Below are 56,717 nucleotides of genomic sequence, written 5' to 3'. Positions count from 1 at the left end.
GACCGAGAACAGCAGAACTGCCATCAGTGCCACCCAGAACAGCGGAGTTGCGTAGAAGATCAGGGCAAGCGCATGATGATGGAGCCGGAGGGCTTCTTGACCCGGGCCGCCGCCATGGAGCCGGCCAGGATGCCGAGTGCCAGCGACAGCACGAAGGCCGTGCCGGTGAGCAGCAGGGTGGCGGGCAGGCGGGCCAGGATCAGATCGAGGACCGGCATCTGCTGACGATAGGAGAAACCGAAATCGAGCATGGCGATGCCGGAGACATAGCGCCACAGCTGGACATAGAGGGGCTGGTCGAGTCCGAAGCGCTCACGCAGCTGGCGCAGGAATTCCTGATCCGTAGCGCCGGCCTCGCCGGCCAGAATCGCGGCAGGATCGCCGGGCGCCATCTGGATCAGGAAGAAATTGAAGATGACGATCATGAACAGGACGACGACGGCCTTGAGCAGCCGCATCAGGATCAAGCGTGCATAGAGCATGCGGGGGGCCTCAGCAATCGAGATGAAAGCCCTGATCCATGTCGTGCTCGGATACCGCCCATCGATCAGTGCTTTCGATCAGTGCTTCAATAAGTGCTTACCGGGAACAGCGGGGGCGGCCAGGCCACCCCCGCTTGGTACGCTAATGGATTAGCGGTCGAGCCAGGCATCCTTGAAGCCGTCGTTGACCCCGACGCCGGAAGTGATCAGGTTCTTCACGTCACAGCGGTAGATGGTCGGAAAGCCGAGCTCCATCAGCCAGCCCACCGGTACGTCCTCGTGGATGATTTCCTGGGCTTCGTGGTAGAGGGCTTCACGCTCTTCATCGGGGAAGGCGGTGGCGGCCGCGTTGAAGAGCTCGTCGACCCGCTCGTTTTCGTAGCCCCCGACGTTGTTCCAGGGCGAGCCCTTCTCGATGTTGTCCGAGAGGTAGGAGCGCGTGATGCCCAGTGCCGGATCGCCGTACTGGTAGAGGAAGGTGAAGGCCATGTCGTAGTCCCACTCCGAGAGGCGCTGGTTCCAGCCGCCCACATCGGTGGACTGGGTCCGCACATTGACGCCCACTTCGCGCAGGTTCTGCTGCACGGCCTCGGCCCAGCGAGTCCAGGTTTCGCCGTAGGGCAGCGGCAGCAGGCGCACCTCCTCGCCGTCATAGCCCATCTCGTCGAGCAGTTCCCGCGCCCGCTCCGGGTTGTGGTCGTAGGGGTCAAGCTCGTCGTTCTGGAAGCGGGCATTGGAACCGAAGGCGGAAAGCGGCACGTTACCGAGCTCGTTCCACAGCACTTCATGAGCGAACTCGCGATCCATGGCATACATCACCGCCTGGCGGAAGCGCTTGTCGGCGGTGGGGCCCTCGCGGTTGTTCATCCACAGCATGGCGAAGGGGCTGAAGTACTCGTGGCCTTCGTCGGTGATGCAGGTGTTGTCCAGGGCGGCCAGGCGCGGGATGTCGAAGTTTTCCACCGTGCCGTTGGGCAGTACGTCGACGGTGCCGTTTTCATAGGCCACGGCGCGGGATGCACCATCGGGGATGATGTGCCAGTTGATGCCGTCCAGGTAGGGCAGGTCGTCTTCGTAGTAGTCGTCATTGCGGACCAACTGGATGACGGTGCCGCGATCCCAGTTGTCGAACTTGAAGGCCCCGGTGCCGATGGGGTGATTGTTGTGTTCGTTGTCGCGGAAGTCGGTGCCTTCATAGAGATGCTTGGGGATCATCGTGAAAGTGCCGGCTTCAAAGGAGAGCAGGAAGGGACCGAAGGGATCGGAGAGGGTGAAAACCACCGTATGATCGTCTGTCGCCTCGATGCTCTCGACGTGCTGAAGGACGGCGCGGGCACTGGGGTTCAACTCGCGGTGGAAGACGTCAGCGGAGAAGACCACGTCGGCGGCGGTGAACGGCTCGCCGTCGTGCCAGAGTACACCTTCGCGCAGATGGAACGTCCAGGTCAGGCCGTCATCGCTGACGTCCCAGGATTCGGCCAGCTGTGGTTGAGGCTCGAGGTCGGTGCTGTAGCGCAGCAGACCCTCGTAGATATTGCCGGCCACGACCCGGGTCGGCGCGTTCTGGACCATGCCCAGCACCAGGCCCGGTGGTTCGGGTTGTATGATGGTGTTGATGGTGCCGCCGGACCGGGGCTCCTCGGCGAGGGCGAACGTGGAAGTAAAGGCCAAGGCGGCGATGGCGGTGGCCAACGGTGTCTTCATCATCATTATCGCGTTCCTTCTTGTTTTGTCATTGCTGTCTTGTTTTGTCATTGCTGTCTTGTTTTATCGATGCCGAGAGGTTGATGACATTCTTGAGCATTCCTATTGACCATAGCAGCGGCAATCGAAGCTGTCGACAGTCGGCAATCGACGGTCGACAGAGAGGTCGACAGATAGTCTGCTTGAGTCATACTCTAGGCTCAACATCTCTTCCAAGAGCCTAGTCAGCATGTCTTCAAGCAACGCGATAGGTGATTCCACGTTCATTCAGCAGCGCAACCTGGTGGAGCAAGTCGCCGATTACCTGACTCAGGCGATCATTGGCCAGAAGTTTGCCCCGGGCGAACGCTTGTCCGAGGTACAGCTGGCTCGCGACCTGGGCGTCAGTCGCGCCCCGGTACGCGAGGCGGCGCGCCTGCTGGAAAGCCGTGGCCTGCTCGTATCCCAGCCCCGGCGAGGCTTCTTCGTCCGCGCCCTGGATGCCGCCGAACTCAACGACATCTTCGATCTCCGCCTGTGTTTGGAGCGGCATGCCATGCGCGCCTGGTGGAGAATTTCGATGCCGACAAGGAGGAGAGGCTACGTAACCAGGTGGAAGTCATGTGCGAGGTCGCCAGCGGCGACAGCGAGAGCCGCAAGATCGAGGAGGACCTGGTTTTCCACCGCTTGGTGATCACTTTTTCCGGCAATCGACGCCTGCTCAAGGCGTTCGATGACATCACCCACGAGCTGCGTCTCTGCATCGCCCTGATCGGCAAGACCCATGCCGACCCCGACAGTATCTCGACGTCCCATTGGCTGCTGCTCGACGCCCTGGCCAGCGGGGATCCCGAACGCTGTCGCGAGGCCGTCGACTACCATATCGGCGTGGCCCGGGACTATGTGGTCCAGGGGATCGGCGAGACCGTCCCCTAGCGGCTCGGCATGGGCCTAAAAACGGGGCATGGGATAGCGGCGATCCGCCTTCCCCGCCTTGACCACCTGCCCGGGCGTGTCATGGCCTACCAGGGTGGGCAGGGTGGCCGATACGGCCAGCAGGGCGTCCAGGTCGACGCCGGTATCGACCCCCATCTGTTCGAACATGTGCACCAGGTCCTCGGTGCAGACGTTGCCGGTGGCCCCGGGGGCGTAAGGACACCCCCCTAGCCCGCCCAGCGAGGCATCGAAGCGTGTGATACCGGCCTGCCAGGCGGCGAGGGCGTTGGCCAGCCCCATGCCTCGGGTATTGTGGAAATGCAGGGTGAAGGGCGTCCCGGGCCAGCGAGCCAGCACGTCCTTGCACAGCTTTTCTACCTGTGCCGGGTTGGCCATGCCGGTGGTGTCGCACAGCGTGATGCCGTCGACGCCGATAGCGATCAGTTTCCCGACCAGCTCGTATACGCGTGCCGGGGGCACCTCGCCCTCGAAGGGGCAGCCGAAGGCGGTGGAGAGGGAGGCGTTGACGAAGACGCCGCTACCGGCGGTGGATTCGAGGATGGTTCTGAACCGCTCCAGTGACTCGGTCGGCGTCATGCGCAGATTGGCCAGGCCGTGGGAGTCGCTCGACGACATCACCAGGTTGATTTCATCCACCTGGCAAGAGAGCGCACGTTCGCAGCCGCGCAGGTTGGGCACCAGAACGGTGATGCCCACCGCCTCCCGGCGCAGGATGCCGCGCACGACCTCTTCGGCGTCCTTCAGCTGAGGAATGGCCTTCGGCGAGGTAAACGATGTCGCCTCGATGCGAGCCAGTCCCGTGGCCGACAGGGCATCGATCAGGCGTATCTTGTCTGCGGTGGGGACGAAGGCGGCTTCGATCTGCAAGCCGTCTCGGGGTGCCACCTCATTGATCTGTAGGCGTGCCATGGAGCCTCCTGGGGCTTGTTCAGATGATGCCGGCCTGCCGCAACTTGGCCCGGGTCTCGTCGTCGATACCCAGCTCGTCCAGTACTTCGTCGGTGTGCTGTCCCAGGGCGGGACCGCCATTTCCGAGCCGCCCGGGCGTGGCACTCAGCTTGGGGAGTACGCCGGGTACCTTGAGCGGCTTGCCGTTGGGCCGGACGAAGGTCTGGATCATCTCCCGGGCGAGGTAGTGGGGGTCGCTGGCGATATCGGCTGCCGTATAGGGGTAGCCCACGGGGACCCGGGCGGCCTCGAGCTTTTCGATGATCTCGTCGCGGGAGCGCGCCTGGGTCCACGCCTCGATCGCGCCATCGATGAGGTCGGCATGCCGGCTGCGTCCGTCGTTATGGGCGAGAGTCGTATCCCGGGCCAGGTCCTCCCGGCCGATTACCCCCATCAGTCGCTTGAAGATGCTGTCGCCGTTGCCGGCAATGAGCACATAGCCGCCGTCATGGCAGCGGTAGGCATTGGACGGGGTGATCCCGGGCAGGGCGCTGCCGCTGGGCTGGCGAATTTCCCCACTGGCGTCATATTCCGGCAGCAGGCTCTCCATCATGGAGAAGACCGATTCGTAGAGGGCGACGTCGATGACCTGGCCCAGCCCGCTGCGGGCGCGCTCCTGCAGCGCCAGCAGGGTGCCGATGACGGCGTACAGGGCAGAGAGCGAATCACCGATGCTGACGCCCACCCGCACCGAGGGCTCGCCCGGATGCCCGGTGAGGTAGCGCAGTCCCCCCATGGCTTCGCCGATGACGCCGAAACCGGGCTTGTCCCGATAGGGGCCGGTCTGACCGTAGCCGGAGACACGTACCATGATCAGCGCCGGGTTGAGGGCCGAGAGCGTATCCCAGCCCAGCCCCCAGCCCTCCAGGGTGCCGGGGCGAAAATTCTCCACCAGCACGTCGGCCTCGGTGGCGAGACGGCGGACCAGGGCCTGGCCTTCCTCGCTGCGCAGATCCAGCGAAAGGGAGCGCTTGTTGCGGGTCTGTACGTGCCACCAGAGCGAGGTATCCTCCTCGATCATTCGCCATTTGCGAAGCGGGTCGCCGGTGCCCGGTGGCTCGAACTTGATCACGTCGGCGCCGAACTCGCCGAGCAGCTTGGTGGCAAAGGGGCCGGCGATCAGCTGGCCGAGCTCCAGAACCTTCAAGCCTTCGAGTGGCAAGCGTCGGTCTTGTGGGTTCGTCATGGTAAGCACTCCTTGCGCGAATGCCAGTCAGGATGCGATACGCCAACGGTGGCAACAATTCAGGAAAAGGGAAGACAGGGTTCGTCCATGACGAAGACATGGCGTAAGATTGCCTGGTTGCCCTGTGACCAGCCCGGAGGATGCCAAGCCGTGCGACGCTTCGATTTCGTGACACTCAAGCTCTTCGTGTCGATTGCCGACGAAGGGCGATTGACCGCGGCGGCAGAGCGGGAGCACATGGCATTGGCGGCGGTAAGTAAGCGCATCAGTGATCTCGAGTCGCTGGTGGGTACCTCGCTGCTCTATCGAAGGCCACGGGGGGTGGAGCTGACGCCGGCCGGGCATGCCTTCCTGCATCACGCCCGGCGGATTCTCGAGGATATCGAGCGCCTGAGCGCGGAGTTGAGCGAATACGGAGAGGGAGTCCGGGGGCATGTGCGCATCCACTCCAATACCTCGGCCATCATCGCCTTTCTCCCTCAGGACCTCAGCGCCTTCTCCCGCCTCTACCCGGAGATCAAGATCGACCTCCAGGAGCGGATCAGCTCGGAGGTGATAGCGGCCGTTCGTGATGGCCTGACCGACGTGGGCATCTTCGCCGGGCACGTACCCTGCGACACCCTCCAACTGCTGCCCTATCGCTGTGACCGCCTGGTCTTGATGACACCACGCGATCATCCGCTGGCTGAGCGGCAGTCGATCCAGCTTCACGAGGCCACCGAGTATGATTTCATTGGTCTTCAGCAGGATACCTCCCTGCAGTCCCTGCTGCATGAGCAGGCAGGTCGCGAGGGCAAGACGCTTCGCATGCGTATCCAGGTGCGCAGCTTCGATGCCATTTGCCGCATGATCCACCATGGCATGGGGGTCGGCGTGCTGCCGGAGCAGACCATCTATCGCGACCTGCGAGACTTGCAGCTGTGCAGCATACCCCTGAGCGATGAGTGGGCCAGGCGTGAACTGGTAATCGGCGTCAGGCAGTACGATGGCCTCCCGGTGATCGCGCGACACCTGGTGGACCATCTCACTGCGCCTGCCTGAGCCGGTTCAGCTGTCGCGAACGATGGTAAAGGGCGACCACTGCTGGCACAGCGGGGCGACCTCAAGCCGCGTGATGTTGACGTGGGCGGGGAGCTCGGCGATATGCAGGGCCTGCTCGGCCACGTCGATCGGCTGGAGCGCGCGGGTGCCCTCATAGTAGACCTCGGCCTTGTCCTGATCGCCCTTCATGCGGACCAGAGTGAATTCGCTCTCGGTCATGCCGGGTGCCAGGTCGGTGACCCGCACACCGGTTCCGCTAAGGTCGCAGCGCAGGTTGTAGCTGAACTGCTCGACAAAGGCCTTCGAGGCGCCATAGACGTGGCCGCCGGGGTAGGGCGTGTGGCCGGCAATGGAACCGATGTTGATCACCGTGGCGCCTTCGCCGTGGGCGATCAGCCTGGGCAGAAGCAGGCGGGTCACGCTGACCAGACCCTTGATATTGGTATCGATCATGGCGTGCCAGTCGTCCAGGCTGGCCTCCTGGGCCGGCCCCTTGCCCAGTGCCACCCCTGCGTTGTTGAGTAGCAGGCGCATGTTGTCGAAAGGGGGCGGGAGGTCGTTCACCACTTTTTCTATTGCGCGATGATCGGTGACATCCAGGGGTGCGACATGCACCGGCACCCTGTCGCCGAGCGCCAGGCGCAGCGCTTCCAGGCGTGATTCCCGCCGTCCGGTGAGTACCAGCCCCCACCCGGCAGCGGCGAGGCGGTGGGCACAGGCCTGGCCGATCCCCGAGGTCGCACCGGTGATGAAGGCAATGGGTGTGGCTTCGTGCATCATGAATGCTCCGTTCAGTGTGATGGGCCGTCGTGACAGGTCTCCACATCATTGGCAGCCCATGAAGGGCCTTCTGGTATTAGTCTTTGGTCGTGTAGTCACGGTCTGATGAGAGTAACCGTGGCATGGTGTGGCACCCGCTAGCCATCGTGATTGACGAAGCCTGCCTTCATCAAAGCCGATTTGAGCCAGCCCTTCGCTTGTTTCAAGATCAAACAACGACGATAAGCCCTCAATAACGATAATTGTCAGGAGAGCACGATGCGAAAGTCACTGCTTGGCTCATTGGCAGCGCTGGGAATGCTCAGTGCCGCCCCCTTTGCCGCCGCCAGCGCCATCGAGATTCAGGTCAACAACACCATGAGCGAGGGCGGCTCCGAAAGCGCCGCCGTCGAGCGTTTTGCCGAATATCTGGAGGAGCAGGCGCCGGGACGCTTCAACGTCCGTCCCTTCCTGGCCGGTTCGCTGGGCGGTGAGAATGCGATCCTCGAACTGCTCAACCTGGGCCAGACCCAGATCTCCATTACCGGTGGCAACTGGCGGCAGCAGTATGCTCCCGAGTATGACGCCATCACGGTGCCCTTCGTGTTCTCGACCTGGGACGAGGTCGATGCCTACATGGAGAGCCCCTCCGGCCAACGGCTGGTCGAGATCGCCGAGGAGAAGGGCGGCATCAAGTATTTCGGGACCCAGCATCGCGGCCCGCGGCAGATGACCGCCAACAAGGCGATTCACAGTCCGGATGATCTCGATGGTTTCCGGCTGCGTCTGCCGTCGTTGCCGGTGTGGCTCGAGGTGTGGGAAGAGATCGGTGCCCAGGTGGTCAACGTTCCGGCACCCGAGATCTATCTCGCCATGCAGACGGGACAGGTGGATGGCCACGAGAACTCGCTCTCCTCTCCCTACACCCGTCGGCTGTGGGAGGTTCAGGACCATATCATCATGACCAGCCACGTCATGTTCCCCTGGAACTGGGTGGCCAGCAAGCGCTGGTGGGAAGGCCTGGATGCCGAGGATCAGGCGCTGATCACCGAGGCCATTCATGTCGCCCGCCAGCACGGCACCGAAGTGGAGCGTGAGCTGGACGAGTACTATCTCGAAGAGCTTGAAAAGGCCGGCATGACCATCATCGAGCCGGATGTCGAGCCCTTCCGCCAGGCCGGCCTGCCGGCCATCGAGCGCATCCTCTCCGAGATGGCCGATGGGGTGATGGACGATGCCCTGGGTGGTACCAGCGACGACTGATCACTATCGTCACTGACCGACCTTGCCAGCGGCGCCCTTCGGGACGCCGCTGGCGCTTCCTGCCTGGAGGACTCCATCTTGACGACATCCCCACCTCCCGCCAGCGGTGTTGACCGGCTGGCCTATCACCTGCTCAGTGTCATTACGCGAATCTGTGACGCCTTGGGCGTGATGCTGCTGGCCGGGGTCCTGGTGTTGATCGTTGCCGCCATCGTGGTGCGTGACATCATCGGGCTCAGCATGCCATGGACGGAGGAGGTCGCGACACTGCTGGCCATCTATGCGGTGGGCTTCGGTTCACTCTCTGCCTGGGTGCGGGGCGAGCACCTTCTGGTTGACCTGTTCAGCCACCGCATGGGTGCCCTGGCTCGGCACATCCAGTACCGGCTCGTGGCCCTGCTTTCGGCAGGTTTCTTCGGCCTGGCGGCATACGGTTCCCTTGCCATGTCGATCGCCAGCGCCAATAACCGGACCGTCTCCCTGGGCATCAGTTTCACCTATCTCTATTACGGGATCTTCATCGGCTTCGCCGGCATGACGCTGCTGGCGACCTGGCAGGCCCTGCGTGGTCCGGTGGAATGGAACTCAGTGGCGGGTTCATCCCAGGAGGCGGACTGATGCAGGAGCTGATGATTTTCGTTGGTGGCCTGCTGTTGCTGATGGCCATTGGCCTGCCGGTGGTGGTGGCAATCGGTATCACCTCCTTCATTGCGCTGGGCGTTACCGGGGCAGGCGGGCTGCCGGTGGAGCTGCTTTCGCTGCGCATGGTGCAGACACTGAACAATTTCACCCTGTTGGCGATTCCGCTGTTCATCCTGGCGGCCAACATCATGAACACCGGCTCGACCACCACCCGTATCTTCGACTTCGCCACCGCGCTGGTCGGCTTTACAAAGGGTGGGCTGGGTCATGCCAACGTGGTGGCCAGCTCGATCTTTGCCACCATGTCCGGCACGGCGGTAGCCGATGCGGCCGGCCTCGGCAGCATCGAGATCAAGGCCATGAAGGAGCGGGGCTACGATCTGGGCTATTCGGCGGGCATCACGGCGGCATCCAGCGTGATAGGCCCCATCCTGCCGCCGAGCATTGCGCTGGTGGTCTACGGCTGGCTGGCCAATGTCAGCATCGGGGCGCTGTTCATGGCGGGACTGGTGCCCGGCATGCTCATGGCACTGCTGCTGATGGGGATGACGCTGGTTCTGGGTGCCGGCAAGCGGGTCGCCATGCCACCGGCGACACCGTTCGACGGCAAGGAGGTCGTGCGCACCGGCAAGCGGGCCATACTGCCGCTGATGATGCCGGCGATCATCGTCGGCGGCATCTGGACCGGTTTCTTCACGCCGACGGAGGCGGGGGCCGTGGCCTCGATCTATGCGGTCATCCTGGGCACGCTGGTCTATCGTGACCTCAAGCTTCGTGACCTCTATGCCTCTTTCATTCGTACCCTGATGTTCAGCGCCGCCATTCTACTGATCATCGCGGTCTCCAGCTTCTACGGCTGGATTCTGGTTCGCATCGGTATCCCCCAGGCACTGGCCGGGCAGGTGGCGGGCGTCGACATGCCGACGATCCTGCTGCTGCTCGCCTTCGCGCTGTTCTTCCTGGTGGTGGGCTGCTTCATGTCGGTGATCGAGAGCATTCTGATCTTCACGCCGATCGTGGTGCCAGCGGCGCTGGCCGCCGGCCTGGATCCGATCCACTTCGGCATCATCATGGTCATCACCCTGTCGGTGGGGGTCATTACCCCCCCATTCGGCACGGTTCTGTTCCTGATGGTGGGTATCACGCGGCTGCGCTATTCCCAGATCGTGATCTCGATACTGCCGTTCCTGATTCCGATCCTGGCGACCATCCTGATCCTGATCGCCCTGCCCGGTCTCGTCACCTGGCTGCCTGGGATCATGGGCTACTGAATCATGGGAACGCTAATACTCGACTGCCTGTCTGATGTCCGAATACCGTCGGGAGTTCGAAATGCTTGCAAGCATCGCGCGGTTCTTTCAGGAAGCCCTTGCCGAGCCGGAGTCCAGCCCGGATCCTTCGCCGACCCTCGAGCTGGCCGCCGCCGCGCTGCTGTGCGAGGTGATGCGCGCCGATTACCACACTGATCAGGCGCAGCTCGATGCCCTGCGGCAGCTGCTGAAGCAGCATTTCCATCTGCAGGATGCCGCCGTCGAGGAGTTGATGGACCTGGCCAGGGAGGAGGTCGAGACATCCGTGGATCACTACCAGTTCGTCAGCCTCGTCAAGCAGCACTACTCCTATGACCAGCGCTTTGAGCTGGTCAGGATGATGTGGCTGCTGGCCTACGCAGATGCGGAAGATGGGCACAACGCACTGGAGGAGCATCGTATCCGCAGGCTGGCGGATCTGCTGCATGTCAGCCACTCCGACTTCATCCGTGCCAAACTCCAGGTCCAGGGCGCGGCCGGCCCCTCCTGAGGGTCGCTTGCGTCGCACGACCTGTCCGTTAGCCTCCACTTGATCGATCGCTTGACCCGGGTCAGTCCCGGCGCGAAGCCGTCGGCGCCATATGGCCGGCGCTGTTAGAATGAGCGCTCGACGGCGGACGAGCAGCGTTCGCGCAACCTGGAGGAGTGGCATGTCTCGCGAAACCATCGTACTGGGGGCCGGCATGGTCGGGGTCTCCATTGCCTGGCATCTGGCCCGCCGTGGCCGGTCGGTTCTGCTGATCGACCGACGCCCGCCGGGTCAGGAGACCTCGTTCGGCAACGGTGGCCTGATTCAACGCGAGGCGGTGCGGCCCTACCCCTTTCCCCAGGGGCTGGGCAAGCTGCTGTCCGTCCTCCCCAATCGCCGGGTGGATATCCGCTATAACCTCCGTGGCATGCTGGAAGCCGCCGGGCCACTGTTCGGCTATTGGCGCCACTCGATGCCCCGGCGTCATGCGCGCATCATTCCCGAATATGCCTCCCTGATCATGCTGTCGACCCAGGAGCATGAGCCGATGATCGAGGCCGCAGATGCCGGTGGCTGATCAGGAAGGATGGCTGGCTCGAGGTCTATCGCAGCCAGGCCGGGCTGGATGCGCGCCTTGAGGAGGCCCGTGACGCTGCCGAGCGTTTCGGGGTGACCCATGAGGCGCTGGACAGGCTTGGGCTCCAGCAACGCGAGCCCCAGCTCTCCGACAGGGCAACCGGTGCCATACACTGGACGAACTCCTGGGGCGTCGAAGACCCGGGCGGCCTGGTGGCGGCCTACGCCCGCAGCTTCGAGCGCGAGGGCGGCCGCTTCCTGCAGTCCGAGATCCTGGATGTCAGCCGCAATGGCCAGCACTGGCGGGTGGATACCGAGGGGGGCGCCCATGAGGCTCGGGAGGTGGTCGTGGCCCTGGGCCCCTGGGCCGGCGGATGGATGAAACGCCTTGGCTATCGTATGCCAACCTTCGTCAAGCGGGGCTACCACATGCACTATGCTGCAGAAGCAACCGGGCAACTGCATTACTGGCTGGCCGATGCCGAAGTCGGCTACATCCTGGCGCCCATGCGCGCCGGCATTCGCCTGACGACCGGTGCAGAGCTCAAGCCTCTCGACGCGCCGCCCCACTATGGCCAGCTCGATGCCGCCGAGCGGGAGGCCAGAAGGCTCTATCCGTCACTGGGCGAGCGCCTCGACCCTGAGCCATGGAAAGGTGCGCGACCCTGCCTCTCGGACATGAAGCCGGTCATTGGCCCGGCACCGCTGCACGACGGCCTGTGGTTTGCCTTCGGCCACGGGCACCAGGGATTTACGATGGGCCCGGTCACCGGCCGGGTGATGGCCGAAATGATGGAGGGGGAGGTGCCGGCGGTGGATATGTCGCCGTTCCGTGCCGATCGCTTCGGCCACTGAGGGCTCGCCTCCTGTCAGTTACCGCTCGAACGATGGCGGCGCCTGCGCAGCAGGTGATGCATGAACTTGATAACCAGGGTCATCACATAGACGACCCAGCCGGCCGTGGCGAGGACGTTGAACAGCAGCATCTTCTGCTGTCCGCTCAGCGGGGCGATCAGCGTTTCGATCAGGCCGCCCAGCAGCAGGGCCAAGGCCATTGGCAGCGCCAGGATGTGCATCCACATTTCGGTCCGGCGCTTGCGTACGTGATAGCGACTGAGATGGACGCGAAAGGGGCGGTGGACGAAGCTGACCAGTATCATGGCGCCTAGGGCGAGCAGGGCGGCCAGGGTAGGCTCGATGCTGTCGAGGCGGGCGGAGATACTGATCGACCAGAAGACCAGAATCCACATCAGGCCGGCCAGAATGGCGACGATATCGGCGTAGTGGCGAACCCTGGGCATGGCAACGTCTCTTGCAGTGAAAACGGCGTCGATGATACGGCAATTCGGCACTGCATGCTGCGGTTTGGGGCGTCGTCACCGAAGATTGTCTTGCGGCGTGACGGGGTGCCGCCGCTCGTGGCAACTGGCGTTGCGCCTCGATGGCGCGCCAAGTCAGCCTCGCCTTGCGTTATACTGTCGCCCGCCATTCCCCTGCCGATCCCAGCCGACTACCGCTGACAACAGGACATGCCGTGAACGCTATTACCCTGACCCGACCCGACGACTGGCACCTTCACCTGCGCGATGGTGAGGCGCTGCAGGCCGTGGTGCCCGCCACTGCGCGGCAGATGGGCCGTGCCATCATCATGCCCAACCTGACGCCCCCGGTGACCACCACCGATCAGGCGCAGGCGTATCGCGAGCGGATCCTGGCGGCCAGGCCCCAGGCTCCGGTTTCGAGCCATTGATGACCCTCTACCTCACCGACGATACGCCGCCGGAGGAGATCGAGCGTGCCCATGCCAGCGGCATGATCCATGCCGTCAAGCTGTATCCGGCCGGAGCGACGACCAACTCGGCGTCCGGCGTGACGGATCTGGCGCATTGCGATGCAGCGATCGCCGCCATGGCCCGACTGGGCATGCCGCTGCTGGTTCACGGCGAGGTCACCGATAGCGAGATCGATATCTTCGACCGCGAGGCGGTCTTCATCGAGCGGGTCATGACGCCGCTGCTGGAGCGGCACCCGACTCTCAAGGTGGTCTTCGAGCACATCACCACCGCCGATGCCGCAGCTTTCGTTGCCCAGGCGCCGGCCAACGTGGCCGCAACCATTACCGCCCACCATCTGCTGTTCAATCGCAACCACATGCTGGTGGGGGGGATCCGACCGCACTACTACTGCCTGCCGATCCTCAAGCGCGAGCGCCATCGTGAAGCGTTGCTGGCGGCGGCGACCTCGGGTAGCGGCAAGTATTTCCTGGGGACCGATAGTGCTCCCCATGCCCAGGGAGACAAGGAGTCCGCCTGTGGCTGCGCGGGCGCCTATACGGCGCCGGCCGCCATCGAGCTGTATGCCATGGCCTTCGAGCAGGCTGGCGCCCTGGACAAGCTGGAGGGGTTTGCCAGTCACCACGGTCCCGATTTCTACGGCCTTCCGCGCAATGCCGATACGGTGACACTGGTGCGTGAGACCTGGGAGCTGCCCCAGTCGCTTCCCTATATCCCGGGCCAGCGGATCGTGCCCCTCAAGGCGGGCGAAGCCCTGGAATGGAAGCTGCGTGACTGATACTCGTGCTACCCCGGCGGCAGTGCCGGGGTCAGGCCCTGGCGCCTCAGGAAATCGATGCCCGCGCCAATGGCGCGGCCACTGGTCAGGAAGCTTGTGATATGGCCCCGCAGTGGTTGACGATAGAGCTCGCTCTCTATGCCGGCCTGCTGCAGGAGGGCGTGGAAATCGGTCGCATGATCAACCGGTACCAGGCGGTCCCAGGTGCCATGGAAGAGGAAGAAGGGCGGGGCGTCCGGTGATATGTGACGAGCCGGTGACGCGAGCTCGTATTGCTCTGGCACTTCCGCCCGTTTGCCGCCAAGAAACTCCACCACCAGCCGGCCATCGTCGAATTTGAACAGGTCGCTGGGCGTCCCTCCGGCCAGTACTGCCGCGAGTCGCGCATGTTCGCCCCCGTAGGGTTGCGAGAGCGTCCCCACGGCGCCCTTGAGTGCCAGCAGACTGACGAGGTGGGCTCCCGATGAGTAGCCGACCCCGACGATTCGGTCGGTATCGATGCGCCAGTCGTCCTCGTCCGCTTTCCGGTGCAGCCAGGCCATGGCCTGCTGCAGGTCATGCAACTGGGCAGGAAACGGATATGTCGGGGCAAAGCGATACTGAACGTTGGCCACCACGAAGCCCTCGCTCGCCAGCCGTTCGGCGATGCCTCTCATGTCCTGCGGGCTGCGGTTCTGCCAGCCGCCGCCATGGACGACCAGGGCGGCCGGCCGGCGAGTCTGGCCGGGCGTATCGGGAAGGTAGATATCGGCGCCGAGCGGTTCTGGCCAGTCGGCGGGGGTATAGGTCTGGCGGCTCAATCGCTGGAAGGTGTAGGGCGGTTGCGCCGGGGTGTCCTGAGTGGCTGATGTCAGCGGTGCGGGGCTGGTCAGTGGCGTGATGGCGCAGCCGCCGCTTGCCAGCAGCGGGAGGCTGGCAGTGACTGCCAACAACAGCCTTCGCAACCCCCCGAAAGATGACATGGTTATCCGACAGCCGCCCTGGGCTTGCCGGCTCCCTCGGCCTGGGGGGCCGGGTCGGCCAGGCGCGCCACCATGGTTTCGACCATGCGCGCGGAGTGAGCGGCCGCCTTTTCCAGGAACTCATCGAAGGAGAGGTGGTTGTCGCCGCCGCCGGCGATATCCGACAGGGAGCGGATGATCACGAAGGGGCACCCATAGAGGTGACAGGTCTGGGCGATGGCTGCGGCCTCCATCTCGGCCGCCAGCATCGTGGGAAAGCGCGTGCGCGTCTTGAGGACCAGTTCGGGGCAGGCCATGAAGACATCGCCGGTGGCGATAAGGCCTTCCACCACGCGGACTTCTCCCAGCGCCTCGACGCACTCTCGGGCGACCTTCACCAGGCGCTCGTCGGGCAGGTAGGCCGCCGGCATCATGGGCACCTGGCCGTGTTCATAGCCGAATACGACGGCATCCACGTCGTGATGCCGTACCTCGCTTGACACCACCACATCGCCGATTTCCAGGCCTTCACCGAATCCCCCCGCAGAGCCGGTGTTGATGATCGCTTCCGGCTTGTAGACATCCAGCAGCAGGGTGGTGCCGATGGCGGCATTTACCTTGCCGATCCCGGACTGCAGGATCACCACATCGACACCATGGAGCATGCCATGGTGGAAGGTGCAGCCCACGTGAGTGCGGGTGCGGCGACCTTCCAGCAGAGAGGCGAGGTAGTCGACCTCCTGGGCCATGGCGCCGATGATGCCGATGCGTTTCATCGTTGGGGGTGTCTCCGGTGTCACTGAGTCAGAGGGGGCAAAGCCGTCGAGCCGTCATCAAGCCTGTGCTGCGAAGACCTGGCCCATTCGCCGCGCTTGGCCAGGAAGCCGCGCGCAACCTGCTTGGCGCCTTCCAGGCTGTGGCTCGCTGCCCAGCCGCACTGCATCTCGTTGCAGGCGGGAACCTCGTCGGCTTCAAGCACGTCTTCCAGGGTCTTTTGCAGCAGGTTCAGCACGTCGTCATAGTCGTCGTGATTGATCAGTGCCACATAGAAGCCGGTCTGGCAGCCCATGGGGCTGATATCGACGATGCGATCCGAGTGGTTGCGTGACAGCTCGGCCATCAGGTGCTCCAGGGAGTGCAGCGAAGGCATCTCCATGTGTTCCTGGTTGGGTTGGCAGATACGCATGTCGTACTTGTGGATCGTGTCGCCGTTGAGGCCTGTCTTGATGTCGGCCAGGCGCACGTAGGGAGCCTTCACCTTGGTGTGATCCAGGTTGAAGCTTTCGACGTTCATCTTGTCGCTCATGGGCGGCCTCGGGGCTGAAAAAGGGAGTGCATATTCTACCCGAGGTGTGCGCTCTTGTCAGGCGCCAGGAGTGCGTCGGATTTGACCGGATCTCGCAGCAGGTCAGCGTTAAGTCCGACAGGCTCCTAGGCCTGGGCAGACAGTGCCTCCTGTTCCATGGCGTCATGCATCTCGGCGGCGAGCAATGTGTTTTCCAGCAGGGAGGCAATGGTCATGGGGCCGACGCCGCCGGGGACGGGGGTTATCCAGGCGGCACGTTCGGCCGCGCTGGTGAAGTCGACGTCGCCCACCAGGCGGCCGTCCTCCTCGCGGTTGATGCCCACGTCGATGACGATGGCATCGTCGCGCACCCATTCGCCCTTCACCAGGCCGGGCTTGCCCACTGCCACAACCAGGAGCTCGGCACGCCTGACGTGCTCCTCCAGGTTGCGGGTGAAGCGATGGCACACCGTCGTGGTGCATCCGGCCAGCATCAGTTCCAGTGCCATCGGGCGGCCGACGATGTTGGAGGCGCCGACCACGGTGGCATCGAGGCCGCGCACCTTGAGGCCGCTGGCCTGCAGCAGCGTCATCACTCCCTTGGGCGTGCAGGGACGCAGCATCGGCAGTCGCTGGGCGAGGCGCCCGAGATTATAGGGGTGGAAGCCGTCGACATCCTTGTGGGGCAGGATTCGCTCGAGTATGGGGCGGGCGTCGAGATGGTCGGGCAGCGGGAGCTGCACGAGAATGCCATCGACCCTCGGGTCGGCATTCAGGTCGTCCACCATGTTCTCCAGCGCCAGCTGGGATGTCTCTGCCGGCAGGATGTGCAGGAAGGAGAGGATGCCGGCTCGCTCGCAGTCACGGTGCTTGTTGTTGACGTAGACCCGGGAGGCCGGATCGTCGCCCACCAGTACGACGGCGAGGCCGGGGGTCCGCTTGCCGTCCGCATGGCGTCTCTCGACCTGGCGAGCAACCTGTTGGCGGACCTGGGCGGCAATGGCCTTGCCATCGATGAGTTGGGCGGACATCGTGTCTTCCTCGTGCTTTGATGGTGGGCTGGCCGGCGTAAGCGTCACCTGCGGTGGAGGCTGGCCGGTGCAGGAAGGGGGCTGATTTTCGCATGCCGGGGCCGCGAGGCAAAGCGCAAAAAAGGCCCGGCCAGTCAGGCGGCTATTGACCCCGGAGGATTCTCGCGTAGAATACGCAGCGCTCGATGAGGCCTTGTGGCGGCATCGGGGCCGTGCGAAGACCGGCGGGGTGTAGCGCAGTCTGGTAGCGCGCCTGCTTTGGGAGCAGGATGTCGGGGGTTCGAATCCCTCCGCCCCGACCACAACTTCTTGTTTGTGCGAAGGAAATTGCTCAATCAGGGTTGCGGTCAGACGCCATGGAACGTAGAATGCGCCCATAGCTCAACCGGATAGAGCAACGGCCTTCTAAGCCGTAGGTTGCAGGTTCGAGTCCTGCTGGGCGTGCCATTAGGCATGTTGTGGCAGTGGCTGTTCCTGGTTCAGTGTTGTGCCGACTGGATTGTGGGTTGGCTTGATGACTGGCCAGTTGGTGCCGGAAAGCGGTACCGGTAGTTCGAGTTGTCGTTATGGTGGATGTAGCTCAGTGGTAGAGCCCCGGATTGTGACTCCGGTGGTCGTGGGTTCGATCCCCATCATCCACCCCATATCGATGCTCCAGGTCTTGCAGTGGTGGATGTAGCTCAGTGGTAGAGCCCCGGATTGTGACTCCGGTGGTCGTGGGTTCGAACCCCATCATCCACCCCATTGCAAGCTGCCCTGATCTTGCGTCTGTTCTTTCCCTGTTTCCCCCTCCTGTTCCTGCGTCAGCCTTTTCAGGGTCGTTCCTCCCGCGCGTCCGGTTTTTCGTCTCCGGTTTGTTCGTCATCGCCCATGATCTCGTCGTTCAACTGCCTGTGCCGATTGCCCTGGACCCCTTGTATTCTTGCCCGATGCCCCAATCCTATGGGCATGGCGCTTGCCAGCGCAGGCCGGGGTTCTTAGAATCCCTCTTTTGACCTTCCATGCTTTCAACAGAACGCCCCCAGTCGGTAGAGGACTATTCATGCAAGTTTCCGTCGAAACGCCTTCCCAGATCGAGCGCCGTGTCACGTTTCAGGTGCCAGCGGCCGAGGTCGACGAAGCCGTCGAGGCTCGCCTCAAGGACACTGCGAAGAACGTGCGCCTGAACGGCTTCCGCAAGGGGCGTGTGCCCATGTCGGTGGTGCGCCAGCGTTACGGTCGCGACGTGCGCGACGAAGTGGTGGGCGAAGTGATGCGCGAGCGTTACGTCAAGGCCATCTCGGAAGAGAACCTCAATCCCGCCGGTTTTCCCAGTATCGAGCCCAAGGTGAACGAGGCGGGCAAGGATCTGGAGTTCGTGGCCAACCTGGAGGTCTACCCGGAGATCGAGCTGGCCTCCATCGATGGCACCGAGGTCGAGCGTCCTGTGGTTGACGTGACCGATGCCGACCTCGAGGAAATGATCGACACACTGCGCAAGCAGAATGCTTCCTGGGAAGAGGTCGACCGCGTCGCCGCTGACGGTGACCAGGTCAAGATCGACTTCGAGGGTTTCCTCGGCGATGAGCCCTTCGAAGGCGGCAGCGCCGAAGGCCACGAGCTGGTGCTGGGATCCGGTAATTTCATCCCCGGCTTCGAAGCGCAGCTGGAGGGTGCCAAGGCCGGTGACGAGAAGGAGATCAAGGTCACCTTTCCCGAGGATTACCAGGCCGAGCACCTGGCCGGCCAGGAAGCCACCTTCAAGGTCAAGGTCCATGCAGTGAAGGGCCAGGCACTGCCCGAGATCGACGAAGAGTTCATCAAGCGCTTCGGTGTGGAAGACGGCGATGTGGAGAAGTTTCGTGCCGAGGTGAAGAAGAACATGGCCCGCGAAGCGAAGCAGGCCGTCGACAATCGCGTCAAGCAGCAGGTGCTGGAAGCGCTCAAGAAGGCCAATGACGTGCCGGTGCCCCAGACGCTGGTGCAGCAGGAGACCGATGCGCTCAAGCGCCAGGCGGCTCAGCAGTTCGGCCTGGGCGAGGACTTCGATGTCACTCAGCTGCCCAACGAACTCTTTGCCGAGCAGGCCAAGGGGCGCGTTCAGGTAGGCCTTTTGCTGGCCGAGGTGATCAAGTCCAGTGAGCTTGACGCCACCGATGACGAGATCCGTGCCAAGGTCGAGGAGCTGGCCGAGCAGTATCAGGATCCGCAGCAGGTCGTCGATTACTACATGAGTAACGACCAGCTCAAGACCCAGGTCAAGTCAGCCATTCTCGAAGAGAAGGCGGTCGACAAGCTGCTGGAGCAGGCGACCGTCAAGGACGTCGAGATGAGCTATCAGCAGGCTCTGGCCGCTGCTCAGCAGCAAGCCGAGCAGGATGACGAAGCCGCCAGTGAGACCGAAGCCGAAGAGGGGCAGGAAGCCAAGAGCTGACCCCCTCGCCGGCTGCCCCTTCCGGAGCTGCCGAGGCTGGCAGGTACCGGAAGGGGGTATTACGCTTCCATTCATCGGATGCAAGGACATCACACTGATGAGCAACGAGTTCGAGATTCATAACGCCGGCGGCCTGGTGCCGATGGTAGTGGAGCAAAGCGCACGCGGTGAGCGGGCCTACGACATCTACTCTCGCCTGCTGAAGGAACGTGTGATCTTCCTGGTGGGGCCGGTTGAAGATCACATGGCCAACCTGGTGGTGGCGCAGATGCTGTTCCTCGAGTCCGAGAACCCGGACAAGGACATCCATCTCTACATCAATTCGCCGGGTGGCGCCGTGACCGCGGGCATGGCGATCTATGACACCATGCAGTTCATCAAGCCGGATGTATCCACCGTCTGCATCGGTCAGGCGGCCAGCATGGGTGCTCTGCTGCTGGCTGGCGGTGCGCCCGGCAAGCGCTACTGCCTCAGCAATTCACGGATGATGATCCACCAGCCGTTGGGCGGCTATCAGGGGCAGGCCTCCGATATCGAGATTCACACCCGTGAGATACTCGGTATACGGGACAAGCTCAATCGTATTCTGGCGCATCACACCGGCCAGGATTTCGATACGATTGCGCGAGACACGGATCGCGACAACTTCATGGATGGCAAGCAGGCGGCGGAATATGGCCTGATCGATGCTGTACTGGATAAGCGGCCCGCATCCTGATAGCGTGATTCGATAAACGCCCTTCACACGTGAAATCCGGCGGTTTCTGGCCGCCGAAGCGACAGAGGTACGCGAATGGCCGACGGCAAAGGCAAGGACGAGGGCGGCAAGCTGCTGTACTGCTCGTTCTGTGGCAAGAACCAGAATGAAGTGCGCAAGCTGATTGCAGGCCCGTCCGTCTATATCTGCGACGAGTGTGTCGATCTCTGCAACGACATCATTCGCGAGGAAGTTCTCGATGCCGACGCCGAGAGCGATGAGGAACGGCTGCCCGTTCCCCGCGAGATCCGTCGCACCCTGGACGATTACGTCATCGGCCAGGACCGCGCCAAGACGGTGCTGTCCGTAGCCGTCTACAACCACTACAAGCGGCTTCGCGCCGGCATCAAGACCGATGACGTGGAGCTGGGCAAGTCCAACATCCTGCTCATCGGTCCCACCGGTAGCGGCAAGACCCTGCTGGCGGAAACCATGGCTCGGCTGCTCAATGTGCCGTTCACCATCGCCGATGCCACGACGCTGACCGAAGCGGGCTATGTCGGGGAGGATGTCGAGAACATCATCCAGAAGCTGCTGCAGAAGTGCGACTACGATGTGGAGAAGGCCCAGCGCGGTATCGTCTACATCGACGAGATCGACAAGATTTCTCGCAAGTCAGATAACCCCTCCATTACCCGGGATGTCTCCGGCGAGGGCGTTCAGCAGGCACTGCTGAAGCTGATCGAGGGCACCACGGCCTCCGTGCCGCCCCAGGGGGGGCGCAAGCATCCCCAGCAGGAGTTCCTGCAGGTCGATACCGGCAATATCCTGTTTATCGTCGGTGGTGCCTTTGCCGGCCTGGACAAGGTAATCCGTGATCGCGCCGAGAAGGGCGGCATCGGGTTCAACGCCACGGTCAAGAGCAAGGACGAGGCCAAGGGCATCGGTGCACTGCTTGCCGATGTCGAGCCGGATGATCTGGTCAAGTTCGGTCTCATTCCCGAATTCGTCGGGCGCCTGCCGGTCATTGCCACCCTGACCGAGTTGAGCGAGGATGCGCTGGTCCAGATCCTGACCGAGCCGAAGAACTCGCTGGTCAAGCAGTATGCCCGCCTGTTCGACATGGAAGGGGTGGAGCTGGAGTTCCGCGAGGATGCCCTGCGTGCCGTGGCGATCAAGGCCATGACCCGCAAGACGGGTGCCCGTGGGCTGCGCTCGATCCTCGAGTCGGTGCTGCTGGACACCATGTACGAGATTCCCTCCATGGAAGGGGTGACCAAGGTGGTGATAGACGCCACGGTCATTGCTGGCGAGAGCGAGCCGCTGCTGATCTATTCGCAGCAGGATCAGCGGGTCGACGGCACCGACGGCTAGCGGTGCGGCAGGCGATCCTGACCGATGCTCATGCCAGTGGAAGGGGTCGCCTGAGCGACCCCTTTGCTTGTCTGTTCCCCGCTCTCTCCCTTGCAATGGGGGCGTGTCGCCCCCACACCCTTCCTTATCCACCCGATTCGTTTGAGGAACGTCTGCGATGCAGCAGAACGCCGATCAGACCCTGAGTCTGCCCCTCCTTCCACTGCGCGATGTCGTTGTCTATCCGCAGATGGTGATACCGCTGTTCGTTGGAAGGGAGAAATCCATCCAGGCACTGGATGCGGCCATGGCGGCCGACAAGCGTGTTCTGCTTGTGGCCCAGCGTGAGGCCGGCCAGGACGACCCTGGCACCGAGGATCTCTTTGACATAGGCACTGTCGCCGAGATCATGCAGTTGCTCAAGTTGCCCGACGGTACCGTCAAGGTGCTGATCGAAGGTACCTCCCGTGCCGACCTCCGCGAGGTGCACCATACCGATCAAGGCTACAGCCTGGCCGAGGCCATGCTGCGTGATAGCGAGCCGCTGTCGGAGCGCGAGCAGGAGGCGTTGGTTCGCGTGCTGCTCAACCAGTTCGAGCAGTACGTCAAGCTTTCCAAGAAGGTGCCCAATGAGGTGCTCAACTCCCTCTCCGGGATCGAGGACCCGAGCCGCCTCGTCGATACCATCTGTGCCCATCTGTCGCTGAAGATTGGTGACAAGCAGCAGTTGCTGGAAATGGACCGGGTCCGCGACCGTATCGAGCACCTGATGGCGCTGATCGAGTCGGAAATCGACCTGCTGCAGGTTGAGAAGCGCATCCGCTCCCGGGTCAAGGACCAGATGGAGAAATCCCAGCGGGAGTACTATCTCAACGAGCAGATGAAGGCCATCCAGAAGGAGATGGGCGAGCTCGAGAACGTGCCCAACGAGGCCGAGAAATACGAGCAGGCCATCGAGGAGTCCGGGATGCCCAAGGAGGCCAGGGACAAGGCCACCCAGGAGCTCGGCAAGCTCAAGATGATGTCCCCCAACTCGGCCGAGGCCACGGTCGTGCGCTCCTATCTCGACTGGCTGGTCGCCGTGCCCTGGAAGAAGCGTACTCGGGTCAAGCATGACCTGGTCCATGCCCACAAGGTGCTGGATGAGGACCACTATGGCCTGGACGAGGTGAAGGAGCGGATCCTCGAGTACCTCGCCGTGCAGAAGCGGGTCAAGAAGCTCAAGGGCCCGGTGCTTTGCCTGGTCGGCCCTCCCGGGGTGGGCAAGACCTCCCTGGGCCAGTCGATCGCCCGTGCCACCAATCGCAAGTACGTGCGGCTGGCGCTGGGTGGGGTGCGCGACGAGTCCGAGATTCGTGGCCACCGGCGCACCTACATTGGCTCGCTCCCGGGCAAGATGGTCCAGCGCATGAGCAAGGCAGGGGTCAGGAATCCGCTGTTCCTGCTCGACGAAGTCGACAAGATCGGCATGGACCATCGTGGCGATCCGGCATCTGCCCTGCTCGAGGTGCTCGATCCGGAGCAGAACGACAAGTTCAACGACCACTATCTCGAGCTGGACTACGACCTGTCCGACGTGATGTTCATCTGCACTGCCAACTCCATGAATATTCCCGGGCCGCTGCTGGACCGTATGGAGATCATCCGGCTGCCCGGCTATACCGAGGACGAGAAGCTGGCCATCGCGCGTCGCTACCTGGTTGCCAAGCAGCTCAAGGCCAATGGTTTCAAGGATGACGAGCTGAGTTTTGGCGACGACGCGTTGCTCGAGTTGATCCGCTACTATTCCCGCGAGGCCGGCGTACGCGAGCTGGAGCGACAGATTGCCAAGGTTTGCCGCAAGGTGCTGCGTGAGCGGCTGGAGCAGCAGGGGCAGGGCGCCCAGGCACCGGTGACGCTGGGTGCCGGGGATATCGAGCAGTATGCCGGTGTGCGCCGCTACAGCTACGGTTTGGCCGACAAGGAGGACCAGGTGGGGCGTGTCACCGGCCTGGCGTGGACGTCGGTCGGTGGTGAGCTGCTCAACATCGAGTCGGTGGTCACCCCGGGCAAGGGTCGTATCAACAAGACCGGCCCGCTGGGTGATGTCATGAAGGAGTCGGTGAGTGCCGCTCATACCGTGGTGCGTGCCCGTGCCGAGGCGCTGGGTATCGACCCTGAGCGCTTCGAGAAGGAGGATCTGCATATTCACGTCCCCGAGGGGGCGACGCCCAAGGATGGCCCCAGCGCCGGCATCGCCATGGTGACGGCGATGGTATCCGCCTACACTGCGCGCCCGGTTCGTTGCGACCTGGCCATGACCGGGGAGGTCAACCTGCGGGGTGAGGTGATGCCGATCGGCGGTTTGAAGGAGAAATTGCTGGCTGCGCGGCGCGGTGGTATAAAGACCGTGCTCATTCCGGAAGAGAACCGACGGGATCTCAAGGAGGTGCCGGATAACATCAAGGATGCTTTGGATATCCGGCCCGTTCGCTGGATCGATGAGGTGCTTGAGGCGGCTCTGGCTGAAAGGTCCGACCCCCAAGGCGATGATTCCCGAGCGGATGATTCTGCATCACCCACCTCAATGATCAGCACGCATTAACGTTTTTTTTTCGTCATGCCGGGAGAAAAACCCCGGTATGACGCGGTCTGGCGCCGCAAGTTGCTTGACACATCTTTTACTGCATTGCTATAAACTGCTGCCATGCTGTGATCGTGTTGCCAGGCGAAAGGTGCGCCGATTAGAGCCATTTTCTGAAACAGTCAAGGGGTGAAGTGTGAACAAATCCGAGCTGATCGAAGCCATCGCCGCGTCTGCCGATATTCCCAAGGCCGCCGCAACCCGTGCATTGGATGCCATGGTCGACACCGTCACCGAGAGTCTCAAGAGCGGTGACACCGTCTCCCTGGTGGGCTTTGGTACTTTCTCCGTCAAGGAGCGCGCTGCGCGTACCGGGCGCAACCCGCAGACCGGCGAGCCGATCCAGATCAGCGCAGCCAAGGTGCCGACCTTCAAGGCCGGCAAGGCACTCAAGGACGCCGTCAACTGAGTCAGCGGCTATTTTGCGCCGCGGGTCGTCGCTTCACGCAGGCCATCATCGGCAGCAAAAACCAGGCGCATCGCCTTAGCGATGCGCCTTCTTTATTTTTGGGCTGATCCTCGGTGCCGTGCGGGGGCCATGGTGGGAATGCCTCTGTCACCGTATAATACGGCGCGTCAGCCAGCCAACAATCATCAGCCGAGGCCTCCATGCTGCAAAGTATACGTGACCGCTCCAGAAGTTGGGGTGCGAAGATCATCATCGGAGCCGTGGTCGTGACCATGGCCCTGTTCGGGGTCGAGTCCCTGGTGGGGCTGCTTGGCGGAAGCGGCGACGAAGTCGCCAAGGTCAATGGCCAGACGATTACTCGTCAGGAACTCGAGGTGGAGGTTCAGCGGGCCATTCGCTCGGGGCAGGTGCCGCCCGAGCAGGAGCGGGCGTTGCGCGGCCAGGTTCTCGATGAGCTGATCGGCGAGCGACTGCTCACGGCCTTTGCCGAAGATGGCGGCCTGCACCTCTCCGATGAGCAGCTCGATCAAGTTATCGTCACGCTGCCGGAATTCCAGAACCAGAACGGCCGTTTCGATGCCGACCTGTTTCGTAATCGCCTGGCCAGCGCCGGATTCACGCCGTCGTCCTTCCGTGCGGCGTTGCGGGTGGACCTGAAGCGACAGCAGGTTCAGCAAGGCCTTGTCTTGAGTGACTTCACGTTGGAAAGCGAGCGGCAGACCCTGGCGGCCTTGCAGCGTCAGGTTCGTTCCTTTCGCTACCATACGCTGAGTGCCGGTGATCTGGTCGAGCCCGTGACGGTTACTGAGCAGGATCTGGTTGCCTACTACGAAGAGAATGCCGATCGCTACCGGCGTCCCGAGCAGGTTCGGCTCGAGTATGTGGTGCTGGATCGCCAGGAGATGGCGGATGCCGTAGACATCTCCGACGATGACCTCCGCAGCGCCTGGGAGGCGCGTGGCCGCGATGTCGATCGTCGTGTGTCCCATATCATGGTTGGTTTCAATGACGAGCGTAGCCGTGAGGAAGCCCTGGCGCGGCTGGAAGAGGCTCGTGCCCAGCTCGCCGAGGGTGAGGACTTTGCCGATCTGGCACTCCGCTATTCCGACGATGCCACTACTGCCGAGCAGGGGGGCGACCTTGGCGTCATCAGCCGTGGCTTCTTCGGCGATGCGTTCGATGAAGCTGCCTTCGCCCTAGGGCCCGGTCAGGTGTCAGGTATCGTCGAGACCGACAGCGGCCTGCATCTGCTCAAGGTGACAGAGCTCGACCAGCCGCCGCTGGATGAAATGCGTGAAGAGCTGGAGCGTGACCTGGCCCTTGCCGAGGTCAGCGATGCCTTCAACCAACGGGTACAGACCCTGATCGATGAAAGCTTTGCTGCCGACGACCTCGCCAGCGTAGCCGACCTGCTGGAACTCGGCCTGCGCGAAAGCGACTGGGTCTCCCGCGAGGGCGGCGAGGGCGTCCTCTCCGAACCGGGTGTCATGCAGGAAGCCTTCAGTGAAGATGTTCTGGTCGAGGGCTTCAACAGCGACGTGATCGAGCTGGACGAGGATCGCAGGATGGTGCTGAGGGTCGCCGAACATCGGGAGGCCGCCGTGCTTCCGCTCGACGAGGTCCGCGATCGCGTGACGGCGGCCGTGGAGCGCCACAAGCAGCGCGAGGCGCTGCTTGACGTGGCGAGGACGCAGGTGGAGCTGCTGAGGGAAGGCGAGGCACTGGATATCGACTGGCGCCGCGTCGAGCATGCCTCGCGACAGCAGGACAACGTGCCGCGCTCCGTGCTGCAGGCGGCATTCCGGCTGCCTCACCCCGAAGCGGATAGGACTGTATATGGCCAGGCCTCCGACGATGGCCGGGTAGTGCTCATCGCCCTGGATCGCGTCGAGGAGGGTGAAGTGGATACCGAGGTGGAGAACTTCGTGGCCCGGATGGCGGAACAGCTCCGCGGGCAGGCGTCGATACAGGGCCTCCAGTCCTACCTGCGGGAAACCGCCGATATCGATCGCCTCTGATAGCAAAATCAGGTGCGGGAAACAGGAGGCCGGCGTGCCTCCTGTTCTTTGTGTCGTGATTATACCGTTATCTCTATCATGAGATCTCCACGATCATTGGCGAATGGCTGTCGGCGGCAACGTCTGGGTGATACCATTATGTTATGAAATAACATCTTGAATGATCCCTTCATCCTGGAGGCGTGCGAATGCGTGGCACACCGCTTGAGTCGATTCCCGTACATCTGGTGACAGGTTTTCTCGGAAGCGGGAAGAGCACGCTGATTCGTGGACTGCTCGACCAGAAGCCGGCGGATGAGACCTGGGCGATCCTGATCAACGAATTCGGTCAGGTGGGGATCGACCAGGCGATGTTCGAGGAGCGGGATGACCTGGTCGTGAAGGGGCTCCCCGGGGGCTGTCTCTGTTGCCAGCTTGCCTTCGTGCTGCAGGCGACGCTGGTCAACCTGCTGCATCGGCATCGGCCGGACCGCCTGATCGTCGAGCCGTCGGGCCTGGGGCACCCGGCGGGCCTGCTCGATGTCCTGCGAGGCGAGGCCTTCCACGGCATTCTCGACGTCCGCGACATTATCGTGACCCTCGACCCGGCGCGCCTCGATGAGCCACGGGTGCGGGAGCACGATACCTTTCGTGACCAGCTGGCCATGGCCGATGCCGTGGTGCTGACCAAGGCCGACCTGGCCACTGCGGCTCAGCGGGCGGCGGCGCGTCGCCATGCCGCCGACCACTGGGCCGGCAAGGAAGTGGATCGTCGAGGCATCGCATGGAAAGTTGCCGATATCCCGGCTGCTTCAGAGTGAAGAGCATGCCGCCACGGCGGCAGCACTGCCCGCAAGCGATGCCCACGACCGACTAAGGGCCGCGGCGGAAAAGGCGAGAGTGGTGAGGCTGGATGAGGCCATGCTGTCGCGCCCCGGCCGGGAGCAGCCCATGTACGAGACGGCAACGGCGCTTGGCTATACCACCTTGGGGTGGCGCTGGCATCCGGATACGCGCTTCAACCTGGACCGCCTGACCTCGGTGCTCGATCGGTTGTCACCCGGGCTGCGGGTCAAGGGAGTCTTGCACACCGATGCCGGATGGAGGCTCTATAACCGTGGCGATGGCGCTGCCAAGCTGGAGCCCAGCGTGTGGCGGCTGGATTCCCGGCTGGAGGTGATCGGGGAGGCAGGAAGCCTCCCCGAGCCCGAGGCGCTTCAGGTCGATCTGGATGCCTGCGCAGAGTGATCCCCGATGGCCAGAGGGGGCGGGTGTCAGATATCGATCTGCTCCAGGGTCGGGCGTCCGTCGCTATCGATGATCACTTCCCAGCCGCGGCCGGGCTGCCAGTCGCCCAGCACGATACGCCGGGCGGGTGTCCCGTCGATCTCGAAGTCGTGGACCGCCGGGCGATGGGTGTGGCCGTGGATGAGGGTCCTGACGCCATGGTCGCGCATCACCTGGACGACTTCGGCGGGGGTCACGTCCATGATGTCATCGGCCTTGCCGGAGGTGGCTTCGCCGGACTGTTGGCGCAAGGAGGCAGCCAGGGTGATACGGTCGGCAATCGGCATGGCCAGTACTTGCTGCTGCCAGGCGGGCTGGCGTGCCTGGGCACGGAAGGCCATATAGGCTTCGTCCCGGGTGCAGAGGCTATCGCCATGCATCAGCAGTATCGGCTCGTCATGGAACATGACCAGGGCCGGGTCGGCCAGCAGCTTGGCGCCGGCGGCCGTGGCGAATCGGTGTCCGAGCAGGAAATCACGGTTGCCGTGCATCAGGTAGACTGCGGTGCCATCGTCTGCGAGCCGCCGCAGGGCGGTGGCGAGTTCCACGGCGAGTGCGGCATTGCCGCTGGCATCCTCCTCGACCATGTCGAGGAGATCGTCACCGATCCAGGCTTCGAAGAGGTCGCCGAGAATATAGAGGGCTTCTGCCCCATGGGCCCGCTGCTGGAGCCAGCCGAGAAAACCCTCGGTTACCTCGGGTACTTGGGGTTGCAGGTGGAGGTCGGAAACTATCAGAGTGGTCATGGGCCGTCTCGCAGGGCTGTGTCATGGCGGGTCGGCGCAACATGAGTCACGGGGTGGTCATGTTGCGCTTCGATCCCCTCAGCTGTCGGCGGGGTCTTCCTTCATGTAGGCCCGCTGGATGATCACGTCCTCGGCCGGGACGTCGGCGTGCATGCCGCGACGGGTGGTCTCCACGGCGGTGATCTTCTCGACCACGTCCATGCCGTCGACGACCTCGCCGAAGACGCAGTAGCCCCAGCCCTGGATGTTCTTGCCGCTGTGGTTGAGGAAGTCATTGTCGGCCACGTTGATGAAGAATTGTGCCGTGGCAGAGTGGGGGTCCTGGGTACGTGCCATGGCCAGGGTGCCCGTGGTGTTCTTGAGGCCGTTGTCGGCTTCGTTCTCGACCGGCTCGCGGGTCGGCTTCTGGTTGAACTCCTGGTCGAAGCCGCCGCCCTGGACCATGAAGCCAGGGATCACCCGATGAAACAGCGTGCCATCGAAATGCCCATCGCGTACGTACTGCTCGAAATTGGCGGCGGTTTTCGGGGCCTTCTCGTGATTCACGGCAACGGTGATATCACCGAAGTTGGTCTCTAGAACGATCATCGCTTTTTCCTGTGTGCTTATCTTGGGCAATAGCAGGCGCGCCTTGGCGCCGTGCAGGGGCGTGACGCTATAATAGCGGTTTTGCATCGATGCGCGAAGCGCGTCGGGTTGCGCCTGACTCTAAGACAGCCCGCGACACGGGCTTCGCGCCCTTGGGCCGCGATTCAACCAGAGGTTTACCGCATCAACATGTCCACCGATACCGCCAGCGCGCCGAATTTTATCCGCAACCAGATCCGTGACGAGATCGAAGCCGGGAAGGCCGGCCGGGTCGTCACGCGTTTCCCGCCGGAGCCCAACGGCTTCTTGCATGTGGGGCATGCGAAATCGATCTGTCTCAACTTCGGCCTGGCCGAGCAGTTCGGTGGGGACTGTCATCTGCGCTTCGACGATACCAACCCCGCCAAGGAAGAGCAGGCCTATATCGATGCCATCAAGGAGGATGTGGCCTGGCTGGGATTCCAGTGGGCAGGGGAGGTGCGCTTTGCCTCCGACTACTTCGACCAGCTCTATGCCTGGGCGCAGCATCTGATTCGCCAGGGCAAAGCCTACGTGGACGATCTCTCCCCCGAAGAGATTCGCGAGTATCGCGGCAGCCTGACCGAGCCCGGCAGGCCGAGCCCGTACAGCACGCGCAGCGTGGAAGAAAACCTCGATCTGCTGGAGCGCATGCGCATCGGCGAGTTTGCCGAGGGCGAGAAGGTACTGCGCGCCAGAATCGACATGGCTGCACCGAATATCAATCTGCGCGACCCGATTCTCTATCGTATCCGCCACGCTCATCACCACCAGACCGGGGACAAGTGGAAGATATACCCCTCCTACGACTTCGCTCACGGCCAGTCGGATGCCATCGAAGGTGTCACGCACTCCATCTGCACCCTTGAGTTCGAGGATCATCGGCCGCTCTACGAGTGGTTCCTGGAGAACCTGCCGGTGCCGGCAAGGCCCCGCCAGATCGAGTTCGCCCGGCTCAATCTCAACTACACACTGACCTCCAAGCGCAAGCTCAAGCTGCTGGTGGATGAGGGTATCGTCGATGGCTGGGATGACCCGCGTATGCCGACCATCTCCGGCATGCGCCGCCGTGGCTATACGCCCGGGTCGATCCGCAAATTCTGCGACATGATCGGCGTGACCCGTGCCGACGGTGGCCTGGTGGACATCGCCATGCTCTATCACGCCATTCGTTCGGACCTCGAGGATAATGCGCCGCGGGCCATGTGCGTGCTCAAGCCGCTGAAGGTTGTGCTGACCAACGTGGGTGAAGATCACGAGGAGGTCTTCGATGTGCCCGGGCATCCTGCGCGTGAGGACATGGGGGTTCGCCGGGTTCCCTTCACCCGTGAGCTGTGGATCGATCAGGACGACTTCATGGAGGAGCCGCCGAAGAAGTTCTTCCGGCTGGCCCCGGGCCAGGAGGTACGGCTGCGCAATGCCTACGTGATTCGTTGCGACGAAGTGGTCAAGGACAGCGCCGGCGAGATCGCCGAGCTGCGCTGCTCGGTGGATTTCGACACCCTGGGCAAGAACCCCGAAGGCCGCAAGGTGAAGGGAGTGATTCACTGGGTCAGCGCTGCCCATGCGGTGCCCATGGAAGTGCGCCTCTACGACAACCTGTTCCAGGTGGAGCAGCCCGACCGGGACCGCGACACCGACTTTCTCGAGCACCTCAATCCCGACTCCCTGCAGGTGTGCCAGGCCATGGGAGAACCTAGCCTGGCCGATGTCACGCCCGAGTCGCGTTTCCAGTTCGAGCGCGTTGGCTACTTCTGTGCCGATCGCCACGCCTGTACCACGGGCAAGCGGGTGTTCAACCGCACGGTCGGACTCAAGGATAGTTGGGCAAAGATTCAGAAGAAGGGCTGACATGCAGATCTACAACACGCTGACGCGTCGCAAGGAGAGCTTCCAACCCATCGAGCCGGGCAGGGTGCGCATGTACGTCTGCGGCATGACCGTCTACGACTACTGCCACCTGGGCCATGCCCGGGTGATGGTGGCATTCGATGTGGTGACCCGCTACCTGCGCTGGCGCGGTTACGACGTCACCTACGTGCGCAATATCACCGACATCGACGACAAGATCCTCAAGCGCGCCGACGAGAATGGCGAGAGCATCGGCGCGTTGACCGAGCGCATGATCGCTGCCATGCACGAGGACGAGGCGCGTCTTTTCGTGCTGCGGCCGGATCTTGAGCCCCGTGCCACTGGCCATGTGGCCGAGATCATCGCCATGATCGAGACCCTGATCGACAAGGGCTATGCCTATGCGGCGAGCAATGGCGACGTCTATTACCGGGTGCGAAAGTTCGAGGGCTACGGCAAGCTCAATAACCGTGACCTGGACGAGATGCGCTCTGGTGCCCGGGTCGAGGTCGATGAGCACAAGGAGGACCCACTCGATTTCGTACTCTGGAAAGCGGCCAAGTCCGGCGAGGAGAGCTGGGCCTCGCCTTGGGGCGAGGGGCGTCCAGGCTGGCATATCGAGTGCTCGGCGATGTCGACCTGCTGCCTCGGGGAGACCTTCGACATTCATGGCGGCGGCCCGGACCTGACCTTTCCCCACCACGAGAACGAGATCGCCCAGAGCGAGGCGGCCACCGGCAAGCCCTACGTCAATACCTGGATGCATGCGGGTGCAGTGAGGGTGGACCAGGAGAAGATGTCCAAGTCCCTTGGCAACTTCTTCACCATCCGTGAGGTGCTCGAGTCCCATGACCCGGAGGTGGTGCGCTACCTGCTGGTGGCAAGCCACTACCGCAGTGCCATCAACTACGCCCCGGAGTCCCTGGCGGATGCCCGCAAGTCACTGGAGCGGTTCTACAACTCGCTGGAGGGCGTTGCGCACGATTCCGGTGAGGACAAGGTCGATGGTGGTTTCGAGGAGCGGTTTGTCGCCGCCATGGATGACGACTTCAACACGCCCGAGGCGTTGTCGGTGCTCTTCGATCTGGCCCGGGAGCTGAACCGTGCCAGGAAGGAGGCGCCGGACAGGGCCCCGCCCCTGGCCGGCGAGCTCAAGCGACTGGGCGGCGTGCTTGGTCTGTTGCAGCAGGCGCCCGAGGCATTCCTCAAGGGCGGTGCCGGCGATCTGCCGCTGAGTGAGGCGGAGATCGAAGCGAAGATCGTTGCCCGTGCTGAAGCCAAGAAAGCGAAGGATTTTGCCGCCGCCGACGAGATTCGCGATGAGCTGGCGGCCCTTGGCATCATCCTCAAGGATTCCCGCGAGGGGACCAGCTGGGTGCTGGAGCAGACTGGATAGGTTTTCCGACATGAGGATTGCCAGTGTCGTTGGTTGCTCTCATCCGGATCCGCGCCCGGCCCTTTGCCGGGCGCGCTTCGTTATGCCGTTGCGGGTGGCAGCGGGATCTGGCGGGGCCAGTCGTCAGCGACCACGAAAAGTCGGCGAAGGCCATCGCCCGAATGGCGTTTGTCGCCTGGCAGCAGGGCGACCTGCACCGGGGAGCCGTGGCTCCGGAAGTGCTGAGCCAGGCGGGCCTCAACGTCACGCAGGGCAGTGAATGCCTCGTCTCTGGGCAGGGCAAGCCAATGGGGCTTGGCCAGCCAGGCGGCGCGGGTGCCCCGGGGCAGTCCGTCGCGGAAACTGCGCCACTCTCTCCAGTGAAGCCACTGCCCCCTGAGATGCTCGGGGGTCGCCTCCCGGGGCGACGGGAGTGCCTGATGCCAGGGATAGAAGAGCACGCCTGGCATCGCCAGCTGCGGCTGGATGAATGGTTCCGGGGTGGGGCCGATATCCCTTGGCCGGGTGTGAAGCCGGATCGACAGGCGTGTCTCGGTGCGCTCGGTCAGGCGCAGTTGATGGCGATGGAGGTGCTCGCGCTTGGTTGCCAGGCTGTCGGCGCCACCGGGGCCGATCCAGCGCGCCTGATCGCGGCTGCCCCCCGGACCTTCCGGCAGGCCGAGATAGAACTTGATGGCCACCTCCAGGTGAATGGGCATCGGGTCATTGCGGCGGCGATAGAGCAGGTCGAGCTCCCCCAGGGTGCGCTTGCCCTGGTGGATACGCAGGTTATTCGCCAGTAGCCGCGTACCGGGGGCGGCATCGAGCAGGAACTGCCAGAGCCTTTCATGGTAGAGCCCCATGCGGCCATCAACGGTGCTGCCGACGCGCCGCTCGAGCCCTGTGGTGCAGCTTCCAGTGCATCGAGAAAGCCTGCAAGCTGGCGCTCGCCTGCCAGCCCCAGCACCTCTCTGGAGGGACGTCCCGGCCATTCGGCGTGGATCAAATCCGGCGCCAGGATGATCCAGGCCAGGTCGCGCACCAGTGGATGATGACAGTCAGCAAGATGGGGGTCGCCGCTTGCAAGCATGGTCAATAAGCATTCCGCGTTGAGATCAGGTCTGACAGCCAAACTGTACACCCCTTATACTCAGGGAACATTCACAACCAATGGGTGGTGGCGATGAAACGCTCCCTGACCGGCATGGCAGTCCTGGCGACTGCCTCCTTGCTGACCCTGTCTGCGGCCCAGGCCAGCGGTCCCGTGGTGGTCTCCTCCAAGATCGATACCGAAGGCTCGGTTCTCGGCCAGCTGATTATCCAGCGGCTCGAACAGGCCGGCATCGAGGTCGAGGACCGGCTGCAGCTGGGTGGCACCAGTATCGTGCGCAGCGCCCTGAAGGCCGGCGAAATCGACCTCTACCCCGAGTATACCGGCAATGGCGCCTTCTTCTTCGACATGGCCGACAGCGATGTCTGGAACGACGCCGGTGAGGCTTATGCCACGGTGAAAGAGCTGGACGCCGAGGATGGCCTGATCTGGTTGATGCCTGCTGATGCCAACAACACCTGGGCCATGAGCGTCCGCGGCGACCTGGCGCGCGAACAGGGGCTTGCCACGCTTGAGGACCTGGCGGATTACCTGGCGGCGGGTGGCGAGTTCAAGTTTGCCGCCAGTGCGGAGTTCGTCGAATCCGAGCAGGCACTTCCGGCGTTTCAGCAGGCCTACGGCTTCGAGCTGTCGTCGGATCAGCTATTGGTGTTGTCGGGCGGGAATACCGCTGCCACCATGCGGGCCGCTGCCCAGCAGACCAGCGGCGTCAATGGGGCCATGACCTATGGCACCGATGGTGGCCTGGGCGCGCTGGACCTGGTGGTGCTGGAGGATACCCTGGGCGTTCAGCCGGTCTACCAGCCCGCGCCGGTGGTGCGTGAAGCTGTGCTGGAGGCGCATCCCGAGATCGAGTCGCTGTTGGCGCCGGTGTTCCAGGCGTTGGATCTCGAGACACTGCAGCGGCTGAACGGACAAGTGGCCGTCGATGGGTTGGACCCGCGTCGGGTCGCCGAGGACTTTCTTGCCGAGCTGCCGGAATGATGCGTGACCACTGATAGATGTTCGCCCAATTGGGTACTGCTGTGTCTTATGTCGGTCGGACTGCTCGCCTGGCTGGCCCTCGAGGCGGTGAGCATCGCGCCCAACCGCCTCGTCGCCGGTACGCCCCATCGCGCCCAGGAGGTGCATGGCTGGTGGGCCGCGCTGCTGGCCACTCTGCCCATGCTGGCCGTGATCGTTCTGGCCTGGCGGCCCGATACCCGACGTCTGCAGGCCGCGCTGGCCGTGGTGCTCGGGCTGCTGGTGGCGATGCCGCTCTGGCTGGCAACAGCGGTCATGGCCCTGTCCGATCCCGACCTGCCTCAGGCGCGGCTGGGAATCGGTGCGTCGCTCTGGTTGCTGCTGTTTCTGTGGTTGCTGGTGCTGATTGAGCTGCGTACCCGCCTGAACCTGTCGCGGGCGATCGGCTGGCTGTTGCTGCTGCCGGTCGTGCTTGCCTGGTGGCTGTCGCTGTCGTTCTGGCTCGAGCCCCTGGCGCTCTACCGGGAGTATCAGGGGCGCAGCGATCAGTTCGCCTCGGCCATCGTCTATCACCTGGCCCTGGTCGGCGCGGCAGTGGGTGCAAGCCTGCTGCTGGGGATCGTGTTGGCGCTGTGCATGCGTCGCTACGCCGGGATGCGCAAGGCCGGTTTCGGTTTGCTCAATGTCGTGCAGACCATCCCCAGCCTGGCCCTCTTCGGCCTGCTGCTGGCACCCCTGGCTTGGCTCTCGGCACGGTACGACTGGCTGGCATCCATGGGCGTGAGCGGTATCGGTTGGGCGCCGGCCTGGCTGGCGCTGGTGGGCTATAGCCTCCTGCCCATGGTGCGCAACACCTATGTCGCGCTGGAGGGTGTCGAGCCGGCGGTGATCGAATCGGCCCGGGGGATGGGCATGAGTCGTCGTCAGACCTTCTTGCAGGTACGCCTTCCGCTGGCGCTGCCGGTGGTGCTGGAGGGCGTGCGGATTACCACGGTACAGGCGATCGGTCTCACGGCCGTGGCGGCACTGATCGGTGCCGGGGGACTGGGAACCTTCATCTTCCAGGGCCTGGGCCAGGCGGCGATGGATCTGGTGCTGCTCGGTGCGCTACCCATCATAGGGCTTGCCCTGGTCGCCGATGCGCTGCTGGGCGCGCTGGCCGAACGACTTCGCCACGGAGGAACCCCATGATCGAACTCTTCGATGTCACCAAGCGTTTCGGCAGCGAGACTGCCGTGGACGGCATCTCGCTGCGGGTCGAGAAGGGAGAGTTCTGCGCCCTGGTCGGTACCTCAGGCTGCGGCAAGTCGACCACGCTGCGCATGATCAACCGGCTGATCGAGCATAGCGAGGGTGAGATTCATCTCGACGGCCAGCCGGTGCGGTCCTTCAATGAGGAACTGCTGCGACGACGCATCGGCTACGTGATTCAGAATACCGGTCTCTTCCCGCACTGGACCGTGGCACGCAATATCGGGTTGGTCCCACGGCTGCTCAAGTGGCCGCGGGGGAAGATCCAGGAGCGCACCGATGAGCTGTTGGGCCTGCTGGGGCTGCCGCGTGAGGAGTTTGCCGACAAGTACCCCCATCAACTGTCGGGCGGACAGGCGCAGCGAGTGGGCGTGGCCCGGGCGCTGGCTGCCGACCCCGAGATCCTGCTCATGGACGAGCCCTTCGGTGCCCTGGACCCGATTACCCGTCAAACGCTGCAACGTGAGTTGCAGGACCTCCAGGCGCGCCTGAACAAGACCGTGGTCTTCGTGACCCATGACATGGATGAAGCCCTGGCCCTGGCCGATCGCCTGGTGGTAATGCACCAGGGGCGTATCGTCCAGCAGGGGCGTCCCATCGACCTGCTGCATGATCCCGTCGATGCCTTCGTCGAGTCCCTGCTGGGCGGTATGGATCGAGGGCTCAAGGAGGCGTCATTGACACGCGTCAGCGAGCGCATGGCACCCTTCGGCCCGCGGCTGCTGGCCAGTGAGCGCATTCCCTATCGGGCGCCGCTCAGCCAGGCGCTGTCGGTGATGCTGTGGCACCGGGTGGAGCGCCTCACGGTGGTCGATGACGAGGACATCCCCATCGGCGAGCTGTCGTTGCGGCGGCTGCTGGGTGCCAAGCCGTCATGAACGAAAGCGATATCCTGCCGGTGCCGCGGGGCCATGCCAGCCGTGGAATTGCGCTATGGCGGCACTGGAGCGTGCCGCTGATCTGGCTGGCGCTGCTGCTGGCACTCACCTTCGGCATGTCGCAGCTCGAGGCGTTCTTGCGGCTGATCGAACCCGATACCCGGCAGGTGCTGTATCAGCGTACGAGCCTGTCCGCCCTGCTGGGCCAGCATGTGTTCGTGGTGGCCGTGGCGTCGCTGCTGGCCATCCTGCTGGGCGTGGGTGCCGCCATCGCCGTGACGCGGCCGGCGGGCCGCGACTTCCTGCCCCTGGTCGCCCAGGTCGCCTCCATCGGGCAGACGTTTCCCCCGGTGGCCGTCCTCGCACTGGCGGTGCCAGCGCTAGGGTACGGCACCTTGCCGATCATCGTGGCGCTGCTTCTCTACGGCCTGCTGCCCATCGTGCGCAACACCCTGGCGGGCATCTCGGGCATCGACCCCAGGGTCCACGAGGCGGCCCGGGGTATGGGCATGACACGAGGCCAGATTCTACGACAGGTCGAGCTGCCGCTGGCGGCACCGGTGATTCTCGCCGGCATCCGCACCTCCGTCACCATCAATATCGCCACGGCTGCCATCGGTGCCACGGTGGGTGCGAGCAACCTGGGCGACCCCATCATCTCCGGCATCGTCAACGGCAACACCGCCTATATCGTGCAGGGGGCCCTGCTGATCGGGCTGCTGGCGATCACCGTCGACAGTACCTTCGAGCGTCTGCTGCGCCGGCCGATGAACGGTTAGGCAGAGGCTGTCGGGCGAAACATCCATCAGGTGGTGGTGGACCCGTGCAGTGGATTCATTGGGTCATGCGCGATGGGGCTAGCAAAATAGATGCTTTTGATGGCATCTTACGTTAACGTCAACTGGCCAGCGTTGGCGCTACGCTGGAGACAACCTCTGGCAGCCGACTACATTACAGTCAACACTGCCCTCAAAAGGGGCGGTTTTCCTCCTGCCACCACCCAAGGAACAGGATGATGACAACAACATACGACGTCTATTCGCCGAGCTTCATGACCGGCGATGAATTCCAGATACCCACGTTCCGGCTCCTGCAGCAGGACGGCACGCTGTTCGACGGTGCCGAGGCCCCCGAGCTCGACAAGGAGAAGGCGCTCAAGATCTACCGCGCCATGCTCGTGACCCGCGTACTCGACGAGCGAATGCTGGCGGCCCAACGCCAGGGGCGGCTCTCCTTCTACATGCAGTGCACGGGCGAAGAGGCGGCGGTCATCGGCGCCGCAGCGGCACTGGACGATGCCGACATGATCATGGCCCAGTATCGCGAGCAGGGTGCACTGGCCTATCGCGGCTTCACCTACGACGAATTCATGAACCAGCTGTTCGGTAACGAGCTCGACTACGGCAAGGGCCGGCAGATGCCGATCCACTACGGCTCTCGAAAGCTGCACTACATGACCATCTCCTCGCCGCTGGCGACGCAGATTCCCCAGGCCACCGGCTACGCCTACGGCCAGAAGTTGGCCGGGGAGGGGCACTGCACCATCACCTTCTTCGGTGAGGGCGCGGCCTCCGAGGGCGACTTCCACGCGGCCCTCAACATGGCGTCGGTGCACAAGGTGCCGGTGATCTTCTTCTGCCGCAACAACGGCTATGCGATCTCCACGCCGGCCACCGAGCAGTTCGCCGCCGACGGCATCGCGCCTCGTGCCTTCGGCTACCGCATGCATGTCATCCGCGTCGACGGTAACGATATCCTGGCGGTCTATCGCGCCACCCAGGAGGCGCGTCGCATCGCCGTGGAGCAGAACGAGCCGGTACTGATCGAGGCCATGACCTACCGCCTGGCGGCCCACTCCTCCTCGGACGACCCTTCCGGCTACCGCTCGCGCAAGGAGGAGGAGGCCTGGCGGGAGAAGGATCCCATCCTGCGCATGCAGCGCTGGCTTCTCGACCGTGAGTGGTGGAGCGAAGAGGAAGAGAAGGCCCTGCAGGAGAGCCTGCGCCGCGAGGTGCTCGAGACCATGAAGCGCGCCGAAAAGCGGCCGCCACCGCCGCTGGAAAGCCTTGTCACCGATGTCTACGCCGACGTCACGCCGGCGCTGCAACGCCAGCTGGATGCGCTCAAGACTCACATTCGCAAGTACCCGGACGCCTACCCGAAGGGGGCGAGATCACTCGACCCGGACGTCAGCGTGTCCAGCGATGCCGCCAAGGTCAGCGACGACCAGGAAGGAGCCTGAGATGCCGAAGATGAACATGCTGCAGGCGATCAACAATGCCCTGGACATCGCCATGGCCGAGGATGACAAGGTCCTCTGTTTCGGCGAGGACGTGGGGGTCTTTGGCGGGGTGTTCCGCGCCACCAGCAACCTGCAGGAGAAGTACGGCCGCGCCCGCTGCTTCAATACCCCGCTGGTGGAGCAGGGCATCATCGGCTTCGCCAATGGCCTGGCGGCCCAGGGATCGGTGCCGGTGGCCGAGATCCAGTTTGCCGATTACATCTTTCCCGCCTTCGACCAGATCGTCAACGAGACGGCCAAGTTCCGCTACCGCTCCGGTGACCTGTTCAACGTGGGCGGCCTGACGATCCGCACGCCCTACGGCGGCGGCATTTCGGGAGGGCTCTACCACTCCCAGTCGCCCGAGGCCTATTTCGCCCACACGCCGGGGCTGAAGGTCGTGGTGCCGCGAAATCCCTACCAGGCCAAGGGGCTGCTGCTCGCGGCCATACGCGATCCCGATCCGGTGATCTTCTTCGAGCCCAAGCGCCTGTATCGCGCCTCCACCGGCGAGGTGCCGGAGAATGACTACCAGCTGCCCATCGGTGAGGCGGAGGTGACCAAGGAGGGAACCGACGTCACGGTACTGGGCTGGGGGGCCCAGATGGAACTGATCGAGAAGGCGGTGGAGATGGCCGAGAAGTCTGGCATTTCCTGCGAGATCATCGACCTGCGCTCCATCCTGCCCTGGGACGAGGACTCGGTTGTCGAGTCGGTCCTCAAGACCGGGCGCCTGGTGATCAGCCATGAGGCGACGCGAACCGGCGGCTTTGCCAGCGAAATCGCCGCCACCATACAGGAGCGCTGCTTCCTGTACCTGGAATCGCCCATCGAACGGGTGACCGGCATGGATACCCCTTTTCCGCTGACGCTGGAGAAGGAGTACATGCCGGACCACCTCAAGATCTACGAGGCCATCCGGGCCAGCGTGGATTTCTGACGATCGATATCAGGACAGGAGATGCAAGATGAGTGACTTCATGCTGCCCGATATCGGTGAAGGTATCGTGGAATGCGAGATCGTGGAATGGCGTGTCAGCGAAGGCGACGTCATCGAGGAAGACCAGCCAGTGGTCGAGGTGATGACCGACAAGGCGCTGGTGGAGATCACCGCCCCGGAAGCCGGGCGAGTCACGAAGCTTTACGTGCCCAAGGGTGAGATCGCCAAGGTCCACTCCCCGCTGTTCGCCTATGAGAGCGATGCGGAGGAGGGCGTTGGAACCAGCGGTCAGGCGGGCGCTTCCCCGGAGACAACGGTAACAGCAGAGCCCGCCCCAGCACCGACGGCATCCCCGCCGGGCTCCCCATCCGCTTCGGCGGCAATAGCCGCAACCGACTTCATCCTGCCGGATATCGGCGAGGGCATCGTCGAGTGCGAGGTGGTGGAGTGGCGAGTCGCCGAGGGGGAGCGTATCGAGGAAGACCAGCCCCTGGTCGATGTGATGACAGACAAGGCACTGGTGGAGATTACCGCGCCGGAAGCGGGGCGCGTCAGCAAGCTATACGTACCCAAGGGTGAGATTGCCAAGGTCCATGCACCGCTGTTCGCCTATGAACCGGCGGTAGTGGATAGCCCGCAGCCGGCGCCCGCTGCGCCGGAGCCATCGGCGACGCCACCCTCCGGCCATCAGCCGAGCCTGACTCCGGGGCGTCGCAGGGCTTTGGTGCGGCAACGACGGGGCGCGGTCCCTACGGGCGTATCCCGGCGAGCCCTGCCGTACGTCGACTGGTCCGCGAGCACGGCCTGTCGCTGGAGGCCATCGCCGGTTCCGGCAAGCAGGGACGGGTGCTCAAGGAGGATGTCCTGCGCCACCTCGAGCAGGGTGGTGAGTCGGTAGCGGCCACGAGTGAGCGCACAGCCAGCGCGCCCGAGAAGGCGTCGGCGCCGGCTCCGGGCGTCGAAGGCGAGGTCGTCGTCGAGCCGATCCGCGGCGTGCGTGCGGTCATGGCACGCCGGATGGTGGAGTCCGCCAGCACGATCCCGCACTTCCAGTATGGCGAGGAGATCGACGTCACCGACCTGCTGGCCCTGCGTGCCCGCCTCAAGCCCCAGGCCGAGGCTCAGGCACGCGGATGACCTGATGCCGTTCTTCATGAAGGCCATGGCCCTGGCGGTGAAGGAGTTCCCGATTCTCAATGCGCGGCTCAATGCCGAGGTCAGCGAGATCCACTACCTCCCCTCCTGCAACGTGGGCATGGCGGTGGATAGCAAGGCCGGCCTGCTGGTGCCCAACGTGAAGCACGTGGAGCGCCGTACCCTGCTCGATGTGGCCCGGGAAGTGGAGCGGCTGACCGCGGCGGCGCGAGAGGGGCGGGTGGACCAGGCCGATCTCAAGGGCGGCACCATCAGCATCTCCAATATCGGGGCGCTGGGGGGAACCTATGCAGCGCCGATCATCAACGCGCCGGAGCTTGCCATCGTCGCCATCGGCAAGACCCAGTGGCTGCCACGCTTCGATGACAACGGCGAGGTGGCAAGGCGGGCGATCATGACGATTACCTGGGCGGGGGATCATCGCGTCATCGACGGCGGCACCATTGCCCGCTTCTGCAATGCCTGGAAAGGGTATCTGGAGAATCCGGAAGCGATGCTCCTCCACCTGGCTGAGAAACGCCGGTTCATGTCGTATCGTCTTGGTGGCGGCATGGATCGGTGTCATCCTGACCAGAGGGTGAGGACCATAAGGGTGACGTATGTCCCAGGCGCCGCTGCAGCAGTTCTATATTCCGGAAGAGCAGTCGATCTACCTGCTCAGCCACGACGATGCCCGCAAGCTCAAGGAGTGGGTGGCGCTGTGCCAGGCCCAGCTGGCTCAACTGGGCTACCGGGATATCGCCCTGATCGGCAAGGGTGCCTACGGCTTCGTCTTCGCCGGGGTGACCGCCCACGACGAGGAGTACGTCTTCAAGTTCACCCGGGTCAACCTGCCCCAGCACCTTCAGGACCGACTGGAGGAGGAAGCCTTCATGCTGGAGCAGGTCGACCATCCGCGGGTGCCGAAGCTGGTGGCCTATCAGCGGGTGCGAAATCAGTCGATCCTCGTCATGCAGCGTGCGCCGGGCCTCAACCTGGAGGAGGTCTCGCTGCGCGAGGGCAGGCTCTCGCCCCGGCTGGTGGTGCGTATCGCCGGGCAGCTGGCGGATATCCTGAGTGCACTGCGGCGTGAGTCCGGTCCGGCCGGCCGACCCATCGTGCATGGCGACATCAAGCCCTCGAACCTCGTCTTCGATGCACGCAACGAGGATATCGCGTTGATCGACTGGGGTTCCTCGGTATTCGCCCAGCTCGATGCCAACCAGCAGTTCGTGGCGGCCAACGTCATGGAACTGATGTCGGACAATCTCCAACAGACCAACGCCCGCCTGGGCGACGTCTACTTCATCGGTGAAGAGCAGCTCAACGGGGCGCTCTCCTCGCCGCGCTTCGACGAGCAGGGCACGGCGGGCACCCTCTACGCCCTGGCGTCTGCCCAGTCCTGCCGCTTCGGCCATCGTGCGATACCGGCCACCTCTCTGGGCCTGCCCATGGAGTTCGCCCGCATGCTCGACGGCATGCTCGACCCCGACCCCCGGGTGCGACTGCGTGCCGGCGACCATTTCATCCGCGAGATGCCAAGCTCTCACGCCTGGTCATGATCGACCTGCCCGAACCGCCGGAAGCGGCCCTGGTGCCCACCTGGTTGCGCCCCTCCAGTCGCGAGATCGATACCGTGGTCTATAGTTCGCGCAAGGCCTTCCTGCGCGAGGAGGGGGCGCCGGAGACCCTCAATGACGTCAACGACGTCCAGCTCGACCGCTACTACAAGAACTTCATGCAGGGCATGGGGGAAACGGAGAAGGCGTTTCTCGCCGCCGTCAGCCGGCTGGGGAAGTATCCCGTGGTCGGCGGGCTGGCCGTGCGCTGGGAAGCCGAGGGCGTCTACATCGACACCTCACTCAACCTGCACGACGCGGAACTCAAGTCCGCCTTCGTGGCGGCGGTCAACAATATGGTCAACCTCGCCCGGGCGATCTATCGCCAGGGCATCTTCAAGAGCTGCCTGTTCAATGCCCGCGACACCTTGCACCTGGACCGGGAGGGGCCGGATCGTCCCTTCGTGGTCGAACCGGGCATGGTCCTGCGCTATGACGTCAGCGCCATGCCCGAACTGGAAGACCGAAGCCGCCTGCACAGCTACTTCGAGGATGGCCCAGACCCGGAGGAGTTCCTGGTGCTGCCCGAGGAGATCATCGCTTCATTGGAGGCGCTCAACGAGATCCACCATACCGGCATGATCATCTTCGAGGCACTGCCGCAGCACCTGAAGATCCACAGCTATTATCGACTCCTGGATCCCTCGCGGGAGACGGAATTCCGCCAGCGTCTGGACGATATCCTGTCGGCGGTGGGCCTGATCGAAGGGCTGGGGGTGTCCGGCTTCATGAAGATGCCCTACAAGGACACCCGGTTCTTCGCCCATGTGGAGCGTCAGCCGGAGCGCTACTATCCCCGGGACCCACGGCTGGCGCAACGCGATGCAAGCGCCGCGTTGCGCCAGTCCCCGGCCGATTGAGCCTCAGCGGGTCATTGCCTGGGGCAGGTAGAGGGCGATTTCGGGGAAGATGTACAGCAGTGCGATGGACAGCATCATCAACAGGAAGAAGGGCAGGGTCGCCTTGGTGATGGTGACGATATCCTTGCCGGTCAGCCCCTGGATCACGAACAGATTGAAACCCACCGGCGGGGTGATCTGCGACATTTCCACCACGACGACCAGGTAGATGCCGAACCAGATCAGGTCGAAGCCCGCGGCGTTGACCAGGGGCATCAGGATGGCCGTTACCAGCAAGATCAGCGAAATGCCGTCGAGGAAGCAGCCCATTATCAGCAGCAGCAGGGTCAGGGCCACCAATAGCATGGTGGGTGACAGCCCCATCTCGCCGATGGCCCGGGCCAGTTGCATGGGCACCTGGGTGAAGCCCATGGCCGAGGTGAGGAACGAGGCACCGGCAATGATGAAGGCGATCATGCAGGCGGTACGGACCGCCGCAAAGAGCGATGCCTTGAAGGTGCCAAGGCCGAAGCTGCCGGTGCAGCGTGCGATCACGATGGAGAGCACCACGCCGACGGCTGCGGCCTCGGTGGGCGAGGCCAGGCCGCCGTAGATGGACACTATGATACCGCCGATCAGCAGCAGGACCGGTATCAGCGACAACGTATGGCGAAGCTTCTCGGCCAGGGGCATTGACGACTCGTCGTCTCCGGTCAGGCCCTGGCGGTTGCCCTTCATCAGCGACCAGAGGATCAGGTAGCCCATGAACAGGGCCAGGATCATCAGGCCCGGGCCGATGCCCGCCATGAACAGCCGTGAGATCGACTGCTCGGTCACCACGCCATAGACGATCAGGACAATGGAGGGCGGGATCAGCAGGCCAAGGGTGGAGGCGCTGGCCAGTGTGCCGATCGCCATGCCGCTGTCATAGCCGCGACGCTCGAGTTCGGGCAGGGTCATCTTGCCCACGGTGGCGCAGGTGGCCGCCGACGAGCCGCAGACCGCCGCGAACATGCCGCTGCCGATGATGTTGGTGTGCAGCAGCCGGCCGGGGAGGCGGTTTAGCCAGGGCGAGAGACCGCGGAACATGCTGTCGGCCAGCCCCGAGCGGAACAGTATCTCGCCCATCCAGATGAACATGGGCAGGGCGGTCAGGTCCCAGCCGTAGCTGGCGCCCCAGAAGTCCGATGCCAGGATCGGGCCCGGCGCAAAGGGGCTGAAGAAGGCCAGCGCCACCCAGGCGGTACCGATCAGTGCAAAGGCGATCCAGACGCCGCTGCCCAGAAGCAGTGCCAGCGTGAATATGGTAGCCAGACTCAATGTCAGCACGAGAGTATCTCCGAGAGAGGATAGAGGTCGGGCTCAGCGTTTCTCGCTGTCGTTGATGGCCGTCGCTTCGCGAAAGCTCGAGGGGTCACGGGCGGCGATGCGCAAGGCGATGATCAGCGCCTCAAGCAGAGCGAGGCAGAGCAGCCCCACGCCGGTTGCCAGGACGGTCTGCGGAATCCAGAGGGGAATCGCCAGGAAGCCTGAAGAGACATCGTTGAACGCGAGGCTCTCCCTGGCCAGTTCGATCAGTCCATAGCCCAGCAGCAGGCTGAGGACCAGGGCGACCAGCAACCCGAAGACCTCGAACCAGACGCGAATGGCAGAGGGGAGTCGCGAGATCAGCAGTGTCACGCGGATGTGGGCATGATGAACGAAGGTATAGGCGAGGCCGAGAAACGTCGCGCCAACCAGCAGGTAGGAGGCGATCTCCGAAACCCCGGTAATGCTGATGCCGGTTCGTCGCAGGCCAATCAGAACCAGGCCGGCATCCATGAGTCTGAAGGTGACCTGCAGCGAGATCAGGACGCAGATAGTGACCATGCAGGCCGCCGCCCCCCAGGCCCCAAGGCGGTAGAGTTTGTCGAACTTGAATGTCATGGCTTGGCCTCACGGCATGCTCGAGGGGAGGGCGCGACGGGCTGCCGCCGCGCCATCGTGGTCAGGCTTCAGTTATCAAGCTGGTTGCGATACTCCTCGAGTACCTGCTTGGCCGAGTCATCGGCGCGCTCTTCCCAGTCGCTGAAAAGCCTGTCGCCAGCTGCCTGCAGTGCGGCTGCCACCTCATCGTTCGGCGTGGCCACGGTGATACCGTTTTCCTGCAGGGCCTCGGTGCTTGCCTGGTTGTCATCTCGGCTCATCTGCCAGCCGCGCTCCTCGGCACGGGCGGCTGCTTCGAGGACCGCCTCCTGGGTCGCCTCATCCAGGCGGTCGAAGGCGCGCTGGTTGATGAAGACGATATTCTTGGGCAACCACAGGTTGGCGTCGGTGTAATGGGAGACGTAATCCCAGGCGGTCATGGCATTGCCGGTAGAGGTCGAGGTGATCATGGCATCCACCCGCCCGGTGCTGAAGGCGGTGGGGATGTCGGACTCCTCGGTTTCGGTGGGGTTGCCGCCCAGGTAGTTCACGAAGCGCTGGGTATTGATGTTGGGTGCCCGGACCCGCAGGCCCTCGAACTGCTCTTCACTGTTCAGTTCGAAGTCGGTATAGATACCCTGGGATGGCCAGGCCACGGCGTAGAGGGGCATCAAGCCCTGGTTGGCGAACAGCTCGGTGATCAGTGGCCTGGTGGCTTCCCAGAGGGCAAAGGCCTCGTCGTAGCTGCCTGCCACCCCCGGCAGGGTATCGACTTCGAAGATCGGGTCTTCGTTGGAGAGAACCGAGAGGAAGACCTCGCCCGCCTCGATGGTGCCGCGCCGTACCGACGGCTTGATTTCACCGTGGGCGACCAGGGACCCGCCACTGTGCACATTGATGCGTAGTTCGCCGTCGGTGGCCTCTGCCACGTCCTCGGCGAATTGCTTGACGTTCTTGGTATGGAAGCTGGCATCGCCATAGGGGGTCGCCATGGTCCATTCCGCTGCCTGTGCAGTGGCTGCGAAGCCGAAGGCGGCCGCCAGCATCACGGGGGTTGCTATCGTCTTGTGCATGGTAAAGACCTCTTGTTCATTTTGATTGTCGTATTGTTGCCTACGGGTGAGTCGTGGGGTATTGCGGCCGCACCCAACGGCCTTCGAAATCAGTGGATTCCATCTCATCCTGGCGCCGTTTCTCATAGCCTTCGGCACATGCCTGTGCCAGCCGGGCCACGCCGCGGCAGAATCGTGGATGGTTGGCGGTGCGCCATATCACATCATAGTGCATGTCCGGTAACGGCCTAGGAAGGGCGATGCGGTAGAGCTCCCCGCTTTGCCACTGGTCCAGCACCGTGGTGACGGGCAGCGCGCCAATTCCCAAGCCTTCCATGGTCATTCGCGCGATGGTCATCAGCGTACTGACGCTGTGTATCTGCGGTTGTTTCAGCTTCTCTCGGGCCAGGTACTGAATGAGTTCTTCATAGGGCCTGGCCTTCTTGCCAAAGGAGATGAAGGGAAGCGTTCTCATCCATTGGCGTGAATTGTCCAGCAGCAGCTCGGCGTGGACAGGGGCAATGAACATTCCCATTTCATAGGGGCTGAGAGGCAAGCTATCTATGCGGTCCTCTGCAAGATATCCGTTCATTGCCAACAGGATATCCAGTTCATTCTTGTCGAGCCGGTCATTCAATGCAGGTGAATAATCGACGGTCAGTTCGATGATCAGGTCCGGGTACTTGTCGGTCAGCCGGCGCATGAAATCCGGCAGCCAGCTATGGGCGATGGTCTCGATGGTTCCGACGCGCAAGGGGGCTGAAAAGGTCTCCTCGCTGTCGAACAGCTGCATCGCCTCATCGCGCTGATGCAGCATGCGCTCGGCATGGAGAAAGAATTCCCGGCCGCGCATCGTGGGTTGAATGGGGCGGGCCGAGCGCTCCAGAAGCCGTTGGCCCACGGTCGATTCGAGGCGCGAGATCCGCTCGGAAACCGAGGGCTGGGTCAGGTGCAGATGCGAAGCGGCCTTGCGAAAAGACCCCAGACGCACTGCCCAGACGAAAGCCTCGAGTTCCTTGAAATCGAGCACCCGATGGCCTCGTCAGTGCTTCTTGAACAGCTGGCTCTCCCGATCCTTGAACGCCTTGAACTCCAGGCGTTGCCGGAGGGATCGTAGAAGAACATGGTGGCCTGCTCGCCGGGCTCACCCTTGAAACGGATATAGGGCGCTATCTCGAAGCGCACCCCGTGGGCCTTGAGCTTGCTGGCGAGCGCCTCCCAGGCCTCCATTTCCAGCACCACGCCGAAATGCGGTACCGGCACGCCGTGCCCATCGACAGGGTTGGTATGGCTGGCGACAGGGGCGTCCTTGAGGGCCGGGTTGAGGTGACAGACGAACTGGTGTCCGAACAGGTTGAAATCGACCCAGCTATCCGAGGATCGACCTCGGGGCAGCCCAGGAAGTCGCCGTAGAATGACCTCGCTTCATCAATATCTCGGACCTGAACGGCCAGGTGGAAAGGATCGGAAACAGACATGTGGCCTCCTGAATTCTTGTCGTTATGCTGGTGCATCCTTTTTAGATTGATAATCCTCCAGACAGCTGTCGTCAACCGTTTTTGTAAATAATATCAGTTTGATAGGAGGTGCCGATAAAGAATATCGGAAAAAACGATTGGCACCTCAAAAGGCCTGTCCATATAGTGATTAAACCAAGCAATAGATATTGACTCGTCATAATAAAAGGAATCGTCATGATCATGCCCTTGCTCAATTGCGACATGGGGGAAAGCTTCGGCAACTGGACCCTGGGCATGGATGGGGACGTGATGCCCTTCGTGGATTGCGCCAATGTCGCCTGCGGCTTTCATGCCTCGGACCCTCATGTCATGCGCCGCACCGTGGCATTGGCTGCCCGGCACAACGTCAAGGTCGGCGCGCATCCGGCGTATCCCGACCTGATGGGATTCGGCCGCCGCTCGATGGCCTGCACGCCCGCCGAAGTCGAGGACATGGTGTTGTACCAGATGGGCGCCCTGGCTGGGCTCTGCCGGGCGGAAGGTGCCGCCATCCAGTACGTCAAGCCCCATGGCGCCCTCTACAATGACATGGCGCGGGATCCCGAGCTGCTGAAGGGGGTGATGCGGGCGGTGCTTGCCTATGACCCCAGCCTGCCCTTGATGGTGATGGCAACGGCCGATCCCGGACCATTCCAGGCGCTGGCCGAAGAAATGGGAATCTCGATCTGGTTCGAGACCTTTGCCGATCGCGCCTACGATGCCCAGGGGCACCTTGTCTCACGTCGCTGCCCAACGCCGTGCACCATGATGAAGCCACCATCGTGGCCCAGGCGGTGGCGCTGGCCAAGGGCGCGGCCTTGACGGCCAGCGACGGCTCCGCCCTGAAGCTGCCCTGCGATACGATTTGCGTGCACGGGGACAATCCCGAGTCGGTGGCGGCCGTGCGGGCGATCCGCGAGGCGTTTCACCGTCTGGAGTCCGCGTGAGGGCAAGTATCGAGACGACGGCCATGGACGTGTTGATGATACGGCTCTTCGATACCATCGAAGAGTCCAACATGGCGTGGATCATCGGCGCCGACCGGGCCCTGCGTGACGCCTTCGACAAGACCCTGGTCGACCTGGTGCCGTCCTATACCACCCTGATGCTCCACTATGACTGTCGCGTACTGTCGCATGGTGAAGCCCATGGGCGTATTCGAGAGGCACTGGAATACCTGCAGCCCGCTGACACCCAGGCGGGACAACGCCACGAGATTCCCGTGTGGTATGACGAGAGTGTCGGCCCCGAACTCCACCGTGTGGCTGAGCGGGCAGGGATATCTATCGAAACGCTGATACAGCGCCACTGCGACCACGACTACTGCGTCTTTGCCCTGGGCTTCGCCCCGGGATACGGTTTCATGGGGCTGGTGGAGGAGGCGCTTGCCACGCCGCGACTGGAGACGCCACGACGCAAGGTCGCCGCCGGCAGCGTTGGCATTGCGGGGCGTCAGACCGCCATCTACCCGCTGCCATCGCCCGGTGGCTGGAATATCCTTGGGCGTACCGCGGTGCCCCTGTTTGAGCATGCCCGGCGCGGCGATCCCCTGCTCAAGCCGGGAGATCGGGTGCGTTTCCTCGCCGTCTCCCGTGACGAGTTCGAGGCGCAGGGAGGCGATACCACACCGCTGGAGGAGCGGCCATGAGCGACACGATCACCGAGGGCGTGCGTGTCATCCAGGCCGGCCCCCTTGCCATGATCGAGGATGGCGGTCGCATGGGAGTGCGCCATCTCGGCGTGACCCAGAGCGGCGCCGCCGACTGGGTCTCGCTCTATTGGGCCAATTGGCTGCTGGGCAATGCCCCTGACAGCGCGGCCCTTGAAATCGTGGTGGGAGGCGGCTTGACCCTCGAGGTCGAGCGCGCCACGCGACTGGCGCTGGTTGGCGCCGATCTCGATGCGCGGCTCGATGATGCGCCGCTCGCCCCCGGCAAGAGCTTCGCGGTGCGCGAGGGGCAGCGGCTGGTCTTCAGGCAGCCCCGGGATGGGCTGCGCAGCTACCTTGCCTTTCCCGGTGGGCTGGAGGCGCCTGAGGTGCTGGGCAGCCGCAGCACCACGCCGCGGGAACGGCTCGGTGGACTGCATGGTGATGGTCAGCCGCTCAAGGCCGGGGATCGCCTTGCCTGGCGGGGAGAGCCGGTAGGCGAGCGAGGGATTCCGGCGGGGCTGCTGCCTTCCATGCCTCGACCGGGCTGTCGACTGGCGCTGGTGCCCGGCGCCCAGATCGGCGCATTTACCGGAACAAGCCTGTACGCCGCTTTCAATGCCGACTGGCGGGTCGATGATCGCGCCGACCGCATGGGGGTTCGGCTGCGGGGGCCGCAGCTGATATCTCGCCTGGGAAGCATGATTTCCGAGGGGATTCCGCTAGGGGCGGTCCAGGTGCCGCCGGACGGCCAGCCGATCATTCTGCTCAACGATCGTCAGACGATCGGAGGCTACCCCCGTCTGGGGGCCCTGACGCCTCTCGCCGCGGCCATGCTGACCCAGTGCCTGCCGGGACAGGAGGTCAGGCTGGAGGCCGTTGCGCGCGAACGGGCGGTCGCCGACTACCGGAGATTCCTGCGCAACTTCAGTGGCGTCGGCTCCCCGCCGCGCTGATCCTCAGGCGCCGAGTCCACTTTCCCGCAGCAGCTGATCCAGGCTGGTCTCGCTGGTTCTGGCTGGTTGCCTGGCGGCACTCTCCATATGTAGCTGGGTCTCCAGGTCGTTCATGCCGATGCCGACGCAGCGCTCGATAAGCTCAGTCTTGCTCAGGCCTGTTTGCCGGCAGAGATGCTCGAGCCGGGTCTCGGTATCGCGGGGAAGTCGCAGTAGATGTGGCATGGCATCATCGCTCCATTGTCCCGTCGGTCAGCATCATGCTGAGACAGGCCGGTAGACCGGTATTGGCTTAAAGATAAAAGGCGCGTGTCGCCTTGTCACCTCTTGAGCCTGTCGGTTTATGTTGCCTGTCGCCTGTGACCGCTCCGTGACCGAAGCGCGAAGAAAATGTTGCAGTGGGCTCACGTCAGGCCACGGCGCTGCATGACCTCGGTAATGATCGGCACAGGGGTCATCAGGTGTTCGCGCATCATCTCGGCGGCAGGCCCGGCCTTGCGTGCCAGGATGACATCGACCAGCGCCGCATGCTCCCGGCGCTTGCGCTCCAGGGCCGCTTCGGAAAAGACCGTCTCGCACAGCCAGAGATGACGATATCGTTCCACCTGGTCGGAAAGGCTCTCGCGGACCTGCAGCAGGTGGGGAGAGCGGCAGCCGCTGGCAATGGCGGTATGAAAGGCCTGGTGGCGGGTATCCCAGATATCGAGCAGCTCATCGGGGGTATTGACCTCCATCACCTTTGACAGGGTATGGGCCTTGGCCAGGATCTCGGCCTCCCAGCTGTCGTCGCCGCGCTCGATGGCCAGTTTCAGGATCAGTCCCTCGAGCTGGGCGCGGGCGTCGTAGAGGTCTTCAAGCTCGGCCAGTGACATCGGTGCCACCCGGTAGCCGCGCTGACTGATGGCCACCACCAGGCGTTCGGCCACCAGTTGAGACAAGGCTTCACGCAGCGGGCCGATGCCCAGGTCGTAGCGATCCTTGAGGCGGCTCATCAGCAGCTTCTCGCCAGGCTGGAACACGCCCCGCGTAATGTCATGTTTCAGCCAGCTGTAAGCGCTGATGCCAAGGTTCTGTCGTGGGCTAGTGTCCATGATCGGTCATCCTTGCTTTTTCCGGGCATGATAACCAATCGGCATCAAGTCGGTAATGGCAGGACATTCAACAAGTGTCCTTTTTCGTAGAAAGTATCCTCGATTATAGCAAGACGTGGATATTGCTGGCACTACTCCTGTCGTGGATGCCACTCGGTCATCTGCTGCGCCGTCCATTCGACCAGCTCCTGGGCCAGCCGGTCTGCCGCCAGGCCAAACGCATCGACCACCGTGATGATGTCCGTGCCCTCTGCGGGTTGGCGCTGGGTGAAACGGCGGCTTGCCAGCAGTTGCCGGGAGCGCGTATCGATCAGTCGCACATCCAGTCGGATGACGGCATCCGGGTGGCCGCCATGGTATTCGCTCTGGAAGGCACGCAGGTCACTGGTGAGTTCCAGGTCGGCCGAGAGCGGCGTGTCGGCATGGATCAGTCGGGTGATCCTCCCATCTTCCTGGAAGGCATCGATCAGGCGATTGCGCATCAGCACGGGCGTGGCATCCGCCCACCGTGCACCCTGGTAGACCTGGGGCTGGTTGGGGGTCGGTACGACGACGATACGTGACCCGTCCAGCAGGCCGCCGGCACTGGGCATCGCCAGGCGAAGGGTGGCATCGCCTGCTGGAGCCTCGGCCTGGCGCATGCCCTCCAGGGGTTGGGCGGGTAGGTCATAGAGCCTCACAGGCTCGCTCGCGGGTATCAGGGTGCAGGCCGAAAGCAGCCCCATGGTGCTGAACGCAAGAAGCCTGGCGAAAGAGAGCCTTTTCCTCACGGTGTGAACTCCTCGACGTTGTCGCGTCCCAGCAGAAAGTCGGCCGGGTTGTCCTCGAGGCGGCGTATGACGCGGTTGAGGGTGTTGAGTGTATTGCGCAGCTCCACCGTCGCCGGGCCGAGTCCTCCAATGCCCTGAATGCCGCTTTCCAGGGCCCCCTGGTTGGCGCCGATCAGTGCTCCATCTGTTCGGCCGTGCGGGCCAGGCTGGCGGTGGTCTGGCGAGCACCGGCCATGATCTCCTCGCCCTGACCACCGAGCATGCCACCGGCCCGTTCGATGAACGCGCGTATCTCCTCAAGGGCCTCGACGCCTTCTGCGGACAGCGATTCCATTTGTGCCACCAGTCGGCTGGGGCCATCGCCGACGCGCGCTAGACTGGCAGTGGTCTGCTCCAGGTTGGCCAGGATATTCTGCACGCTGTCGGTATTTTCCTCCGACAGCAGCGCTTCGAGTCGGTCAAGCACGCGGTTGACGTTGCCAAGGATTTCCTCGCCGTCACCGAGCAGGGCGCTCAATGGCGAGGGGTCGGCGACAATGCGGGGCGGAGGCGATCCAGGCGAGGCGATCAGCAGCGGGCTCTCCGGCGTGCCGCCATGCAACTGAATCGACATGCTGCCGGTGATGTTGGCCAGCGCCAGCCGGGCACGGGTATCGTGGCGAATGGGAACACGGCTTTCGACGCGGATTTGTGCCAGCACGTTGCGGGGATCTTGCGGGTCGAGGCGCAGGTCGGTGACCTCGCCAACCCGAACGCCGCTGTACTCCACGGCGCTTCCTTCCGACAGGCCGCTGACGCTGCGATCGAAGAACACCTCATAGTGAATGTAATCCCGGTCGCTGGTGCTCTGGGTCATCCACAGTGCGAACAGCAAGCCGCCGGCCAGGGCCAGCACGGTGAACAGGCCGACTACGACATGGTGCGCTCGAGTTTCCATCACCGCTCCTCCGTTCGCTGCACGGCCTGGCTGGCCGCCCGGCCCCTGGGGCCATGAAAGTAATCGCGTATCCAGTCATCGTCAGTGGCTTCGACCGCCGCCAATTCATCGGCGACGAGAACCCGCTTGCGGGAGATCACCGCGACCCGGTCGCAGGCGGTATACAGGGTATCCAGATCGTGGGTGACCAGGAATACGCTGAAGCCCAGGGCATCGCGCAGGGTCATCAGCAACTGGTCGAAGGCCGCAGCGCCGATGGGGTCGAGGCCGGCCGTGGGTTCATCGAGGAAGAGCACCTCCGGATCCAAGGCGAGTGCTCGCGCCAGGGCGGCCCGCTTGGTCATGCCCCCGGACAGGGCGTCGGGAGCCAGCAGGGCGGCCTCCGGCGGCAGCCCCGCCAATGCCAGCTTGACCCGGGCGAGGTGCTCGGCATCGGCTCGCGACAGGCCGGCATGCTCGATCAGGGGCAGGGCCACGTTCTCCTGCAGGTTGAGGGAGGTGAACAGGGCGCCACGCTGGAACATCACGCCGAATCGGCGCTCCAGCCGGGACCGCTGGTCGGCAGGCAGGCGCTGCAGGTCCTGGCCGAAGACCCGAACGCTGCCGCCGTCCGGTTGCTTCAATCCAACGATACTGCGCAGCAGCACCGACTTGCCGGTACCCGAGCCGCCGACGACACCGAGGATCTCGCCGCGGCGGATGTCGAGGTCGAGCCCCTCGTGCACCACGTGAGCGCCGAATCGGTTGATCAGGCCGCGGACTTCGATGACGGTTGCCTCGGATCTGCTCACCAGCCCATCTCCATGAAGAACATGGCCGCCAGGGCATCAATCAGGATCACCATGAAGATAGACTGTACCACGCTCGAGGTGGTGTGCTCGCCGACGGACTGGGCGCTGCCGCTGGCCTTGAAACCCTCGAGGCAACCGATGACCGCAATCAGGAAGGCGAAGATTGGCGCCTTGCCAAGCCCCACCAGCATGTGCCGCAGGGGGATGTCACGCTGCAGGATATCGAGGAACTGCGTCAGCGGGATGTCCAGCGCCAGGACGCAGACCATGGCACCCCCCGCGATGCCGCTGAGCATGCCGATGAAGGCGAGGATCGGAAGGCTGATCATCATCGCCAGGACACGAGGCAAGACCAGCAGCTCCATGGGGCTCAGTCCCTGGGCTCGCAGGGCGTCGATCTCCTCGTTGGCCTTCATCGAACCGATCTGGGCAGTGAAGGCGCTTGCCGTTCGCCCGGCCAGCATGATGGCCGCCAGCAGCACGCCGAACTCACGCAGGAAAGAGTAGGCCACCAGATTGACGGTAAAGATGGTGGCGCCGAAGTCGCGTAGCACCGTGGCACCGAGGAAGGCCACGACAGCGCCGACCAGAAAGGTGAGCAGGGCGACAATGGGAATGGCGTTGAGCCCGGTCTGCTGAATATGGGCGACCAGGGCGGTCACACGCCACCGCCAGGGCATCAGCAGTACCGCCACCAGGCTGCTCAGGGTGAGGCCAATGAAACCGAGCAGCTGGACCTGTTGCCTTGCCAGGTTTTCGATGACTCGGCCGATCTCTCCCAGTGCAACGCCGGCAGGAGACCGGGTGCGAGGGGGGAGAGTCGCGGAGTGGGGCATGGCGCCGGCTACGGCGACCAGCAAGGCATGGCGTTCCGCAGGCTGGTCGGGCGCCCAGCTCGTCACCTCGAGCATGCGCTCCGGCCCGATCAGCTCGACCAGCAGCACCGCGCCGGAAGTATCCAGCTCACCCAGCTCCTCCAGGTCCAGGTCCTGCGTATCCGGGGCATGGCCACGACGCAGTTGCCCAATGGTTTTACGGAGTCGTTGATGGTTCGGCAACGTCCAGTCACCGGTGGCGCGAAGCCTGCCGGCATCCTGTTCCAGATTGCCGGGGCGTGGAGCGGTCTGGGGCATCGCGTGTCGCCTGTCATTCCCTGGAGTTGGCTGCAATGGCGCTGAGATATCACTATACCCTTATGCAGCAGGGGGTAACAGCTCGCGCCAGGCCAGTTCCGCCACGGTCAGGTCCTGCGACCTCCTGAACCAGCGTGCCAGTGGCTGTCGTCAGCCACCGTGCTGCAGTTCACCCAGAATCTGCTGCGCCACCTGCTTCAATCTTGGCCCCAGGTTCTCGACCAGGACCTGATGGCTGAGGCGGTGGGAGGCGCCCCCGCAGTTGATCGCCATGACTTCTGCACCATCCTCGAGGATCAGTGGGGTGGCTACCGCGCTGATCTGCGACTGCCAGTCGCCTTCGGAGAGGCAGAAGCCATGGCGGTCGTAATCCTCCTGGCTTCGCCGGATATCGGCTTCCAGGGCCGGCCAGTCGCTGCCATGAAGCTCGGCGAGCTCGGCCAGCACGGCATCGCGCCGGGCAGGGGGGAGGCCACATAGCCAGGCACGACCGATCGCCGTCGTCGCCATGGGCAGGCGTGAGCCTACGTCGAGACGCATGATCAGCGGGCCACTGCCGTGGCAGCTTTCGATATACATCATCGAAGTCTTGTCGGCGGCCCCCAGGCTGACATTGCAGTCCGTGGCCTCTGCCAGTTGCTGCATGAAGGGGCGGGCGATTTCGCGAATGCCCTGGTTGGCCAGGAAGCGGTATCCCAGAGCGAGGATGCCGGGGCCGAGACGGTACTTCTCCAGCCGGGTGTTGTGCTTCAGGTAGCCGAGCTGTGTCAGCGTATAGGTCAGCCGCGACACCGTGGGGCGTGGAATGCCGGTACGACTGGAGAGTTCGGCATTGCCCAGGTACTCCTCGCCGGCGCCGAAGGCACGAAGCAGCTCGAGTCCACGCGCCAGGGCGGTGACGAAGTTACGATCCTTGGCTGGAGCGGCCTGGTCATCATCCAGAGGGGCAGGCTTGTTCATGGGAGTTCCCTGTGGCGAGATCGTTGCGCGGAGTATCGCATATTGACCCGGGGCCGGTCCGCACGCGGCCCCGGTCCCGGAGCGTTGCCATGGGGCCTCAGGCATCAAGGCGCTCGATGATGGTCGCAATGCCCTGGCCGACGCCGATACACATGGTGACGAGCGCGTATCGGCCTCCGGTGGTTTCCAGCTGGCGCAAGGCGGTGAGCACCAGGCGGGCGCCGGACGCGCCGAGAGGATGGCCGATGGCGATGGCACCGCCATTGGCGTTGAGGCGAGTGTCGTCGGGGTCCAGTTCGAGCTGCTTGACGCAACCGAGCACCTGGACGGCGAACGCCTCGTTGATCTCGATCACGTCCATCTGGCCGAGGGTCAGCCCGGCCCGTTCCAGCGCCTTGAGGCTGGCCGGCACCGGTCCCAGCCCCATGACGCGGGGCGGTACGCCGGCCAGGGCACTG

48 protein-coding genes, 4 tRNA genes and 10 pseudogenes (1 of these 62 running past the window's edge) are annotated in these 56,717 nt (G+C 63.6%); 36 read left to right on the top strand and 26 right to left on the bottom strand.

Going from position 1 to position 56,717, the window contains the following annotated elements; genetic code table 11:
- Window positions 1-482, bottom strand: a pseudogene (locus Q427_RS20700) (ABC transporter permease); its annotated part reaches 488 nt to the left of the window's first position; the annotation flags it as partial.
- Window positions 483-632: 150 nt separating this feature from the next.
- Entirely contained in the window at window positions 633-2,186 is a 1,554-nt protein-coding gene (locus Q427_RS20695; protein ID WP_043517001.1) for an ABC transporter substrate-binding protein, read from the bottom strand.
- Between the two features lie 229 nt (window positions 2,187-2,415).
- Between Q427_RS20695 and Q427_RS36465 the strand changes: the two are divergent.
- Together Q427_RS36465 and Q427_RS36460 are read left to right on the top strand one after the other, a co-directional pair.
- Window positions 2,416-2,595 (top strand): annotated as a pseudogene (locus Q427_RS36465) (GntR family transcriptional regulator); the annotation flags it as partial.
- Window positions 2,596-2,732: 137 nt separating this feature from the next.
- Window positions 2,733-3,101: an FCD domain-containing protein gene (locus tag Q427_RS36460; RefSeq protein ID WP_331280674.1), complete on the top strand. Its 369-nt coding sequence runs from the start codon at window positions 2,733-2,735 to the stop codon at window positions 3,099-3,101.
- Between the two features lie 15 nt (window positions 3,102-3,116).
- Here Q427_RS36460 and Q427_RS20685 read toward each other — a convergent pair whose 3' ends face one another.
- Both Q427_RS20685 and Q427_RS20680 read right to left on the bottom strand, forming a co-directional pair.
- The gene (locus Q427_RS20685; protein WP_043516987.1) at window positions 3,117-4,031 is read right to left on the bottom strand and encodes a hydroxymethylglutaryl-CoA lyase; all 915 of its coding nucleotides are present in this window, start codon (window positions 4,029-4,031) and stop codon (window positions 3,117-3,119) included.
- Window positions 4,032-4,050: 19 nt separating this feature from the next.
- On the bottom strand, window positions 4,051-5,256 hold the full coding sequence (locus Q427_RS20680; RefSeq protein ID WP_043516986.1) for a CaiB/BaiF CoA transferase family protein: 1,206 nt from the start codon (window positions 5,254-5,256) through the stop codon (window positions 4,051-4,053).
- 150 nt (window positions 5,257-5,406) lie between these two features.
- On the opposite strand from Q427_RS20680, the gene Q427_RS20675 reads away from it, so the two are divergent.
- Window positions 5,407-6,297, top strand: a complete 891-nt coding sequence (locus tag Q427_RS20675) for a LysR family transcriptional regulator (protein WP_043516984.1) — start codon at window positions 5,407-5,409, stop codon at window positions 6,295-6,297.
- 6 nt (window positions 6,298-6,303) lie between these two features.
- On the opposite strand, the gene Q427_RS20670 is transcribed toward Q427_RS20675, so the two are convergent.
- On the bottom strand, window positions 6,304-7,074 hold the full coding sequence (locus tag Q427_RS20670; RefSeq protein ID WP_043516999.1) for an SDR family NAD(P)-dependent oxidoreductase: 771 nt from the start codon (window positions 7,072-7,074) through the stop codon (window positions 6,304-6,306).
- A gap of 261 nt (window positions 7,075-7,335) precedes the next feature.
- Between Q427_RS20670 and Q427_RS20665 the strand changes: the two genes are divergently transcribed.
- The 5 genes and pseudogenes from Q427_RS20665 to Q427_RS20645 all read left to right on the top strand — a co-directional run bounded on the left by Q427_RS20665 (window position 7,336) and on the right by Q427_RS20645 (window position 12,171).
- Window positions 7,336-8,319 (top strand): TRAP transporter substrate-binding protein, encoded by a 984-nt coding sequence (locus tag Q427_RS20665; protein WP_043516982.1) that lies wholly within the window; start codon window positions 7,336-7,338, stop codon window positions 8,317-8,319.
- Window positions 8,320-8,397: 78 nt separating this feature from the next.
- Window positions 8,398-8,937 carry a TRAP transporter small permease gene (locus Q427_RS20660; protein ID WP_331280673.1) on the top strand — a complete coding sequence of 180 codons (540 nt, stop codon included), beginning with the start codon at window positions 8,398-8,400 and terminating at the stop codon, window positions 8,935-8,937.
- Window positions 8,937-10,232 (top strand): TRAP transporter large permease, encoded by a 1,296-nt coding sequence (locus tag Q427_RS20655; RefSeq protein ID WP_043516980.1) that lies wholly within the window; start codon window positions 8,937-8,939, stop codon window positions 10,230-10,232. The genes Q427_RS20660 and Q427_RS20655 overlap by 1 nt, the downstream gene beginning before the upstream one ends.
- 61 nt (window positions 10,233-10,293) lie before the next feature.
- A complete protein-coding gene (locus Q427_RS20650; protein WP_043516979.1) occupies window positions 10,294-10,761 on the top strand; it encodes a tellurite resistance TerB family protein in 468 nt (155 codons plus the stop codon).
- Between the two features lie 160 nt (window positions 10,762-10,921).
- Window positions 10,922-12,171, top strand: a pseudogene (locus Q427_RS20645) (NAD(P)/FAD-dependent oxidoreductase).
- 14 nt (window positions 12,172-12,185) lie between these two features.
- On the opposite strand, the gene Q427_RS20640 reads toward Q427_RS20645, so the two are convergent.
- Window positions 12,186-12,617, bottom strand: a complete 432-nt coding sequence (locus tag Q427_RS20640; protein WP_043516978.1) for a hypothetical protein — start codon at window positions 12,615-12,617, stop codon at window positions 12,186-12,188.
- Window positions 12,618-12,850: 233 nt separating this feature from the next.
- Here Q427_RS20640 and pyrC point away from each other — a divergent pair.
- Window positions 12,851-13,887: pseudogene (gene pyrC / locus Q427_RS20635) on the top strand (dihydroorotase).
- An 8-nt stretch (window positions 13,888-13,895) separates the two neighbouring features.
- On the opposite strand, the gene Q427_RS20630 reads toward pyrC, so the two are convergent.
- From Q427_RS20630 to folD, 4 genes are all read right to left on the bottom strand, one after another.
- Entirely contained in the window at window positions 13,896-14,849 is a 954-nt protein-coding gene (locus tag Q427_RS20630; protein ID WP_051496563.1) for an alpha/beta hydrolase, read from the bottom strand.
- Window positions 14,850-14,851: 2 nt separating this feature from the next.
- Window positions 14,852-15,604: a 5'-methylthioadenosine/S-adenosylhomocysteine nucleosidase gene (gene mtnN / locus Q427_RS20625; protein WP_043516977.1), complete on the bottom strand. Its 753-nt coding sequence runs from the start codon at window positions 15,602-15,604 to the stop codon at window positions 14,852-14,854.
- A 20-nt stretch (window positions 15,605-15,624) separates the two neighbouring features.
- A complete protein-coding gene (locus Q427_RS20620; RefSeq protein WP_051496562.1) occupies window positions 15,625-16,134 on the bottom strand; it encodes an S-ribosylhomocysteine lyase in 510 nt (169 codons plus the stop codon).
- 125 nt (window positions 16,135-16,259) lie between these two features.
- Window positions 16,260-17,144, bottom strand: coding sequence for a bifunctional methylenetetrahydrofolate dehydrogenase/methenyltetrahydrofolate cyclohydrolase FolD (gene folD / locus Q427_RS20615; protein WP_043516976.1), 885 nt, complete (start codon window positions 17,142-17,144; stop codon window positions 16,260-16,262).
- Between the two features lie 225 nt (window positions 17,145-17,369).
- On the opposite strand from folD, the gene Q427_RS20610 reads away from it, so the two are divergent.
- The 12 genes from Q427_RS20610 (at window position 17,370) to Q427_RS36450 (ending at window position 27,884) form a co-directional block, all read left to right on the top strand.
- Window positions 17,370-17,446 (top strand) — tRNA-Pro (locus tag Q427_RS20610).
- Between the two features lie 68 nt (window positions 17,447-17,514).
- Window positions 17,515-17,591: transfer RNA gene (locus Q427_RS20605), tRNA-Arg, on the top strand.
- 122 nt (window positions 17,592-17,713) lie between these two features.
- Window positions 17,714-17,788 (top strand) — tRNA-His (locus Q427_RS20600).
- 25 nt (window positions 17,789-17,813) lie between these two features.
- Window positions 17,814-17,888 (top strand) — tRNA-His (locus tag Q427_RS20595).
- Window positions 17,889-18,186: 298 nt separating this feature from the next.
- A complete protein-coding gene (tig, locus tag Q427_RS20590) occupies window positions 18,187-19,557 on the top strand; it encodes a trigger factor (RefSeq protein WP_043516975.1) in 1,371 nt (456 codons plus the stop codon).
- A gap of 97 nt (window positions 19,558-19,654) precedes the next feature.
- Complete coding sequence (gene clpP / locus Q427_RS20585) at window positions 19,655-20,275, top strand: ATP-dependent Clp endopeptidase proteolytic subunit ClpP (protein ID WP_043516974.1); 621 nt, start codon at window positions 19,655-19,657, stop codon at window positions 20,273-20,275.
- Between the two features lie 75 nt (window positions 20,276-20,350).
- Window positions 20,351-21,628 carry an ATP-dependent Clp protease ATP-binding subunit ClpX gene (gene clpX, locus Q427_RS20580; RefSeq protein ID WP_043516973.1) on the top strand — a complete coding sequence of 426 codons (1,278 nt, stop codon included), beginning with the start codon at window positions 20,351-20,353 and terminating at the stop codon, window positions 21,626-21,628.
- A 157-nt stretch (window positions 21,629-21,785) separates the two neighbouring features.
- On the top strand, window positions 21,786-24,191 hold the full coding sequence (lon, locus tag Q427_RS20575; RefSeq protein ID WP_043516971.1) for an endopeptidase La: 2,406 nt from the start codon (window positions 21,786-21,788) through the stop codon (window positions 24,189-24,191).
- Window positions 24,192-24,366: 175 nt separating this feature from the next.
- Window positions 24,367-24,639 (top strand): HU family DNA-binding protein, encoded by a 273-nt coding sequence (locus Q427_RS20570; RefSeq protein ID WP_043516969.1) that lies wholly within the window; start codon window positions 24,367-24,369, stop codon window positions 24,637-24,639.
- A gap of 200 nt (window positions 24,640-24,839) precedes the next feature.
- Window positions 24,840-26,657, top strand: a complete 1,818-nt coding sequence (locus Q427_RS20565) for a SurA N-terminal domain-containing protein (RefSeq protein ID WP_043516967.1) — start codon at window positions 24,840-24,842, stop codon at window positions 26,655-26,657.
- Between the two features lie 188 nt (window positions 26,658-26,845).
- Window positions 26,846-27,457 (top strand): CobW family GTP-binding protein, encoded by a 612-nt coding sequence (locus Q427_RS36455; protein ID WP_331280672.1) that lies wholly within the window; start codon window positions 26,846-26,848, stop codon window positions 27,455-27,457.
- Entirely contained in the window at window positions 27,429-27,884 is a 456-nt protein-coding gene (locus Q427_RS36450) for a GTP-binding protein (RefSeq protein ID WP_331280671.1), read from the top strand. Before Q427_RS36455 ends, Q427_RS36450 begins: the two co-directional genes overlap by 29 nt.
- A 26-nt stretch (window positions 27,885-27,910) precedes the next feature.
- Here Q427_RS36450 and Q427_RS20555 read toward each other — a convergent pair whose 3' ends face one another.
- Together Q427_RS20555 and Q427_RS20550 are read right to left on the bottom strand one after the other, a co-directional pair.
- Window positions 27,911-28,669: a UDP-2,3-diacylglucosamine diphosphatase gene (locus Q427_RS20555; protein WP_043516966.1), complete on the bottom strand. Its 759-nt coding sequence runs from the start codon at window positions 28,667-28,669 to the stop codon at window positions 27,911-27,913.
- 78 nt (window positions 28,670-28,747) lie between these two features.
- Complete coding sequence (locus Q427_RS20550) at window positions 28,748-29,257, bottom strand: peptidylprolyl isomerase (RefSeq protein ID WP_043516965.1); 510 nt, start codon at window positions 29,255-29,257, stop codon at window positions 28,748-28,750.
- Between the two features lie 189 nt (window positions 29,258-29,446).
- Here Q427_RS20550 and Q427_RS20545 point away from each other — a divergent pair, with 189 nt between their 5' ends.
- Window positions 29,447-31,126 (top strand): glutamine--tRNA ligase/YqeY domain fusion protein, encoded by a 1,680-nt coding sequence (locus Q427_RS20545; RefSeq protein WP_043516964.1) that lies wholly within the window; start codon window positions 29,447-29,449, stop codon window positions 31,124-31,126.
- A gap of 1 nt (window position 31,127) precedes the next feature.
- Entirely contained in the window at window positions 31,128-32,522 is a 1,395-nt protein-coding gene (gene cysS / locus Q427_RS20540; protein WP_043516962.1) for a cysteine--tRNA ligase, read from the top strand.
- An 80-nt stretch (window positions 32,523-32,602) separates the two neighbouring features.
- Here cysS and Q427_RS20535 read toward each other — a convergent pair whose 3' ends face one another.
- Window positions 32,603-33,364, bottom strand: coding sequence for a DUF1853 family protein (locus Q427_RS20535; RefSeq protein ID WP_231613826.1), 762 nt, complete (start codon window positions 33,362-33,364; stop codon window positions 32,603-32,605).
- A 320-nt stretch (window positions 33,365-33,684) separates the two neighbouring features.
- On the opposite strand from Q427_RS20535, the gene osmF reads away from it, so the two are divergent.
- From osmF to Q427_RS20495, 10 genes and pseudogenes are all read left to right on the top strand, one after another.
- On the top strand, window positions 33,685-34,596 hold the full coding sequence (gene osmF, locus Q427_RS20530) for a glycine betaine ABC transporter substrate-binding protein OsmF (RefSeq protein WP_043516961.1): 912 nt from the start codon (window positions 33,685-33,687) through the stop codon (window positions 34,594-34,596).
- Between the two features lie 48 nt (window positions 34,597-34,644).
- On the top strand, window positions 34,645-35,766 hold the full coding sequence (locus tag Q427_RS20525) for an ABC transporter permease (protein WP_081786127.1): 1,122 nt from the start codon (window positions 34,645-34,647) through the stop codon (window positions 35,764-35,766).
- Window positions 35,763-36,704 carry an ABC transporter ATP-binding protein gene (locus Q427_RS20520; RefSeq protein WP_043516959.1) on the top strand — a complete coding sequence of 314 codons (942 nt, stop codon included), beginning with the start codon at window positions 35,763-35,765 and terminating at the stop codon, window positions 36,702-36,704. The genes Q427_RS20525 and Q427_RS20520 overlap by 4 nt, the downstream gene beginning before the upstream one ends.
- A complete protein-coding gene (locus Q427_RS20515; RefSeq protein ID WP_081786126.1) occupies window positions 36,701-37,483 on the top strand; it encodes an ABC transporter permease in 783 nt (260 codons plus the stop codon). The genes Q427_RS20520 and Q427_RS20515 overlap by 4 nt, the downstream gene beginning before the upstream one ends.
- A gap of 236 nt (window positions 37,484-37,719) precedes the next feature.
- The gene (locus Q427_RS20510) at window positions 37,720-38,946 is read left to right on the top strand and encodes a thiamine pyrophosphate-dependent dehydrogenase E1 component subunit alpha (protein ID WP_043516958.1); all 1,227 of its coding nucleotides are present in this window, start codon (window positions 37,720-37,722) and stop codon (window positions 38,944-38,946) included.
- A 1-nt stretch (window position 38,947) separates the two neighbouring features.
- Window positions 38,948-39,925 carry an alpha-ketoacid dehydrogenase subunit beta gene (locus tag Q427_RS20505; protein WP_043516957.1) on the top strand — a complete coding sequence of 326 codons (978 nt, stop codon included), beginning with the start codon at window positions 38,948-38,950 and terminating at the stop codon, window positions 39,923-39,925.
- 28 nt (window positions 39,926-39,953) lie between these two features.
- Window positions 39,954-40,820 (top strand): annotated as a pseudogene (locus Q427_RS35650) (biotin/lipoyl-containing protein); the annotation flags it as partial.
- A gap of 110 nt (window positions 40,821-40,930) precedes the next feature.
- Complete coding sequence (locus tag Q427_RS37075) at window positions 40,931-41,062, top strand: 2-oxo acid dehydrogenase subunit E2 (protein ID WP_442905540.1); 132 nt, start codon at window positions 40,931-40,933, stop codon at window positions 41,060-41,062.
- A gap of 4 nt (window positions 41,063-41,066) precedes the next feature.
- Window positions 41,067-41,522, top strand: a pseudogene (locus Q427_RS35640) (2-oxo acid dehydrogenase subunit E2); the annotation flags it as partial.
- Window positions 41,523-41,679: 157 nt separating this feature from the next.
- A pseudogene (locus Q427_RS20495) lies at window positions 41,680-43,538 on the top strand (protein kinase domain-containing protein).
- 3 nt (window positions 43,539-43,541) lie between these two features.
- Here the strand turns inward: Q427_RS20495 and Q427_RS20490 are convergent.
- The 5 genes and pseudogenes from Q427_RS20490 to Q427_RS30480 form a co-directional block, all read right to left on the bottom strand.
- A complete protein-coding gene (locus Q427_RS20490) occupies window positions 43,542-44,846 on the bottom strand; it encodes a TRAP transporter large permease (protein ID WP_043516956.1) in 1,305 nt (434 codons plus the stop codon).
- A 33-nt stretch (window positions 44,847-44,879) separates the two neighbouring features.
- Window positions 44,880-45,443 (bottom strand): TRAP transporter small permease, encoded by a 564-nt coding sequence (locus tag Q427_RS20485; RefSeq protein ID WP_043516955.1) that lies wholly within the window; start codon window positions 45,441-45,443, stop codon window positions 44,880-44,882.
- Between the two features lie 68 nt (window positions 45,444-45,511).
- Window positions 45,512-46,495, bottom strand: coding sequence for a TRAP transporter substrate-binding protein (locus Q427_RS20480; protein WP_043516954.1), 984 nt, complete (start codon window positions 46,493-46,495; stop codon window positions 45,512-45,514).
- A 40-nt stretch (window positions 46,496-46,535) separates the two neighbouring features.
- Window positions 46,536-47,504, bottom strand: a complete 969-nt coding sequence (locus tag Q427_RS20475; RefSeq protein WP_043516953.1) for a LysR family transcriptional regulator — start codon at window positions 47,502-47,504, stop codon at window positions 46,536-46,538.
- A gap of 12 nt (window positions 47,505-47,516) precedes the next feature.
- Window positions 47,517-47,952 (bottom strand): annotated as a pseudogene (locus Q427_RS30480) (VOC family protein).
- A 216-nt stretch (window positions 47,953-48,168) separates the two neighbouring features.
- Here Q427_RS30480 and Q427_RS20465 point away from each other — a divergent pair.
- The 3 genes and pseudogenes from Q427_RS20465 to Q427_RS20455 all read left to right on the top strand — a co-directional run bounded on the left by Q427_RS20465 (window position 48,169) and on the right by Q427_RS20455 (window position 50,577).
- Window positions 48,169-48,920 (top strand): annotated as a pseudogene (locus tag Q427_RS20465) (5-oxoprolinase subunit PxpA).
- A gap of 23 nt (window positions 48,921-48,943) precedes the next feature.
- Window positions 48,944-49,621 carry a 5-oxoprolinase subunit PxpB gene (pxpB, locus tag Q427_RS20460; protein WP_442905539.1) on the top strand — a complete coding sequence of 226 codons (678 nt, stop codon included), beginning with the start codon at window positions 48,944-48,946 and terminating at the stop codon, window positions 49,619-49,621.
- Window positions 49,618-50,577, top strand: a complete 960-nt coding sequence (locus Q427_RS20455) for a biotin-dependent carboxyltransferase family protein (protein WP_043516950.1) — start codon at window positions 49,618-49,620, stop codon at window positions 50,575-50,577. Before pxpB ends, Q427_RS20455 begins: the two co-directional genes overlap by 4 nt.
- Window positions 50,578-50,580: 3 nt before the next feature.
- On the opposite strand, the gene Q427_RS20450 is transcribed toward Q427_RS20455, so the two are convergent.
- The 8 genes and pseudogenes from Q427_RS20450 to Q427_RS20415 all read right to left on the bottom strand — a co-directional run.
- Window positions 50,581-50,802, bottom strand: a complete 222-nt coding sequence (locus Q427_RS20450; RefSeq protein ID WP_043516949.1) for a ribbon-helix-helix protein, CopG family — start codon at window positions 50,800-50,802, stop codon at window positions 50,581-50,583.
- Window positions 50,803-50,981: 179 nt separating this feature from the next.
- A complete protein-coding gene (gene csiR, locus Q427_RS20445) occupies window positions 50,982-51,668 on the bottom strand; it encodes a DNA-binding transcriptional regulator CsiR (protein WP_051496561.1) in 687 nt (228 codons plus the stop codon).
- A gap of 131 nt (window positions 51,669-51,799) precedes the next feature.
- Window positions 51,800-52,438 (bottom strand): ABC-type transport auxiliary lipoprotein family protein, encoded by a 639-nt coding sequence (locus tag Q427_RS20440; protein ID WP_197030764.1) that lies wholly within the window; start codon window positions 52,436-52,438, stop codon window positions 51,800-51,802.
- Between the two features lie 172 nt (window positions 52,439-52,610).
- Entirely contained in the window at window positions 52,611-53,375 is a 765-nt protein-coding gene (locus Q427_RS20435; RefSeq protein WP_197030763.1) for an MlaD family protein, read from the bottom strand.
- Entirely contained in the window at window positions 53,375-54,166 is a 792-nt protein-coding gene (locus Q427_RS20430; RefSeq protein ID WP_043516948.1) for an ABC transporter ATP-binding protein, read from the bottom strand. The genes Q427_RS20435 and Q427_RS20430 overlap by 1 nt, the downstream gene beginning before the upstream one ends.
- Entirely contained in the window at window positions 54,163-55,299 is a 1,137-nt protein-coding gene (locus Q427_RS20425; RefSeq protein ID WP_043516947.1) for an MlaE family ABC transporter permease, read from the bottom strand. The genes Q427_RS20430 and Q427_RS20425 overlap by 4 nt, the downstream gene beginning before the upstream one ends.
- Before the next feature lie 150 nt (window positions 55,300-55,449).
- Entirely contained in the window at window positions 55,450-56,259 is an 810-nt protein-coding gene (locus Q427_RS20420) for an IclR family transcriptional regulator (protein ID WP_043516946.1), read from the bottom strand.
- Between the two features lie 97 nt (window positions 56,260-56,356).
- Window positions 56,357-56,717 (bottom strand): annotated as a pseudogene (locus Q427_RS20415) (3-oxoadipyl-CoA thiolase); the annotation flags it as partial.

It is taken from the genome of Halomonas sp. BC04 (genome assembly GCF_000568385.1).
Note: the sequence above shows the minus strand (reverse complement) of the source record. Positions and strands in the feature narration are given on the sequence as shown.

Coding starts and splice junctions, on each gene's coding strand:
- Q427_RS20425 (WP_043516947.1), bottom strand. CDS start 55,299: ATGCCCCAGACCGCTCCACGCCCCGGCAATCTGGAACAGGATGCCGGC.
- Q427_RS20515 (WP_081786126.1), top strand. CDS start 36,701: ATGAACGAAAGCGATATCCTGCCGGTGCCGCGGGGCCATGCCAGCCGT.
- clpP (WP_043516974.1), top strand. CDS start 19,655: ATGAGCAACGAGTTCGAGATTCATAACGCCGGCGGCCTGGTGCCGATG.
- mtnN (WP_043516977.1), bottom strand. CDS start 15,604: ATGAAACGCATCGGCATCATCGGCGCCATGGCCCAGGAGGTCGACTAC.
- Q427_RS20565 (WP_043516967.1), top strand. CDS start 24,840: ATGCTGCAAAGTATACGTGACCGCTCCAGAAGTTGGGGTGCGAAGATC.
- folD (WP_043516976.1), bottom strand. CDS start 17,144: ATGTCCGCCCAACTCATCGATGGCAAGGCCATTGCCGCCCAGGTCCGC.
- Q427_RS20670 (WP_043516999.1), bottom strand. CDS start 7,074: ATGCACGAAGCCACACCCATTGCCTTCATCACCGGTGCGACCTCGGGG.
- Q427_RS20520 (WP_043516959.1), top strand. CDS start 35,763: ATGATCGAACTCTTCGATGTCACCAAGCGTTTCGGCAGCGAGACTGCC.
- Q427_RS20550 (WP_043516965.1), bottom strand. CDS start 29,257: ATGATCGTTCTAGAGACCAACTTCGGTGATATCACCGTTGCCGTGAAT.
- Q427_RS20650 (WP_043516979.1), top strand. CDS start 10,294: ATGCTTGCAAGCATCGCGCGGTTCTTTCAGGAAGCCCTTGCCGAGCCG.
- csiR (WP_051496561.1), bottom strand. CDS start 51,668: ATGGACACTAGCCCACGACAGAACCTTGGCATCAGCGCTTACAGCTGG.
- Q427_RS20535 (WP_231613826.1), bottom strand. CDS start 33,364: ATGGGGCTCTACCATGAAAGGCTCTGGCAGTTCCTGCTCGATGCCGCC.
- Q427_RS20545 (WP_043516964.1), top strand. CDS start 29,447: ATGTCCACCGATACCGCCAGCGCGCCGAATTTTATCCGCAACCAGATC.
- Q427_RS20420 (WP_043516946.1), bottom strand. CDS start 56,259: ATGAACAAGCCTGCCCCTCTGGATGATGACCAGGCCGCTCCAGCCAAG.
- Q427_RS20510 (WP_043516958.1), top strand. CDS start 37,720: ATGACAACAACATACGACGTCTATTCGCCGAGCTTCATGACCGGCGAT.
- Q427_RS20630 (WP_051496563.1), bottom strand. CDS start 14,849: ATGTCATCTTTCGGGGGGTTGCGAAGGCTGTTGTTGGCAGTCACTGCC.
- osmF (WP_043516961.1), top strand. CDS start 33,685: ATGAAACGCTCCCTGACCGGCATGGCAGTCCTGGCGACTGCCTCCTTG.
- Q427_RS20665 (WP_043516982.1), top strand. CDS start 7,336: ATGCGAAAGTCACTGCTTGGCTCATTGGCAGCGCTGGGAATGCTCAGT.
- Q427_RS20480 (WP_043516954.1), bottom strand. CDS start 46,495: ATGCACAAGACGATAGCAACCCCCGTGATGCTGGCGGCCGCCTTCGGC.
- pxpB (WP_442905539.1), top strand. CDS start 48,944: ATGGACGTGTTGATGATACGGCTCTTCGATACCATCGAAGAGTCCAAC.
- Q427_RS20505 (WP_043516957.1), top strand. CDS start 38,948: ATGCCGAAGATGAACATGCTGCAGGCGATCAACAATGCCCTGGACATC.
- Q427_RS20620 (WP_051496562.1), bottom strand. CDS start 16,134: ATGAGCGACAAGATGAACGTCGAAAGCTTCAACCTGGATCACACCAAG.
- cysS (WP_043516962.1), top strand. CDS start 31,128: ATGCAGATCTACAACACGCTGACGCGTCGCAAGGAGAGCTTCCAACCC.
- Q427_RS20485 (WP_043516955.1), bottom strand. CDS start 45,443: ATGACATTCAAGTTCGACAAACTCTACCGCCTTGGGGCCTGGGGGGCG.
- Q427_RS20655 (WP_043516980.1), top strand. CDS start 8,937: ATGCAGGAGCTGATGATTTTCGTTGGTGGCCTGCTGTTGCTGATGGCC.
- Q427_RS20680 (WP_043516986.1), bottom strand. CDS start 5,256: ATGACGAACCCACAAGACCGACGCTTGCCACTCGAAGGCTTGAAGGTT.
- Q427_RS20455 (WP_043516950.1), top strand. CDS start 49,618: ATGAGCGACACGATCACCGAGGGCGTGCGTGTCATCCAGGCCGGCCCC.
- Q427_RS37075 (WP_442905540.1), top strand. CDS start 40,931: ATGGCACGCCGGATGGTGGAGTCCGCCAGCACGATCCCGCACTTCCAG.
- Q427_RS20685 (WP_043516987.1), bottom strand. CDS start 4,031: ATGGCACGCCTACAGATCAATGAGGTGGCACCCCGAGACGGCTTGCAG.
- Q427_RS20555 (WP_043516966.1), bottom strand. CDS start 28,669: ATGACCACTCTGATAGTTTCCGACCTCCACCTGCAACCCCAAGTACCC.
- Q427_RS20450 (WP_043516949.1), bottom strand. CDS start 50,802: ATGCCACATCTACTGCGACTTCCCCGCGATACCGAGACCCGGCTCGAG.
- Q427_RS20435 (WP_197030763.1), bottom strand. CDS start 53,375: ATGGAAACTCGAGCGCACCATGTCGTAGTCGGCCTGTTCACCGTGCTG.
- tig (WP_043516975.1), top strand. CDS start 18,187: ATGCAAGTTTCCGTCGAAACGCCTTCCCAGATCGAGCGCCGTGTCACG.
- Q427_RS20525 (WP_081786127.1), top strand. CDS start 34,645: ATGTCGGTCGGACTGCTCGCCTGGCTGGCCCTCGAGGCGGTGAGCATC.
- clpX (WP_043516973.1), top strand. CDS start 20,351: ATGGCCGACGGCAAAGGCAAGGACGAGGGCGGCAAGCTGCTGTACTGC.
- Q427_RS36455 (WP_331280672.1), top strand. CDS start 26,846: ATGCGTGGCACACCGCTTGAGTCGATTCCCGTACATCTGGTGACAGGT.
- lon (WP_043516971.1), top strand. CDS start 21,786: ATGCAGCAGAACGCCGATCAGACCCTGAGTCTGCCCCTCCTTCCACTG.
- Q427_RS20695 (WP_043517001.1), bottom strand. CDS start 2,186: ATGAAGACACCGTTGGCCACCGCCATCGCCGCCTTGGCCTTTACTTCC.
- Q427_RS20640 (WP_043516978.1), bottom strand. CDS start 12,617: ATGCCCAGGGTTCGCCACTACGCCGATATCGTCGCCATTCTGGCCGGC.